This window comes from Nonomuraea sp. NPDC049695, from assembly GCF_040674955.1.
Lineage (GTDB): Bacteria > Actinomycetota > Actinomycetes > Streptosporangiales > Streptosporangiaceae > Nonomuraea > Nonomuraea helvata.
The window spans coordinates 1-57,671 of sequence record NZ_JBFANV010000011.1 but is presented as its reverse complement, the minus strand read 5'-3'; the positions used below and the strand labels follow the sequence as shown (position 1 = coordinate 57,671).

At 70.0% G+C, this 57,671-nt stretch carries 41 protein-coding genes and 3 pseudogenes (1 of these 44 running past the window's edge); 29 read left to right on the top strand and 15 right to left on the bottom strand.

Annotated features, from left to right (window positions below; all coding sequences use genetic code 11):
- The 3 genes from AB0J64_RS12745 to AB0J64_RS12735 all read right to left on the bottom strand — a co-directional run.
- A protein-coding gene (locus AB0J64_RS12745) for a DUF6766 family protein (RefSeq protein ID WP_364024976.1) crosses the window boundary here: on the bottom strand, positions 1-326 show its beginning. 346 nt of this gene lie to the left of the window's left edge; the window shows 326 of its 672 coding nt (coding positions 1-326); its start codon is at positions 324-326; its stop codon lies off the left edge, out of view.
- Between the two features lie 79 nt (positions 327-405).
- Complete coding sequence (locus AB0J64_RS12740; protein ID WP_364024973.1) at positions 406-795, bottom strand: hypothetical protein; 390 nt, start codon at positions 793-795, stop codon at positions 406-408.
- 33 nt (positions 796-828) lie between these two features.
- Complete coding sequence (locus AB0J64_RS12735; RefSeq protein WP_364024970.1) at positions 829-1,377, bottom strand: hypothetical protein; 549 nt, start codon at positions 1,375-1,377, stop codon at positions 829-831.
- Between the two features lie 129 nt (positions 1,378-1,506).
- Between AB0J64_RS12735 and AB0J64_RS12730 the strand changes: the two genes are divergently transcribed.
- From AB0J64_RS12730 to AB0J64_RS12710, 5 genes are all read left to right on the top strand, one after another.
- Positions 1,507-6,459: a tetratricopeptide repeat protein gene (locus AB0J64_RS12730; RefSeq protein WP_364024967.1), complete on the top strand. Its 4,953-nt coding sequence runs from the start codon at positions 1,507-1,509 to the stop codon at positions 6,457-6,459.
- A 125-nt stretch (positions 6,460-6,584) separates the two neighbouring features.
- Positions 6,585-7,313 (top strand): TetR/AcrR family transcriptional regulator, encoded by a 729-nt coding sequence (locus tag AB0J64_RS12725; protein WP_364024964.1) that lies wholly within the window; start codon positions 6,585-6,587, stop codon positions 7,311-7,313.
- Between the two features lies 1 nt (position 7,314).
- Entirely contained in the window at positions 7,315-9,789 is a 2,475-nt protein-coding gene (locus AB0J64_RS12720; RefSeq protein ID WP_364024961.1) for a PEP/pyruvate-binding domain-containing protein, read from the top strand.
- Positions 9,790-9,845: 56 nt separating this feature from the next.
- Positions 9,846-9,980 (top strand): hypothetical protein, encoded by a 135-nt coding sequence (locus tag AB0J64_RS12715; RefSeq protein WP_364024958.1) that lies wholly within the window; start codon positions 9,846-9,848, stop codon positions 9,978-9,980.
- Complete coding sequence (locus tag AB0J64_RS12710; protein WP_364024955.1) at positions 9,958-10,869, top strand: phosphotransferase; 912 nt, start codon at positions 9,958-9,960, stop codon at positions 10,867-10,869. Before AB0J64_RS12715 ends, AB0J64_RS12710 begins: the two co-directional genes overlap by 23 nt.
- Here AB0J64_RS12710 and AB0J64_RS12705 read toward each other — a convergent pair.
- Complete coding sequence (locus AB0J64_RS12705; protein ID WP_364024952.1) at positions 10,866-12,848, bottom strand: amino acid transporter; 1,983 nt, start codon at positions 12,846-12,848, stop codon at positions 10,866-10,868. The genes AB0J64_RS12710 and AB0J64_RS12705 overlap by 4 nt on opposite strands.
- A gap of 365 nt (positions 12,849-13,213) precedes the next feature.
- Between AB0J64_RS12705 and AB0J64_RS12700 the strand changes: the two genes are divergently transcribed.
- Positions 13,214-14,443, top strand: coding sequence for a transposase (locus AB0J64_RS12700; protein WP_364024949.1), 1,230 nt, complete (start codon positions 13,214-13,216; stop codon positions 14,441-14,443).
- A 211-nt stretch (positions 14,444-14,654) separates the two neighbouring features.
- On the opposite strand, the gene AB0J64_RS12695 is transcribed toward AB0J64_RS12700, so the two are convergent.
- Positions 14,655-15,551 carry an intradiol ring-cleavage dioxygenase gene (locus AB0J64_RS12695; protein ID WP_364024946.1) on the bottom strand — a complete coding sequence of 299 codons (897 nt, stop codon included), beginning with the start codon at positions 15,549-15,551 and terminating at the stop codon, positions 14,655-14,657.
- Between the two features lie 320 nt (positions 15,552-15,871).
- Between AB0J64_RS12695 and AB0J64_RS12690 the strand changes: the two genes are divergently transcribed.
- The 4 genes from AB0J64_RS12690 to AB0J64_RS12675 all read left to right on the top strand — a co-directional run bounded on the left by AB0J64_RS12690 (position 15,872) and on the right by AB0J64_RS12675 (position 25,964).
- Positions 15,872-17,263, top strand: coding sequence for a glycoside hydrolase family 43 protein (locus tag AB0J64_RS12690; RefSeq protein ID WP_364024943.1), 1,392 nt, complete (start codon positions 15,872-15,874; stop codon positions 17,261-17,263).
- Positions 17,260-20,499: a hypothetical protein gene (locus AB0J64_RS12685; protein WP_364024941.1), complete on the top strand. Its 3,240-nt coding sequence runs from the start codon at positions 17,260-17,262 to the stop codon at positions 20,497-20,499. The genes AB0J64_RS12690 and AB0J64_RS12685 overlap by 4 nt, the downstream gene beginning before the upstream one ends.
- A 117-nt stretch (positions 20,500-20,616) precedes the next feature.
- Complete coding sequence (locus tag AB0J64_RS12680) at positions 20,617-25,107, top strand: hypothetical protein (protein ID WP_364024938.1); 4,491 nt, start codon at positions 20,617-20,619, stop codon at positions 25,105-25,107.
- Positions 25,104-25,964 (top strand): hypothetical protein, encoded by an 861-nt coding sequence (locus AB0J64_RS12675; RefSeq protein ID WP_364024935.1) that lies wholly within the window; start codon positions 25,104-25,106, stop codon positions 25,962-25,964. Before AB0J64_RS12680 ends, AB0J64_RS12675 begins: the two co-directional genes overlap by 4 nt.
- 20 nt (positions 25,965-25,984) lie before the next feature.
- On the opposite strand, the gene AB0J64_RS12670 is transcribed toward AB0J64_RS12675, so the two are convergent.
- Positions 25,985-28,195: a pectinesterase family protein gene (locus tag AB0J64_RS12670; protein WP_364024933.1), complete on the bottom strand. Its 2,211-nt coding sequence runs from the start codon at positions 28,193-28,195 to the stop codon at positions 25,985-25,987.
- Between the two features lie 240 nt (positions 28,196-28,435).
- On the opposite strand from AB0J64_RS12670, the gene AB0J64_RS12665 reads away from it, so the two are divergent.
- The 5 genes and pseudogenes from AB0J64_RS12665 to AB0J64_RS12645 form a co-directional block, all read left to right on the top strand.
- Positions 28,436-31,459, top strand: a complete 3,024-nt coding sequence (locus tag AB0J64_RS12665; RefSeq protein WP_364024930.1) for an endo-1,4-beta-xylanase — start codon at positions 28,436-28,438, stop codon at positions 31,457-31,459.
- Between the two features lie 313 nt (positions 31,460-31,772).
- Positions 31,773-32,090 carry an antitoxin VbhA family protein gene (locus tag AB0J64_RS12660; protein WP_364024927.1) on the top strand — a complete coding sequence of 106 codons (318 nt, stop codon included), beginning with the start codon at positions 31,773-31,775 and terminating at the stop codon, positions 32,088-32,090.
- On the top strand, positions 32,087-32,236 hold the full coding sequence (locus tag AB0J64_RS12655) for a hypothetical protein (protein ID WP_364024924.1): 150 nt from the start codon (positions 32,087-32,089) through the stop codon (positions 32,234-32,236). The genes AB0J64_RS12660 and AB0J64_RS12655 overlap by 4 nt, the downstream gene beginning before the upstream one ends.
- 149 nt (positions 32,237-32,385) lie before the next feature.
- The gene (locus tag AB0J64_RS12650) at positions 32,386-32,673 is read left to right on the top strand and encodes a Fic family protein (protein WP_364024921.1); all 288 of its coding nucleotides are present in this window, start codon (positions 32,386-32,388) and stop codon (positions 32,671-32,673) included.
- Between the two features lie 355 nt (positions 32,674-33,028).
- Positions 33,029-33,217: pseudogene (locus AB0J64_RS12645) on the top strand (AAA family ATPase); the annotation flags it as partial.
- 20 nt (positions 33,218-33,237) lie between these two features.
- Here AB0J64_RS12645 and AB0J64_RS12640 read toward each other — a convergent pair.
- Both AB0J64_RS12640 and AB0J64_RS12635 read right to left on the bottom strand, forming a co-directional pair.
- Positions 33,238-34,056, bottom strand: coding sequence for an alpha/beta hydrolase (locus tag AB0J64_RS12640; RefSeq protein WP_364024919.1), 819 nt, complete (start codon positions 34,054-34,056; stop codon positions 33,238-33,240).
- 640 nt (positions 34,057-34,696) lie between these two features.
- Positions 34,697-35,809: a serine hydrolase domain-containing protein gene (locus AB0J64_RS12635; protein WP_364024916.1), complete on the bottom strand. Its 1,113-nt coding sequence runs from the start codon at positions 35,807-35,809 to the stop codon at positions 34,697-34,699.
- Positions 35,810-36,007: 198 nt separating this feature from the next.
- On the opposite strand from AB0J64_RS12635, the pseudogene AB0J64_RS12630 reads away from it, so the two are divergent.
- Positions 36,008-36,133, top strand: a pseudogene (locus AB0J64_RS12630) (helix-turn-helix domain-containing protein); the annotation flags it as partial.
- Positions 36,122-36,685 (top strand): helix-turn-helix domain-containing protein, encoded by a 564-nt coding sequence (locus tag AB0J64_RS12625; protein WP_364025299.1) that lies wholly within the window; start codon positions 36,122-36,124, stop codon positions 36,683-36,685. The pseudogene AB0J64_RS12630 and the gene AB0J64_RS12625, both read left to right, overlap by 12 nt.
- 52 nt (positions 36,686-36,737) lie before the next feature.
- Here AB0J64_RS12625 and AB0J64_RS12620 read toward each other — a convergent pair.
- A pseudogene (locus AB0J64_RS12620) lies at positions 36,738-36,902 on the bottom strand (IS5/IS1182 family transposase); the annotation flags it as partial.
- A gap of 303 nt (positions 36,903-37,205) precedes the next feature.
- On the opposite strand from AB0J64_RS12620, the gene AB0J64_RS12615 reads away from it, so the two are divergent.
- From AB0J64_RS12615 to AB0J64_RS12605, 3 genes are all read left to right on the top strand, one after another.
- Positions 37,206-37,871: a hypothetical protein gene (locus tag AB0J64_RS12615; RefSeq protein ID WP_364024913.1), complete on the top strand. Its 666-nt coding sequence runs from the start codon at positions 37,206-37,208 to the stop codon at positions 37,869-37,871.
- A gap of 455 nt (positions 37,872-38,326) precedes the next feature.
- A complete protein-coding gene (locus AB0J64_RS12610) occupies positions 38,327-38,818 on the top strand; it encodes an RICIN domain-containing protein (protein WP_364024910.1) in 492 nt (163 codons plus the stop codon).
- 117 nt (positions 38,819-38,935) lie between these two features.
- Positions 38,936-40,168, top strand: coding sequence for a hypothetical protein (locus AB0J64_RS12605; protein ID WP_364024907.1), 1,233 nt, complete (start codon positions 38,936-38,938; stop codon positions 40,166-40,168).
- A 127-nt stretch (positions 40,169-40,295) separates the two neighbouring features.
- Here AB0J64_RS12605 and AB0J64_RS12600 read toward each other — a convergent pair whose 3' ends face one another.
- Entirely contained in the window at positions 40,296-41,273 is a 978-nt protein-coding gene (locus tag AB0J64_RS12600; protein ID WP_364024904.1) for a YafY family protein, read from the bottom strand.
- Positions 41,274-41,355: 82 nt separating this feature from the next.
- Between AB0J64_RS12600 and AB0J64_RS12595 the strand changes: the two genes are divergently transcribed.
- From AB0J64_RS12595 to AB0J64_RS12580, 4 genes are all read left to right on the top strand, one after another.
- Complete coding sequence (locus tag AB0J64_RS12595) at positions 41,356-42,063, top strand: alpha/beta fold hydrolase (RefSeq protein WP_364024901.1); 708 nt, start codon at positions 41,356-41,358, stop codon at positions 42,061-42,063.
- A 228-nt stretch (positions 42,064-42,291) separates the two neighbouring features.
- Complete coding sequence (locus AB0J64_RS12590) at positions 42,292-43,065, top strand: TIGR03084 family metal-binding protein (RefSeq protein ID WP_364024898.1); 774 nt, start codon at positions 42,292-42,294, stop codon at positions 43,063-43,065.
- A gap of 11 nt (positions 43,066-43,076) precedes the next feature.
- Positions 43,077-43,211 (top strand): hypothetical protein, encoded by a 135-nt coding sequence (locus AB0J64_RS12585; protein WP_364024895.1) that lies wholly within the window; start codon positions 43,077-43,079, stop codon positions 43,209-43,211.
- A gap of 96 nt (positions 43,212-43,307) precedes the next feature.
- Positions 43,308-44,279, top strand: coding sequence for a substrate-binding domain-containing protein (locus AB0J64_RS12580; protein WP_364024892.1), 972 nt, complete (start codon positions 43,308-43,310; stop codon positions 44,277-44,279).
- A 107-nt stretch (positions 44,280-44,386) separates the two neighbouring features.
- On the opposite strand, the gene AB0J64_RS12575 is transcribed toward AB0J64_RS12580, so the two are convergent.
- On the bottom strand, positions 44,387-46,444 hold the full coding sequence (locus AB0J64_RS12575; RefSeq protein WP_364024889.1) for a WD40 repeat domain-containing protein: 2,058 nt from the start codon (positions 46,442-46,444) through the stop codon (positions 44,387-44,389).
- A 227-nt stretch (positions 46,445-46,671) separates the two neighbouring features.
- On the opposite strand from AB0J64_RS12575, the gene AB0J64_RS12570 reads away from it, so the two are divergent.
- A complete protein-coding gene (locus AB0J64_RS12570; protein ID WP_364024886.1) occupies positions 46,672-46,815 on the top strand; it encodes a hypothetical protein in 144 nt (47 codons plus the stop codon).
- Positions 46,816-46,867: 52 nt separating this feature from the next.
- On the opposite strand, the gene AB0J64_RS12565 is transcribed toward AB0J64_RS12570, so the two are convergent.
- Positions 46,868-48,118, bottom strand: coding sequence for a C39 family peptidase (locus AB0J64_RS12565; RefSeq protein ID WP_364024883.1), 1,251 nt, complete (start codon positions 48,116-48,118; stop codon positions 46,868-46,870).
- A gap of 277 nt (positions 48,119-48,395) precedes the next feature.
- Here AB0J64_RS12565 and AB0J64_RS12560 point away from each other — a divergent pair, with 277 nt between their 5' ends.
- Positions 48,396-49,691, top strand: coding sequence for an endo-1,4-beta-xylanase (locus tag AB0J64_RS12560; protein ID WP_364024880.1), 1,296 nt, complete (start codon positions 48,396-48,398; stop codon positions 49,689-49,691).
- A gap of 63 nt (positions 49,692-49,754) precedes the next feature.
- Here AB0J64_RS12560 and AB0J64_RS12555 read toward each other — a convergent pair whose 3' ends face one another.
- Positions 49,755-49,910: a hypothetical protein gene (locus tag AB0J64_RS12555; RefSeq protein WP_364024877.1), complete on the bottom strand. Its 156-nt coding sequence runs from the start codon at positions 49,908-49,910 to the stop codon at positions 49,755-49,757.
- Between the two features lie 179 nt (positions 49,911-50,089).
- Here AB0J64_RS12555 and AB0J64_RS12550 point away from each other — a divergent pair, with 179 nt between their 5' ends.
- Positions 50,090-51,280, top strand: a complete 1,191-nt coding sequence (locus tag AB0J64_RS12550; RefSeq protein WP_364024874.1) for a hypothetical protein — start codon at positions 50,090-50,092, stop codon at positions 51,278-51,280.
- Between the two features lie 2 nt (positions 51,281-51,282).
- Here the strand turns inward: AB0J64_RS12550 and AB0J64_RS12545 are convergent, their stop codons facing one another.
- A complete protein-coding gene (locus AB0J64_RS12545; protein WP_344986070.1) occupies positions 51,283-51,735 on the bottom strand; it encodes an Lrp/AsnC family transcriptional regulator in 453 nt (150 codons plus the stop codon).
- 174 nt (positions 51,736-51,909) lie between these two features.
- Between AB0J64_RS12545 and AB0J64_RS12540 the strand changes: the two genes are divergently transcribed.
- Complete coding sequence (locus AB0J64_RS12540; protein ID WP_364024870.1) at positions 51,910-55,257, top strand: indolepyruvate ferredoxin oxidoreductase family protein; 3,348 nt, start codon at positions 51,910-51,912, stop codon at positions 55,255-55,257.
- Positions 55,254-56,393 (top strand): acyl-CoA dehydrogenase family protein, encoded by a 1,140-nt coding sequence (locus AB0J64_RS12535; RefSeq protein WP_364024867.1) that lies wholly within the window; start codon positions 55,254-55,256, stop codon positions 56,391-56,393. The genes AB0J64_RS12540 and AB0J64_RS12535 overlap by 4 nt, the downstream gene beginning before the upstream one ends.
- 75 nt (positions 56,394-56,468) lie before the next feature.
- Here AB0J64_RS12535 and AB0J64_RS12530 read toward each other — a convergent pair whose 3' ends face one another.
- Positions 56,469-57,545: a site-specific integrase gene (locus AB0J64_RS12530; RefSeq protein ID WP_364024864.1), complete on the bottom strand. Its 1,077-nt coding sequence runs from the start codon at positions 57,543-57,545 to the stop codon at positions 56,469-56,471.
- Between the last annotated feature and the right edge of the window lie 126 nt (positions 57,546-57,671).

Sequence of the window (57,671 nt, the reverse complement as noted above, 5' to 3'; positions counted from 1 at the left end):
CCCGCGTACGGCCCGACCCGCTGCTGCTCGTCGGACTCCGCCCCCGCCTCGTCCGGCTTCTTGGACTCGGGCGACCCCTTCTGCACGAGCCAGACGGTCAGCATGATGAACAGAAAGAACTGCAGGTACTCCGACTGCCAGTTCTCCGACACGTCCACCGCGAACGAGGACGACGTCACGTACTGCAGGAACGAGACCGGCTCGGCGCCCTCGGCCAGCTGCCGGTCGTTGTACTGCAGCATCCCGGACAGCGCCTGCCCGCCCAGTGCCAGGAAGAACATGATCATGAAGGCGAGAGCCAGGGAGTTCTCCTTGAGCCACCTCACAGCCGCGACCACCCCACCACGAAGAAGTACGCCAGGCCGACCACGATGATCAACATGGTCAGCGTGAACATCACGCGCATCAGTACTCGACCTCGCATTCGTAGGGAAGATCGGGGTCGTGTACGGGCTCGCACCCCGCAGCCTTCACCCGCCAGCCGTCGGAGAACTCATGCAGGAACAGCGTGTCGCCGGCCAGCCGTACCTGCGCGTCCTCACCCCACACGCTGACGGAGGTCACCGAGCCGCCCGGCCCGAGCTTCGCCTCGCGCAGCGCCTCGGCGCAGCTCTGGCCGGGGTTGGGGAGGCTCTCGGCGGTCTTGCGGGTGAGCATCGCGCACGCGGCATCCTCACGGTGCGCGGAGATGGCCGCGTGGAAGCGCTCGGCCGCCTGCGCCGGGGCGGCCGAGTCCGGGGCGCAGGCGGTGGCGGCCAGCGCGATCACCGGAACCACGATGAACAGGGTCCTCATGGACCCCTGCTACCCGCGGATCACCGCCGCATGCTAGCCGCCGAGCTGGTCGAGCACCGGTGATACCAGCGCGTTCAGCTCGCGGACCAGCACGACCACCGCCCGGTGCGCGCGCTGCTCGACCTCGTCGTGCGGCCCCTCGGGCTCGGACGGCAGGTCGTCCAGGGGGACGGGCACCTCCAGCAGCAGGGTGGCCCGCAGGAACGGGTGCCTGGCCAGGTCCTGCTGGGTCGGGTCGACGTACTGGCCGAAGGTCTCCTGCCAGCCCAGCCACCCGCGGTCGCGCCACCAGGCCCGCGACCGGGTCAGCTCCTCGGGCAGCGGCGAGACCACCCTGACGCGCGCGTAGAGAGAGCCGTCCCAGGTGTTGCGGTGGCAGGTCGCGTCCAGCACACGCCGGTCCCACCGCACGTAGCCGGGGGTCAGCGACGGCGGCGTGGCCAGCCGCCACGCCGCGCACGCGAACCTGACGGGCGCGATGTCGCCCCACTCGAACTCTTCGAGGTTCTTACGGACGTGTACGGCATAGCGCCCGTCACGGTCTCTGTCGAACTCTTGATCGATCCAGAACGCTCTGCCCATGGGGACTACGCTACGGCCTCCCCCGCGTCCATGCAGGGGAGGCCGTAGGCGCGAGATCCCGGAATGTGCTGTGACGGAAGTGGCACATGTGTAGCTTTTTCACATTGTTGGCTGACTTTGGAGTGAGCGATGGCGTCAGAACAGCTCGACGCGGCCATGAGCTACTGGAAAACGGGAGAACTCGATGCGGCCGCCGCGCTGTTCAGGCAGATCGCGGCCACAGGGGATCCGGAAGCGTCTCACCTGCTGGCCGGGCTGCTGCACGAGCAGGGGGACCTGGACGGCGCCGAGGCGGCGCACAGATCGGTGATCCAGTCGGGCGACCCCGTGTTCGGGCAGCGCTCGGCCATCGCCATGGGGATGATGCTGGTCACCGCCAAGGAGTGGGCCGCGGCGCACCGGGTGCTGACGATCGCCTCGGACGGTGCCGACTTCGAGGTGGCCGCGCTCGCGGACACGGCGCTGGTGCTGGTGCTCACGCAGTTGGGCGACGTGGAGGGCGCGCAGGCGGCGCTGGAGCGGGCGCGCAGGTGCGACAGCGCCGCCGTGGCCGAGCTGGCCGACCGGCTGGAGCTGCCCGAGTTCCACCAGGATCCGGCCTCGGCCCGCGACCTCTATGAGGAGGCCGAGGACGAGGACGACTACCGGGCGCTGCTGACGTGCGGCGACCCGGACGTGGTGTCGCTGTCGGCGTTCCGGCTGTACCAGATCTACGCGGAGGAAGAGGATTTCGAGCAGGCCAGGGAGGTGTGCGAGCACGCCATCGCCGTCGGGCACTCCGACCACCTGGCCATGGCGCACAAGCTGCTCGGCGCGGTCCTGGTGGACCTGGGCGAGTACGCCGAGTCCGCGGCCGCCTACCGCGTGGCCGCCGAGGACCCCAGGCCGGACATCCGGCTGCCGTCGCTGATCGAGCTGGCCAAGGTGACCGCGTCGCTCGGCGACGAGGAGGAGACGAAGGCCATCTTCCGCCGGGTGATCGCCAGCGGCCACCGCGAGTACGTCGTGCAGGCCCAGGCGTGCCTGGCCCAGATGCACACCGAGGCGGGAGAGCCGGCCGAGGCGCTGGCCGCGTTGCGTGCCGTGCTGGAGGCGGGGGAGAGCGAGTGGGGCCCGATCTGCGTCACGCTGCTCGGAATGCTGCTGGACCAGCATCCAGAGGCGTACGACGAGGCCATGGAGCTGGCGCGGTTCGCGTTCGGGCACGATGATCCCGACACCGCTTTCAAGGCGGGGCTGCTGCTGGAGCACGCCGCCAGGCAGCAGCCGCTGGCCGACCCCGTCGAGGAGCAGGCGCTCCAGGACGCCGACGAGGGGCTGGCCCGCCTGCAGGCCGGCGACCTGGCCGAGGCCAGGCGGCTGCTGCGCAAGGCCGCCGACTCCGGCGCGCCGACGCAGTCGCTCAGGGCCATGGTGACGCTGGCCCAGCTGGAGATCGGCGAGGGCGACCGGGAGCAGGCCGACGAACTGCTGGCGTACGTGGCCGAGGAGGACGACACGCTCCAGGGCTTCACCACGGCCTTCCTGCTGCACCTGTTGCGCGAGTCGGGCGAGCGGCCGCATCCCGTGCTGCAGGCGATCCTCGACCACCAGCGGCTGGGCCGGGAGGAGGGGCTGTCCCGCTATCACGCGACCACGGAGCATCCCGATCCGGCCGTCGCCGCGATCGGTACCGCCGTGTTCGCGCAGGTGCTGGCCTCGATCGGGTACGACCTGTCGGAGGCGGCCAAGCTGTTCCAGTCGGCGGCCGACGCCGGGGACCCGCTGGCGCTGTCGTACACGGCCGTGATCTGCAAAGAGGTGCTGTCCGACGAGGACGAGGCGGTCGCGCTGCTGCGCCGTGCCAGGGCGGAGGGCCATCCGGTGCTGGCGCCCTGGGTGGGGTACGCGCTGGGCGGGCTCGTCGAGGAGCACGACCTGGCCGAGGCGCGGGCCGCGTACACGATGGCCTTGGAGAGCGGCAACCGCGGGCTGCGGAACGAGGCGGCCGGCGCGCTGCTGACGGTGTACGAGCGGCAGGGCGACCTGCTGGCCGTCTGCCGGATGCATGAGAGGCGCATCGAGGAGGAGGCCTCCGAGAACGACCGCGCGCGCAGCGCCTGGCTGCTCGGTCTGAACCGGGTCAGGCTCGACGACCTCGCCGCCGCGCGGGCGGCCTTCGAGCAGGCCACAGGGGAGCCCGAGGCGATGGGGCGCTTCGCCCGTTCCCTGCTCGACCGCGACTTCGAGGGCGCGGCGCCGGCGTTCGAGGAGATCGGCGACGAGGGCAGCGCCTTCCTGGCGAGCATGCTCGCCATGGAGAGTGCGCACGCCTGGCAGCGGCGCGGCGAGATCGCCGCCGCCGACGGGGCGCTCTCGCTGGTGCTCGCCGCCGGGCACCCCGGCTACCGGCAGGAAGCGGGGTGCTACCTCGGGGCGCTGCGTAACGAGGCGGGCGACAAGCGCGGAGCGCTGGAGGCGTGGGAGCAGGTCGCGGACGGCGACAACGAGCGCCTGGCCGCCATGACGCGCTGGGACATCGGGCGGGTGCGGCAGGAGCTCGGCCAGCTGGACGAGGCGGCCGCGGCCTACCGGGCGGCGCTCGAAGAGCTCGACGGCAGGCGCAGGCAGGACGCGACCGTGCGGCTCGCCGAGGTGCTCGTGGCGCGCGGGGCGGCGGAGGAGGCGGGGGAGCTGCTGGCCGGGGAGTTCGGCGCGGAGGGACGGCTCCAGCTCGTCCGCGTGCTGCGCGACCACGGCGACCTGACGGGCGCCCTCGCCCTCCTGACACGGGGATCCGAGGACGCGTGGGAGGCCCAGCTGCTCGGCGAACTGCTCGCCAGGACCGGCGACGTGGCGGGGGCGCGCGAGGCGTTCGAACGGGCCGTGGCCGCCGACCCGGCGTCCGCGTCCGGCACGCTGGTCACGGCGGCCAGGCTGCTGGCGGAGGCGGGCGACGACGAGTACGCCCGCTCCGCTCACGAGCGGGTCGTCGCCCTGGACGACGACGAGTGGCTCACGGCCGTCGCCCGGGTGCGGCTCGGCACGGCCTCGGCCAAGGAGCGCGGATGGGTGCTGGCCGACGACGGGGACCGGGAGGGCGCGGTCGCGGCGCTGACCGAGTTCGCCGGGTCGGAGCTGATGGCCGAGGTGCTGCTCGCGCTCAACGACGACGACGCCCGCGCCGTACGCCGCCTGGTGGCCGCCGCGGACCCGGAGGCCCGGCGGGAGCCCCTCGCCGAGACCCTCGAGCGGGCCCGCGGGCTGGACGACCATCGTGCGGCCGCGGCGCTCTGCCGGGTGGTCATCGAGCTGGGCGAGCCCGGCCTGGCCGCGGAGGCCGCGCTGGATCTCGGCGTGATCCACGCGCAGCGCGACGACAACTGCCAGGCCGAGCTGGCCACCTTCCCCGCCACCGGACACCCGGAGACGGCCGAGAACGCCTGGCGCAACCTCGCCATCGTCCGACACCGCCGCGGCGACCTCGACGGGGCGATCGAGGCGGCGCGTGCCGCGATGCCCGCCACCGCCGTCGTGCTGGCGGACCTGCTCGACGCGCGGGGCGACAGCGCGGGCGTACGCGAGGCCCTGACCGCCGGGGCGGCGGCCGGCGACCTCGAGAGCCTGCGCCACCTGCTCGCCCGCCTGCTCGTCGAGCAGGACCACGACGCCGTGGCCAAGGAGGCCGAGCGGGCTGTCGGGACCGGCGACCCTGAGACCGTGTCCATGGGCTACTGGGCGTGGGGTGACGCGTACAAGGCGCGGGGCGACCTGGAGAACGCGGCCCTCATGTTCGGGCGGGGCGTGGACACCGGCTTCCCCGAGACCGAGCCGGGCATCCGGGTGGACCTGGCCAAGGCCCTGCGAGAGCTGGGTGACGCGGCCGGCGCCGAGCGGGAGGTGCGGCTGGCCATCGAGTCCGGCGTGCCGGACGCCGTGGACAGGGCCGGAGTACAGCTCGGCATCTGGCTGCACGAGGAGGGCGACCAGCTCGGCGCGGCGCAGGCGTTCGCCGCCGCCGCTGGCGCCGGATCCGAGGTGGCGACGGACAACCTCCGCGTGCTCGCCCACCAGGCGGCCGATCGCGGCGAGCACGCCCTGGCCGTGCAGGTGCTCCAGCTGATGGGCGACGAGGCCGGCGGCGTGGCACGCGAGCTGGCCGGACAGTGCGAGGACCCGGCGGCCGTGCGGGCGTACCACGAGCTGACGGGGCGGGGGCCGTTCACCGAGGTGGACATCGCCGACCGGCTGGCCGCGCTGGGCGAGACGGCCGAGGCGCGGGCGATCTACGAGCGGCTCAGCGCGCACGACGAGCCGGACATACGGTTCGTCGCCGGTGGCAGGCTGCTGGAGCTGCTCGACGACGAGGGGGACGACGACGCGTTCTTCGACGTGGCGCAGCGGGCGGCGGCCGACGCCGACAGTCCCGTCCGGGGGGTGTTCGGGAGCCTGCTCGGCATGCTGCAGGGCAACCGCGGCGACACGGAGGCGTCTCTCGACACGCTCCGGGAGGCGGCCGCCGGCGGCGAGCCCATCGCGCTGTCCACGCTGGCGCAGACGCTGGTCAAGGTCGGGATGGTGGACGAGGGGAGGGAGGCGTACCTGCGGGTGCTCGACGCGGGCGACGCCGGCCTCGCCGCCCGGGCCATGATCGCGCTCGGGCAGACGTACCACGAGTCGGACGAGGAGCGGGCCCGGGAGTGGTACCTGAAGGGCGTCCAGGAGGGCGAGGGGCACATCAGCGCGCTCGCCGCGATGTACCTGGGCGCGCTGGCCAAGCGGAACCGCGACTTCCCTGAGGCGCTCACCTGGTACCAGCGGGTCATCGACGCGGGGGACGAGGAGTCGGGGCTGGCCGCGGCGCACCTCGGCGAGCTGTGCTACTGGCTCGGCGACCGCGACGGGGCCCTGCGGTACTACGAGCTGACGCTGGGGCTGACCGAACAGGCCGACCTGGTGGCCGAGGCCGCCTGCCGGCTGGGCGAGATCCGGTACGAGCGGGGCGACCTGGAGCTGGCCCGGCAGCTGCTGACGACCGCCGTGTCCACCGGCGACCCGTCGTTCGCGACATCGGCGGAGTCGCTGCTGGCCAAGCTCGGCTGAGCCCGTACGGCGCCTGAAGGGGTGCTGCGCTCCACCAGGGGCGCGGCACCCCTTTCTTTCGTGAACTTGTCCTTAATTAAATGACCAACTAACCTCATCTAGTCAAACAAATGAGGTGAGACGGGATGGTCAGACCAGGACGGCCGCCACAGGATCCGGCGCGACAGCTGGAGCGGGCGCACCGCATCCTCGACGCCGCCGCCGAACTGGTCCTGCGCTGGGGCTACGACAAGACCACGATCGACGACGTGTCCAAGCGGGCAGGTGTCGCCAAGGGCACCATCTACCTGCACTGGAAGACGCGCGACGACCTCTTCGCCGCGTTGCTCCGCCGCGAGCGGGTGCGCATGCTGGCCGACGTCCGCGGCCGCGGCCCCACCACGCTGAGCGAGCTGTACGGCGAGTTCGCCCGCGCCCTGCTCGGCCGGCCGCTGCTCAGCGCGTTCATGCGGGGCGACTCCGAGCTGCTCGGCAAGTTCGCCCGCCAGAAGCAGCAGGCCGGCAGGCCGCCGGAGATGGGCGGCCCCCTGGACGCGTACGTGGCGGAGCTGGTCAAGCGCGGCGCGGTGCGCGAGGAGGTGGGGGACCACATCCTGGTGGCCAACGCCGTCCTTTACGGGTTCCTGTTCGTGCCGGACAGGCGGCCCGACGAGCCCAGGCCGTCCGACGACCGGATCGCGGACATGATCGCGGACACCATCGAGCGGACCATGAGCACGGGCCGCCCCCTGTCCGGCGACGACGCGAGCGCCGTCGCCCGGGCCACCCTCGACTTCCTCGACGCCACGGAGGAGGTCGCCCAGCGGAAGCTGGCGGCCTCCATGGGCGGTTCCAAAGGTTCAAGGAGCGTGTGACGTGAAGGCCGTACTCCCCCTCGACGACGCGGCGGCCGATCTTGCGACCGTGGGTGGCAAGGGTGCCTCGCTGGCCAGGCTGACCAGGGCGGGGCTGCCCGTTCCCGGTGGGTTCCACATCACGACCGAGGCCTACCGGGCGTTCGTGTCGGCGTTCGGTGACGGGATCGCGCACGCGGAGGACGCACGGAGGCTGTTCGCCGAGCATGACATGCCCGCCGAGATCGCCGCGGAGATCCGCCGGGCGTACGAGGCGCTCGGCGACGACGTGCCGGTGGCCGTGCGCTCGTCGGCCACCGCCGAGGATCTGCCGGACATGTCGTTCGCCGGTCAGCAGGACACCTATCTCAACATCAGGGGCGAGGCGCTGCTGGATGCGGTCAAGCGCTGCTGGGCCTCGCTGTGGAACCCGCGCGCCATCGCCTACCGCGAGCAGAACGGCGTCCCCCACGACGACGTGGCGCTGGCGGTGGTGGTCCAGGAGCTGGTGGAGGCGGAGGCGGCCGGTGTCATGTTCACCGCCGACCCGGTCACCGGCGCCCGCGACGAGAGCGTCATCAACGCCTCTTGGGGGCTCGGCGAGGCGGTCGTCGGCGGTCAGGTCACCCCCGACACGATCGTGGTGTCCGGCGGCGCGGTCACCCGGTCGCAGGTCGGCGACAAGACGGTCATGACCGTCCGCACCCCTGACGGCACCCGCGAGCAGCCGGTGCCGGAGGAGTTGCGTGGCAGGCCCGTGCTGGACGAGGCGCAGGCGGTGGAGCTCGCCGCGATCGGCGCGCGCATCCAGGCCCTGTACGGCACGCCGATGGACGTCGAGTGGGCCTGGGGCGGCGGCGCGTTCGCGATCGTGCAGGCGCGCCCGATCACCGGTCTCAAGCCGCAGGTCGAGGAGTGGAACGACAGCCTCAAGGGCGACTACCTGTGGACCGGCGGCAATCTGGGCGAGGCCATCCCCGATGTGATGACGCCGCTGACGTGGTCGCTCGTGCGCCTGTTCATCAGGGAGGCGATGTCGGCCTCGGCCCTGCCCGGCTTCGACCTGGTCGGCAACATCGGCGGCCGCTTCTACATGAACCTGAGCGTCGTCCACTCCATCGCCACCGCCCTGGGCATGCGCGGCAGGCTCAGCGCGGTCGAGCAGGTCTTCGGCAAACTGCCGCCGGGGTTGGACGTGCCGCAGGTGCCGCTGTCGCGCTGGGAGATCATCAAACGGGTCATCCCCCTGGCGATCGGCATCCAGCGCCGCGTGCGCCGCAACCTCAAGGGGATACGCGCGTTCCTGGCCACCTCGCAGCGGCGGTGCGAGGAACTGCGCGCCACGATCGCCGCCACCGGTTCCGGTCCCGAGCTGGCCGACCTGTGGGAACGCGAGATCAGGCCGCACCTGGTCACCTCCTGCCGCATGCTCGAGGCCGCCGGCCGCCAGGGCGGCGCCACCCTCGTCTGGACCCGCGACCGGCTGCGCAAGATGATGGGCGAGGTTGACGCCGAGGCCATGCTCACCGGCGTCAACTCCGGCGGCGAGCTGGCCAGCCTGGGCCCGGTGATGGGCCTGTCGAGGCTGGCCCGCGGGGAGATCACCAGGGAGGAGTTCGCCCGCACGTACGGGCATCGCGGCCCCCACGAGTTCGAGGTGTCGATCCCGCGCCCCGGCGAGGACCCCGAATGGATCGACGCCCAGCTCGCGGGCCTGCGCGACCTGCGGGCCGACACCGAGGCGCTGCTCGCCCGGCAGCATCAGGCGCGCGACGCGGCGTGGGCGCGCTTCGCCGAGCGCTATCCGCGCCAGGTGGCCACGATGCGCGCCAGGGTCCAGCGGTGGAACACGGTCGTGCGCGACCGCGAGGACACGCGCTCGGAGAACATGCGGGCGTTCTGGGTGCTGCGGGCGTTCGCCGTACGGGCGGGGGAGCTGACAGGCCAAGGCGAGGACGTGTTCTTCCTCTACCTGGACGAGCTGCTGGCCCTGCTGCGGGGCGAGCCGTCCGCGCTGGAGAAGGTGCCGGTACGGCGGGCCACCCACGAGCAGTACGCCGCCCTGCCGATCTACCCCGCGCTCATCGTCGGCCACTTCGACCCCGTACGCTGGGCCGCCGACCCCGGCCGGCGGGCCGACGTCTACGACGCGCGCGGCACCGGCGTGCCCGTGAGCGACACCGTGAAGGGTTTCCCCGGCGCTCCCGGCATCGTGGAGGGCATCGCCCGCGTGATCTCCGGACCTGAGGAAGGCGACCGGCTCAAGCCGGGCGAGATCCTCGTCACGACGCTGACCAACGTGGGCTGGACCCCGATGTTCCCGCGCGCCGCCGCCGTGGTGACCGACATGGGGGCGCCGCTCTCGCACGCCTCGATCGTGGCCCGCGAGCTTGGCATCCCCGCCGTGGTCGGCACCGGCAACGCCACCATGCGCCTGCACGACGGCGACCGGATCAGGGTGGACGGCGAGCGGGGCACGGTCGAGTTGCTGGCGTGAAAAGACTCCGCCAAGTCGATCGCCTCGATCGGTGGCATGCGGTGACCTTGATGCCCATGATCGAGTGGTGGACCCCAGAGGACGAACGCGAGCTCGAGGCGCGCTGCGCCCGGTTCAGGATCGCCAAGCTGGCGCTGGAGTACGGCGACGGCGAGATGGATGTGGAGGATGAGGCCGACCCGGCGGCGTGACTTCGCCGAGCTGCCGCCGTCCCTTGTCGCGGAGGTGGAACGCCGTCTGAGTGCCGTGCTGGGCTTCGAGGAGCGCGGTGGCGGCTTCTCGGACGGCGTGCTCGGCGTGGCCACGCTGGCCGGCGGGGCGCGCGTGTTCGTCAAGGCCGTGCCGGCGGACGGCGCCGACGCCGACGGTTACCGGGAGGAGGCGGCCGTCAGCGCGGCGCTGCCGCCCGGGGTGCCCGCGCCGCGCCTGCTGCTCACCTGTGACCAGGACGGATGGGTGCTGCTCTGCTCGGAGGTGGCGCCCGGGGACGTGCCGCACGAGCCGTGGCGCCCGGAGGAGCTGTCGGCCGCGCTGGACCTGCTCACGGCCTGCGCCAAGGAGCTGACCCCGGCGCCGCTGGACGGCCTGCCCACCGTGGTGGCGCGCATGGCGGGCCGCTGCGAGATCTGGCAGGACCCCGGCATCGCGACTGTCGGCGAGTGGGAACGCGACCACTTGCCTAGGCTCGCGGAGATCGAGCGGGAATGGCAGTCGCTGGTCACCGGCGACACGATGCTCCACTTCGATCCGCGTTTCGACAACATCCTCATCGACGAGCACGGCACGGCCAGGCTCGTGGACTGGGGGCGGGCCTGCGTGGGTCCCGCCTGGGTGGACCTGGTCTGCCTGCTGCTGGAGTCGGACCTGGGGGACCGCGATCCCGAAGCGGTCTTCGCCGGGCACCCGCTCGGGAGGCAGGCGGTGCCGGAGCACGTCGACGCCCTGCTGGTGGCGCTCCTCGGCTACTGGACGCGTACCGCGGCCATCCCGGGACCCGCGCACGCCCCGCAGCTGCGGGAGCGGCGCGAGCACTCCCGCAGGGCCACCCTGGCCTGGCTCAGCGCCCGGTGGAGGCGCTAACCGCCGACGTGGATGCCCGGCCGCTTCGCGGGGTCGGGCTCGACCTTGCGGATGATCTCGCGTACGACCGGCGCCGTGTCGCCGCGCCCGAGGATGAGGTAGCGGAACAGGTGCATCAGCGGCGAGCCCTCTGCCCACTCGAAGTAGCAGTGCGGCCGGACGCCGGTGGCGTCGCGCAGGGCCAGCAGGACGGCGGCGACGGCGTTGGGGACCGCGGGGCTCTTGGCGCGCAGCACGCGGTGCCCGCCCACCTCCACGCCGCGCACCTGGAGCGCGTCGCTGAAGTCGGACGGGTCGATGACGTCGATCTCCAGGAAGAGGATGTCGGCCCGTCCGGGGACCGGGTTCATGCCGCGCTGCTCGGCCTCCTTCTCCGCGTACTCGGTCTTGTTGCCCGCCTGGCGGCGGTTGGCGATGATGTTGAGCGCGCCGTCGTAGTCGATCGAGTCGGCGACGAACCGCCGAGCCGCCTCGTCGAACTCGATCCGGTCGGCCCGCAGCTCGGTCGTACGGGAGACGCGCGAGATCAGCGAGATGGCGATGATGCCCAGGATGAACAGCGCCGAGATGGCGATGCCGTCCGGCTTCTCCCTGATGTTCTCCACCAGCGCGTAGAGCAGCACGAGGGTCAGCACGGAGAAGCCCACGCCGGCCGGCCGCTGGCGCTTGCGGATGGCCGAGATCGTCACCGCGACCGCGCCGGAGACCATCATGGCCAGGATGCCCGTGGCGTACGCGCCGGCCTGGGCATCCACGTCGGCGTCGAACGCGATGGTGAGCACCACGCAGATGCCCGTGTAGACGAGCACCACGGGCCGCACCGCGCGGCCCCAGTCGGGCGCCATGCCGTAGGAGGGCAGGTAGCGCGGCACGATGTTGATCAGTCCGGCCATCGCGGACGCCCCGGCGAACCACAGGATGAGGATCGTGCTGATGTCGTACGCCGTGCCGAACATCTCGCCGAGCCGCTCATGCGCGAGGTAGGCGAGCGCCCTGCCGTTGGCCTCGCCGCCCGGCCTGAACTTCTCGGCCGGGATGAGCACCGTGGTGACGAAGCTGGTCGCGATCAGGTAGACGCTCATGATGAGCGCGGCCACGGTCAGCAGCTTGCGCGTGTTGCCGACGCGCGAGTCCAGCCGCTGCTCGGCGCTCTCGCCCTTGGCGGCCACCAGCGGCATCATGCTGACGCCCGTCTCGAACCCCGACAGCCCCAGCACCAGCAGCGGGAACGCGAGCACGGCCGGCCCGATGATGCCCCCGAAGCCGCCCGTCCCGCTGGTCAGCGCGTCCGTCCACCGGGAGAGCGCGTCAGGTGACGAGACGACGGCCGTCAGCCCGACGGCGACGACGACGGCGTTCAGGACCAGGAAGATCGCGACGAGCGGGATCGCCACGCCGACCGCCTCGCTGAAGCCGAGCAGGAACACCCCGCCCAGGATCAGCAGCAGCACCACGGTCAGGATGACCTCGTGGCCGTGCAGGAAGCTCGGGAAGTACGGGTTCTCCACGACGTGCACGGACGCGTCCGCCGCCGACAGCGTGATCGTGATGATCCACGACGTGGCCACGAACCCCAGCAGGACGAGCACGAACAGCTTGCCCCGCCAGAACGGCAGCAGCCGCTCCAGCATCGCCACGGAGCCCTGCCCGTGCGGGCTCTCCCGTGCGACCCTGCGGTACATCGGCAGCATGCCGAGCAGCGTCAGCGCCACGATGAGCAGCGTGGCCAGCGGCGACAGCGCCCCGGCGGCCAGCGCGGCGATCGCGGGCAGATAGGCCAGCGTCGAGAAGTAGTCGACGCCGGTCAGGCACATGACCTTCCACCAGGCCTGCGGCTCGGCGTGCCCCTCGCTCGCCTCGGGGCCCGTCGGCTGTACGCGCAGCTGCAGCAGCCAGCGTGCCAGGCCGCTGGACGGAGGCGCTGGACGGGACGGGGTCTCCACGACCGCAGGGACCGTAAGCCCACCGGTACCGCTCACCGGATCTTCCTCTCTTGTCGAGAATGGACACCACCCTAGGGGGTTCCGCGCAGGAGCACGCGGCTGGAGCGGCGATTCCGGCCATATCTGTGCTAACCAGCCCTTTTACCCGGGGCCCCAGGACGGCGCGCCGGTAAATCGGTTGCTCGGGCCTAGAGCCCTCTGGGGTGCTGAGCTCGAACCAGGACGATCGCGAGGATCAGGAAATGCGGACAACGCTCATGTCCCCCGAGAAAGGAAGAGCCGTCTATACACGAACCTCCAGGACAGAGGAGCGAGCCTCACTTTCGAAAACACTGTGGAAAAACTCGGTAACAGTCGGTAATATTTGCGGTGGGTGATGCGTCAGTGACAGGAGGTGCGTGATGGCGATCCGCCGCTCGGCCGCCAAACAGCACGGCCTGCCCTCGGTCGTGCAACTGCGGCTCGCCCCCACCCCCGCTCAGGCCGACGCCCTGGCCGTCGCTGTGCGGGTGTGCAACCAGGCAGCCACCTACATCTCCTGCCTGGCCTGGCAGCAGCGCACCTTTGCCGTGCTGGAGCTGCACCGCCTGGCCTACCATTCGGCGCGCGCGACGGTCGCTGGGCTGGGCGCGCAGGCGGCCGTGCGGGCCATCGCCCGGGTCGCCGGCGCCTACGCCAACCGCCGCGCCACCAGGAAACGGGCTCATGTGTTCCGCCCGTCCGGGGCCATCCCCTACGACGCGCGCCTGGTGAGCTGGAACCGAGATGCCCGCATCGTGTCGTTGTGGACTCCCACCGGCCGCGTCCACGTCTCCTATGCCGGCCGCGAGCAAGACCTCAAAGCCCTCGACACTCTGCCGATGGGGGAGGCCGACCTGATCTGCCGGCGCGGGGTGTGGCTGCTGCAGGTCACCCTCACCCTGCCCACGCGCCGGACGCGTGAGCCGGTCAACGGCTTCCTCGCTGTGGACCAGGGAGTGGCGAACCTGGCGGTCACCTCCGATGGTGCGGTGCTGCCCGGCCCCGCCCTGTCCGGCACCATCGACGGCAACGGCCACGTCCGGAGCCTGCGCGAGCGGCGGTATCGCCAACGCCGCCGCCTGCAGAAGAAGGGCACTCCTGCGGCGCGGCGGGTGCTGCGCCGTCTGTCCGGGCGTGAGCGCCGGATGATGACCGACGTCAACCACCAGATCAGCAAGTTCGTGGTGCGCGAAGCCGAACGCACCGGACGCGGCATCGCCCTGGAGGATCTCCAGGGCATCCGCTCCCGGGTCAGGGCTCACCGGCTCCAGCGGCGCACCCTGCACTCCTGGGCGTTCGCCCAGCAGATCGAGTTCACCCGCTACAAGGCCGCCCGGGCCGCGATCGCCTTCACCCTGGTCGATCCCGCCTACACCAGCCAAGCCTGCCCGGAATGCGGATGGACCAGCAGAGCGAACCGGCCGGCACGGGGCCACTTCGCCTGCACCCGGTGCGGCCTCGCTGGGCACGCCGACCACATCGCGGCCCGCAACATCGCCCAACGCGGCGTTGCGGGCTGGGCTGCCGTCAACCAGCCACACGCTACCGGCCTCCCTTCAGCCAGACGGGACCGTGAGAGCAAACCACCGGCTTCAGTTCGTGGTAGTTGACGAGCATGCTGTCGTCGTTGGACGCGTCGCGCCCGGTGTGCTTCACTTTCGGCGCCATCGCCATGATCCGCTGATCAGCCGCCGCCTGGGGACTTGGTGGAGTGCGCGTTCGACTGGTACGGGCCGGTTGCGGCCCGGTGTCCGAGCGGCCGCGTACAGACCACAACCGGGTCGACCGCAAGGAATGCCTCATGCACGTGGCGCGGCGGGTCTAGGAGCTGTCCTTGTCTGAGTCGGCGGAGAAGACGATGGTGCCCAGGTATCCGTCGCCGTCCTCGTTCATCTTTAACAGCATGCTGTCGTCGTAGATGTTGTCGTTGTCGTTGAACGTGTCGCGCCCGGTGTGCCCGGAGTACGGCGTCATCGCCATGACCTTGCTGTTGAGCGACTCGTCGAACATCATCTGCGTGGTCAGCACGCGCTGGTTGCTGAAGTGGACCATGGCGTGGATGTGGATCGTGCGCCCGCGGTACCAGCCCGGCCAGATCGTGGTGAACTCCACGATGCCGTCGCCGTTGGTGACCTGGGCGCCGCGCAGGTAGCGCTTGTCGTCGGTGGGCGTAAGATCCGCCATGTCGCCGCCGCCGTTGCCCGGGCCACCGCTCGGCGGCGCGCCGGTGGGGGCGCCGCTCGGGGGGCCGCCGCCACCTGGCGGGTTCCCGCTGGGCGGGTTGCCGCCCCCGCCGGTCGACTGCGCCTCGGCGCCCGAATAGAGCCCGGCCGCGTCGCAGTGCCAGATCTCCACCACCGCGTTGCCGAGCGGTTTGCACGTCTCGCTGTCCTGCACCTTGACGGCGACCCGCAGCCGCACGCCCTGCCGGTCCTCGCGGATGTCGCTGCGGATCTTGTCGGCGTCGAAGTAGTAGGGGCCCTGCGTCGTGGTGCTGGTCAGCTTGCAGGTGCCGGCATCGGTGAACAGCGCGGTGAGGTCCTTGGCCGTGGTCGCCGTGGGCGTCACGCTCGCGCCCGTGGACGTGGTGACGGTCGCGGTGCTCCCGGTGCTCTCGGCGGCGGCGCAGGCCGCCAGCAGGCTGCCGAGCCCGAGCGAGCTGATGCCCGCGAACAGCCTCCGACGGCTGACCCGCTGGCCTTCGTGATCGTGTCCCACTGCGTTTCCTTCTGGGGTGTCCGATGTTCCGGAACCTCAAGGTACGAGGCGGTCCCTGGGTGTCCCCTTTGCGCTGGATGAACGTTTCATGAGTTCATCGAAAGCCTTTTCGGCGATATGAAACTGTAACCGAGCTGCTCCCTGGCTGATCAGCGAAGGCAACCCAGGACATCCGCAGCTCACGGTACATACGGGTGGCCGCAAGGGTCGATTGACAGCCCCGTCCAGCCGTTCTACGTTCCCGAAAACCTTTTAGGTTGACCGCTTCGATCCCTGTTAGCGCTAACACCAGCAACCGCTGGATTGTAAGGGGCGAACTCATGAGACGACGCTGGGCAGCGGCCCTCACCGCGGCACTCGTGCTCATCCTCGGCAATGCGACGCCCGCGTTCGCGGGCGCGCCGATCACCACCGCGATCTACACGGCCGACCCGGCCGCGCTGGTCGTCGGCGACACCCTCTACCTGTACACCGGCCACGACGAGGCCCCGCAGGGCGGCACGAACTTCGTCATGCGCGACTGGCACGTCTTCACCTCCACCGACGCCGCCACCTTCACCGACCAGGGCGCCAAGCTCTCGATCTCGAACTTCTCCTGGGCGGGCGCCGACGCCTGGGCCGGCGAGGTCGAGCGCGGCGCGGACGGCAAGTACTACTGGTACGTCCCGGTCAACGGCAACGGCGCAGGCTGGATGGACATCGGCGTGGCCGTCGGCGACAGCCCGCTGGGCCCGTTCCGCGACGCCAAGGGCGGCCCGCTGATCAGCGACAGCACCCCCAACTCCTCGCCGCTCAACATCGATCCGACCGTCTTCACCGACGACGACGGCCAGGTCTACATGTACTGGGGCTCCTACTACGGCCTGCGCGCGGTCAAGCTCAACGCCAACATGACCTCCACCCAGGGCTCGGTGATCACGCCGAGCGGCGTGTCGAACTTCTGGGAGGCGCCCTGGATGTTCAAGCGCAACGGCGTCTACTACCTCGCCTACTCGGCCAACGACTCGGCCTGCTCGGCGCCGGGCTACGCCTGCATCCGCTATGCCACCGCGAGCAACCCGCTGGGCCCGTGGACGCACCGGGGCGTCGTGCTCGACCAGGTCAGCTCGACCACGAACCACCCGGCGATCATCGAGTACAAGGGCCAGTGGTACATGGTGTACCACAACGCGAGCGCCCCGGGCGGGGGCGACTTCCGCCGCTCGGTGACCATCGACAAGCTCTACTTCAACGCTGACGGCACCATGCAGAAGGTCGTCCAGACGAGCGGCGGCCCGACCACTCCGGGCAACCTGGCCACCAGCGCCACCCCGTCCACCTCCTACGTCTCGCCGTGGGAGACGCTCGCCGCGGTCAACGACGGCTACACCCCGGCCAACTCGGCCGACCACAGCCACGGCGCCTACGGCAACTGGGACCACCAGGGCACCGAGTGGATCGAGTACCGCTGGTCCAGTGCCCAGAACATCTCCAAGATCCAGACCTACTGGTTCGACGACGACCTCGGCATAGACCTGCCGGCCTCGTGCCAGGTGCAGTACTGGAACGGCAGCGCCTACGTCAACGTGCCCGGCCAGTCGTCCTGCGGCGTGGCGGGCAACACCTTCAACACCACGACGTTCACCTCGGTCAACACGACCCGGCTGCGGCTGAACATCACCTCCAAGTCCGGCTACTCGACCGGTGTGCTCGAATGGAGGGCCTTCTCATGAGGCGTATCCTGCTCGCCCTGCTGCTCGTGGCGGGCTTAGTCATCGCCGGTTCACCGGCGCAGGCAGATCAGACCATCGGCTTCCCGACGTTCAACGGCCCGGCCATCCCCAATCCGCCGGTGTCGTACACGACCGGCAACATGATGCAGGCCATCTACGACGCCGAGAGCTCCGGCACCGACTTCTGGATGGACCGGCTGCTGGCCCGCTCGGGCAACGACCCCGCCGGCACGTGGCTCATGTCGCGCGGCCGTGCGCTGTTCATGAAGACCCACACGCCCGGCACGCTCGGCTTCGCCGGTCAGGTGGCGTACTGGGAGAGCATCAGCAACAACGACGCCTTCACCGTCGCCGTCACCCCCGGCACCTTCACCGAGCAGGTGAACTCGCGCTGGCAGGCGCCCAGCTACTGGAAGAGCCGGCACACCAGCGGCTCCATCACGATCGACCAGACGAAGTTCATCACCGAGAACAACGTGGCCGTGGCCAACCTGGCCATCACCAACGGCGGCTCCGCCTCGACGACGCTGCAGCTGCGGGCCACCTCGCCGTACGCCACCACCGGCAGCGGCAGCGAGCTGACCGGCCAGGTGAACGCCTACAACAACCTCACCACGATCTACCCCAGGCTCACCGGTGACGGGTTCACGGTCTCCAGCGGCGGGCTCAACAGGTCCGTCACGATCGCGGCGGGCGCGACGGTCACCGTCAAGGTCGTCATGGGCTTCGTGACGAACGAGATCCCCGCCTCCCGCACCGACTACGACGCCTACGCGGGTTACACGCCCGCCACCGCGTTCGCCACGCACGTGCGCGCGTACAACAAGTGGTGGGCCGACAACGTCCCCTACATCGACGTGCCCGAGCCGGCCATCAAGAAGAACATCTACTACCGCTGGTGGCTGATGCGCTTCAACCACCTCGACGCGGACATCCCCGGGCAGACGTTCCAGTTCCCCACGTCCGTCGAGGGCGCGCTGGGCTACAACAACGCGATCGTGCTGACCCAGCCCATGCACATCGACGATCTCAAGTACCTGCGTAACCCGATCTACTCCTACGGCGACTGGCTGAGCGTCGGCCAGGTCTCCAAGAACGGTCGCTTCGTGGACAACCCGGGCGACCCGGAGAACTGGTCGAACAGCTACACCCAGTACATCGCCGAGGCGGCCTGGAAGAGCTACCAGATCCACGGCGGCCAGCCCGCCATCGCCGCCAACCTGGCCCGCTACGCCGAGCAGGACGTCAAGGGCCAGCTCGCCTACTACGACCACGACAACAACAAGCTCATCGAGTACGACTGGGGCGCCCTGACCGGCAACGACGCCGACGCCGTGTCGTTCCACTGGAAGAGCGGCAACATGGACCGCGCCGAGGCCGCCTACCAGTACAGCGGGGCCCTGGCAGCGGCGCAGGCGTACGAGGCGATCGGCAACACGGCCAAGGCCAACGAGATGCGCACGCTGGCCACGCAGATCCAGAACGCCATCGTCAACGTGCTGTGGAACCCGAACCGGCAGCTGTTCGAGCACCGGCTGAAGTCCACCAACGAATGGGTGCCGTGGAAGGAGATCAACAACTACTACCCGTTCGCGGTCGGCGCGATCCCGAACACGGACACGTACAAGCAGGCCCTGCGCCTGTTCAACGACCCGGCGCAGTATCCGATCTTCCCCTTCTACACCGCCAACCAGGCCGACAAGGCGGCCTCGGGCACCGGCAGCAACAACTTCTCCACGATCAACTCGACCGTGCAGTTCCGCCTGCTCTCCTCGGTGCTGCGGAACTACCCCAACCAGTGGATCGACACGAACTGGTACAAGAAGCTGCTCTACTGGAACGCCTGGGCGCAGTACATCAACGGCAACACCCAGTATCCGGACGCCAACGAGTTCTGGGCCGACTGGAACGGCTCGTCGATCACGTACCGCTCCTGGATCCACCACAACATCCTGGGCAGCAGCAACTGGACCGTGATCGAGGACGTCGCCGGACTGCGGCCGCGCAACGACGCCAAGGTGGAGCTCTCGCCGATCAACATCGGCTGGCCCAACTTCACCGTCAACAACCTGCGCTACCGCAACGCCGACCTGACCATCGTCTGGGACGACCCGTCCGACGGCGTCGTGCGCTACCCGGGCGTGCCCGAGGGCTACTCGATCTTCATCAACGGCAGCCGGGCGGCCACGGTGTCGTCGCTGGTGCCGTTCACGTGGGATCCGGCCACCGGTAACGTCACCACCAACGGGACCGTCACGTACCACGTGGCCGTGCCCGGGCTCCAGGCGCCCTCGCAGGTCGTCCAGTCCAGCGCCCGCATGGTCGACATGCTGGCCAAGGCGGGCGTCGACCTGACCGACAACCTCACCAACCTCGCCGACGGCGCCACCGCCACCGCTTCCACCACCGCCTCGGGCAGCTCCACTGCGGGGGCGAAGGACGGGTTCCCGATCAACGAGCCGTTCTGGGGCGGCACCACCGCGGGGCAGGACTGGTACGAGCTGAACTTCGGCGCGTCCCGCACGTTCAACGAGGTCCGGCTCTACTTCAAGGACAGCCGGCCGGCCAGCGCGACCTACCGGGCGCCGGCGTCCTACACCATCCAGTACTACAACGGCAGCGCCTGGGTGGACGTGCCCGGCCAGGCCAAGAACCCGGCCGCGCCGCGGGCCAACTACAACGTCGTCCAGTTCTCCGCGATCACCGCGCAGCGGATGCGGGTGCTGGCCACGGCGGCCTCCGGCGCCAGGACCGGCCTCACCGAGGTCAAGGTCTACAACCGGGGCGGCGTGCAACCGCCCCAGAACCCCAACCTGGCGCTGTCGGCCACGCCGTCGGCGTCGAACACCTCGTCGTGGGAGAGCGTGGCCGCGGTCAACGACGGGATCGACCCGCCGTCGTCCAACGACACCGTCAACCCGCGCTGGGGCTGCTGGCCGGAGACCGGGCAGCAGTGGGTGGACCTCACCTGGTCCTCGGCGCAGTCCGTGAAGCGGGCCGAGGTGTACTTCTTCGACGACGACGAGGGGATCGACATGCCGGCGTCGTGGAAGCTGCAGTACTGGAACGGCAGCGCGTACGTGGACGTGCCGGGCGCGTCGGCGTACACGCTGAACAAGAACGCCTACAACAGCGTCACCTTCACCGCCACGAGCACCACCCGCCTGCGGGTGCTGCTCACCGGTAACGGCAGCAACTCCGTGGGCCTCCTGGAGGTCAAGGCCTACGCGACGTGACACATGCGAAGGGGCGGGTCCGCGCGGACCCGCCCCTTCGGGTCTCTGATGGGACACCGCGGCGTTCTTCTCCTAGGCTTGATTGTCTGGCCAGACCTACGAGGAGGACGGGGCACGGTGACGCGGGCGCTCGTGGTGGGGGCCGGTTCGTTCCGGGTGGTCGAGCAGGGCGAGTGGGATCCCATGGGATCGGCGGAGACGGGGTTCGAGCCGCTGGCCAGCGTGGCCCCCGCTGTCACGGACCTGGCGCGCGCAATGGCCCGACTCCAGGGGCTGCGCGTGCACGACGACGCGCCGCTGCTGCACCCTTCGCTGGCCGGAGTGGACGAGGCGTGGCAGGAGCTGCGCGGGCGCGCGGCCGGCGAGGCGCTGATCGTGCACTTCAGCGGCCACGGCGTGCTCGGCAGCTCGGACACGAGCCTGTATCTGGCGGTGCACGACAGCGACCCAGGCTCTCTGCCTCGCACCGCCGTCTACGTGAACGCGTGGCTGGACGAGGTGGAGAACACGCGGGACGGCGCTCCCACCCTGTTCCTGCTGGACGTGTGCGGGGCGGGGCGGGCGGCGGTGTACCAGCTCGCGCAAGGGATCCGGGCCCGCGACAGGAAGTCCTGGGTCATCGCCGCGTGCACGGAGGACGAGAAGGCGTACAAGGCGCATTTCACCCAGGCGACCACGACCGTCCTGGAACGCCTGCGCGACGGCCTGCTGGACGTCTCACCCGCGCTCGCGTACATCCCGGTCGAGACCCTCGCCGAGGAGATCGACCGCGAGCTGGCCCGCCTCGCCGAGCAGGACGAGCAGCGCCTCGGGCAGACGGTGGTACGTACGCCGCGGCTGGAGGCGTCCGCCGAGCCGCCGCCGTTCTTCCCCAATCCCGCCTACGCCGACAACCTGTCCGACCAGTTCCAGCGGCGGCGCGACAGCGCGCTGTGGCAGTTCGCCGCCGACGCGGCCCCGGGCCTGGACCCGCTGCACTTCCTCTCCCGCGCCTCCGGCACGTCGTCGCAGGCGGCGACGCAGTGCCGCTTCGCGGGCCGGCGCGAACAGCGCCTGCGGATCAACGCCTGGCTGGACGACCCGGCAGGCGCCGAACCGTCGCTCCTGGTGGTGACGGGCGGGCCCGGCGCCGGCAAGTCCGCGCTGCTGGGCGTCACGCTCTGCCTGGCGCACCAGGACCTCCACGACATCGCGGACCCCGTCCTCAGCCGCATCCTCCCCGCCGAGCGGCCGGATGTGCATCCCTTCCTGGCCGCGGTCCACACCCGCGAGCGCGGCCAGGCCGAGATCCTCTCCTCCCTCGCCCGCCAACTCCGCCTGGGCGATCCTCCCGCCGGCGGCCCATGGACCACTCAGGCGGTGCTGGAGCGGCTGCGGGACAGATCCCAGCGCGCTGTCGTCGTGCTCGACGCGCTCGACGAGGCCCTGCGCGCCGAGGAAATCGTCACCGAGGTCGTGCTGCCCCTCGTCACCGCGACCCGCGACGGGCGGCCGCTGTGCCGGGTGCTCATCGGCACCCGCCCCTGGCGCGGCTTCCCCGCGTTACGGGAACGCCTCAGAAGCGACGGCGAGCTGATCGACCTGGACCGCGTGCCCGCCCCGCAACTCGCCGCGGACCTCGCCGACTACCTGCGGGACGCGCTGTGGCCGCTCGCCACTCGCAGCCCGCGCGGTACGGTCGACGAGGTCGCACGGCAGGTCGCCGATCGGCTCACCCGCGCCCGCCATCACGGCCGCTTCCTCCTGGCCGTGCTGTTCGCCGACTACCTCACTCGGCTGCGCGCCCCGCTGGATGCCCGTGCGAGCGTCGAGCGCCTCCCCATCGACCTGCCGGGCATGCTCGACCTGCACCTCGAAACGCTCTTCGAGCAGGACCCATGGCTCCGTCCGGTGCTGCGGGCAGTGGCCTTCGCACGCGGCGAGGGCATGCCGCTCGAGGCCCTCCACTCGGTGGCCACCGCTTTCGCCACCGGCAGCGGCCTCGGGTCGCACGCCCTGGTGCGGACGTTGTCCGACACGCGGCGCGCGCTCGCGGCGGCGACCTTCTACCTGCGCACCAGCACCGGCCCCGACGGACGCCAGCTCTACCGCTTCTTCCACCACGCCGTCGTCGAGCACCTGCGCAAGGACCAGCCCGGCGAAGGGACCACCGGCCGGAGCCTCGCCGAAGCGGTCTTCACCAGGCTGCGGGACACGGTCCCCCTCGCGCCCGACGGCAGGAGCCGGCTGTGGGACCTCGCTTCGCCGTACGTGCGCCGCCATCTCGTCGAGCACGCCGCCGCGGCCGGTCCGCAGGCCGTCAACGCCCTGCTGCTCGACCCCGCCTTCCTGGTGCACGCCGACCCGGTGACGTCGGCGGCCAACGCGCACCGCGCCACCGACCGTACGGCCAAGCTCCACGCCCGCATCCTCGACACCTCGATCAAGCATCATCCCGGACGGACCCCCGAGGACCGCCGCCGCCTGCTGGAACTGGACGCGGTCCGCTGGCACCATCCGGAGCTCGCGCACGCCGTGGCCGAGGACGGCTCGCCCGCCGCACACCCGGTATGGGCGACGAACGCGAACATCCACCCTGCCCTGCGGCGTGCCTTCAGCCGTCGCCACCACGTCAGAGCGATGACGACGGCGGAGATCGACGGCCGCGTCCACGCCCTGACCGCCGAGGGCAGGCAGGTGTGGCTCTGGGACCTGGCGCAGGGCACGGAGCGACATGTTCTGACCTGCGAGCAGCAGGTGCAGGCCGTCCGGGTGGCAGAGATGCCGGGCGGTCCCCATGCCTTGATCGCCGCGGGGACGGAGGTGCGGCTCTGGGACCTGACGGACGGCACGCAACGCCACGCCACCCTCTACGGTCCCCAGGTCCAGGGGATGGGGGAGACGGAGATCGACGGCCGCCCGCACGCCCTGATCACCGCCGGGAAGACCGTGCACGTCTGGGACCTCGCCGGGGGCGTGCGCCGCTGCAAGCTGGGACACGGGGCACCGGTGCGGCACGTGGAGCCGGTGACCGTGCACCAGCGCCCGCACGCGCTCACCTACGCCGAGGACGGCCTGCGCCTGTGGGATCTCACCGACGGGGCCGAGCGGCGGGTCCTGCGCCATCTTCGCCGTCTGCGCGCGGTGGCCGGCGTGGAGATCGGCAAACGTCCCCACGCCGTCACCACCGCGGAGAACGGCGTACGCGTGTGGGACCTCACCGACGGCGCGCTCCGCCACTCCCTCGACCACCTCGACCCCGTGCGCGAGATCACGGCGTTCGAGCTCGACGGGCGCCCGCACGCCTTCACCGCCAGCAGGAACGTCGTGTCCGTCTGGGACCTCGACACGGGCGTGCTCCACCACGAGCTCGTCCACAAGGGGCCGGCAGAGGTGACAGGTGTGGCCGAGGTCCTGCGGCGGCCTCATGTGCTCACCGTCAGCGGCAAGAGCCTGCACGCGTGGGATCTGACCGGCAGCGGCCTGCACCACACCTTCTCCGGCCACCACGGCAACGTCCAGGCGGCGGCGTTCACCTGGGACGGCGAGCGGCCCTTGGCCCTCACCGCCGACCTCGACCACGTCGTCCGCGTCTGGGACGTGGCCGGAGGGATCAGGCATCACTCGACCCCGGTGGGCACGCTCGCGGCGGCCCAGGTGAGCGGAAGACCTTACGGCCTCACCACGGCCGGCGACCGGGACGCGCGGGTGTGGGATCTGGCCGACGGGATCCTCGTGCGCACGTTGAGGAGCGACCGGCCGATCGATTCGGCGGTGGTGGCCACCGTGGACGGCCGCGCCTATGGGCTGACCGTCTCGGGCGGCAACGATGTGCGCGTGTGGGATCTGGCCGACGGTGTCCAGGCGCAGAGGCTCCACCATGACCGGCGCGTGAGCGCGGTCACCGTGTCCGACCTCCGGGGCCGTGCGCACGCGCTCACCACCTGTCCCGGGCCGCAGCACCTCGTGCACGTGTGGAGCGTCCCCGACGCGGTGCTCCTGCACACCCTCGAGTTCGCCAAGCCCGTTCACGGCGTCATGGCGGCCGAGATCGATGGGCGGCCCCACGCCGTGGTCGGGAGCGGCCGTTGGTTGCACGCGCTGGACCTGGTGGACGACTCCACCCGGTGGGTCCTGGACCTGTCCCGGTGCAGGCAGCTGCTGGCGGCCGGCATCGACGGCACGGCGCACGCCCTCATGACGTCGGGCGACACCTTCCGGGTGATCCGGTTGTCCGATGGCCGCGTGGTCAGGACCCTTCCCGGGAGCGGCTGGCCGATCACGCACGGGGAGCTCGTCGACATCGACGGACGTGCTCACATGCTCATCTGCAGCGGCAACAGGGTGCGGGTCCTGGACCTGTCCGATCGCCGTCCGGTCATGGACCTGACCCACGACGAGGCCGTGGGATCGGCGGTGGTGACCGAGGCCGGCGGTCGCGCCCGGCTGGTCACCACCAGCGGACATCGGGTGTGCCTGTGGGACGCGGTCACCGGTGAACCTGACGGACCGCCGCTGATCGTGCCGTACCCGGCGCGGTGGCTGCTGCCGCATCCGCGCGGTTTCGTCGTCAGCTTCGGGCCGGAGCTGGCCCTGTTCTCCCTGCCCGGCGAAAGTGAGATTCCATGAACGTGACATCACCGGTCCTTGCCGTGCACGGGATCGGCAACCGGAAGCGCGGGCTCGACCCGGTGCAGGCGGCGGCGGCGCTGGCCGGGAAGTGGCAGCCCAACCTCGCCAGGGGGTTCGCGGCGGCGGGCTTCAGCTCTCCCGTGCCCGAGTTACGGGCGGCCTACTACGCTCACCTGCTCGCCGCCGCCGAAGCGCAGGGGGCGGGCGACGACGAGCGGGTGGAGTCCCTGTCGGCGGAGGAAGCATCGCTCGCCTGGGCGTGGCTGCGGGAGGCCGGCGTGCCCGACCCCGCGGATGCGCAGGGTCCGATGACCATGCCTGTCCGGCAAGGACTCGACTGGCTGGCGCGGCGACGCCGAGTGCCGGTGAGCCTGCTGGCCCGGATCGCGGTGGCGTTCGCCAGGGAGGTGCACGCCTATCTCGCCACGCCAGAGCGGCGACGGCAGGCTCGCGCGCAGGTCGCCGAGGCGATCAGCGAGCACCGGCCCCGGGTGGTCCTGGCACATTCGCTCGGCTCGGTGGTCACCTACGAGGCGTTGCATGCTCATCCGGACCTGGAGGTCGAGTTGCTGGTCACGCTCGGCTCGCCGCTCGGCCTGCCGGGGGGCGTCTTCGACGTGCTCGAGCCCGGGCCGGTCGACGGGAAAGGCGCGCGGCCTCCGGGCGTGGCCAGGTGGGTCAACCTGGCCGACCCGGGAGACCTCGTCGCCGTTCCCCAGCGGCTCGGCGATCGCTTCCCCGTCGATCTCCACGACGAGGCGTTCATCGGCCTGGGGAATTTTCACTCCCTGGCCGGCTACCTCGGGACCGCGCTCACCGCGACGACGATCGCGCCGTACACCGGGGCTTCGTAAGCGGTCCGCCGCAGGCCGCCTCAGCGCAGGCGGCCGGCGCCCGCGCCCGCGGTGACGAGCCGGCGCACCGCCTGGGGCGGGTGGACGCGGGTGAACAGGGTCGGCGTCCAGCCGGCGTCGGCGCCGAGTGACGTGCCGTTCGCGGCGTTGTACGCGGCCACCAGATCAGCGGGCGCGCCGTCCACCAGGTTGTTCCTCGCGGTGATCGCGGTGCCGTTGAACACCGACAGCACCTTCGCCGCGGCGATGCCGTCGAAGGCGTTGCTCTCGGCGTAAACCTTGGAGCCGAAGCCCACGCCGATGCTGTACCCGTGGTCGTCGCCGCCCGTGCAGTAGTTGTTGTAGACGTGCACCTGGCCGAAGCGCACCCTGGGCGTGCGCTGGCCGAGCCCCTCGAAATAGTTGTGGTGCAGTGTGACTTTGAGCTTGTCGCCCTCGCCGTACCTGCTCTCGGAGTCGGTGTTGCCGATCAGGGTCACCTTGTCGTGCTCGCTGAGGTGATTCCAGGAGAGGGTCACGTAGGTTGAGCCGCGGACCACGTCCAGGAGTCCGTCGTGGACCTGGTACGGGCGGCCGAAGTAGCGCGGCTGGCCCGAGTCCGGGCTGTCGCCGTCGTTGAGCGTGTTGTGGTCGAGCCAGACGTGCGTGGATCCGGAGACCTCGACGTTGTCGAAGGAGGCGTTCCAGTTGCCGTCCGCGCCGTCGGTCGGGTCCCACTGCGGGAAGCAGTCGGAGGTGTCGGTGATGGTGAGGTTGCGGACGACGACGTTGTCGGCGTTGCTGACGCGCAGGCCGAAGCTCTTCAGCGCCGCGTCACGGCCCAGGCCGATGAGGGTGACGTTGGAGCCGACCGTGATCGTGACGTGCTCGGCCATCTTCGCGTAGGACGCCTTGCGGGCCTCTTCCAGCGGTCCTGAGGGGACACTGCTCCTGCCCCAGACGGCCGGGTCGTAGGCGGCCAGGTACGCGGGCAGGCTGTAGCCGTTCACCGCGTAGTCCTCGCAGGTCAGCGGCGTGCCGTCGGGGCCGGTGTGGGCGTCCAGCGCGCCCTTCACGTACACGATCTTCGGGGTGTTGTCGGCCGGGTTCCCGAGCGCCGCCACCAGCTCGGCCCTGGTGCCGACGACGTGGACGTCCTGCGGGCGGGCGGCCGAACCGCCGGTGGTGCCGGTGGTGGCCGACGCCCAGCCGTCGTCGCGCGGCAGCGCCTCGCGGCCGGGCTCGCGCGGGATCGGGCGGTGCCGGCGGATCGGGTTCCAGCCGTCGCCGCCCGCCAGGTACTTCTCCGGAGTGAAGGCGGCCGCTTGTTCGGGGGTGAGCTGCGGCCGGTCGTCGTTGACAGAGGCGCCCGGACCGTCATTGCGGTACTCGGACAGGCGGGCGTCCCGCCAGCTCAAGCCCGACATGTCGGTCCATGGTGCGTCCTTGATCTGCTGTCCCAGCCATGATTCGCGTACCAGCACCTGGCCCCGCGCCGTGGTGGAGCCGCCCGCCGGCCAGGGGCGGCCCAGGTGGAAGCTGCGGGCGGGCGCGTCGCTGGTGAGGTGGCTGCGGTAGATCAGGAAGCCGTACGGGTTGCTCAGCTCGGTGCTGGCGGCGGTCACATAGCCGTTGTTGTCCGCGCTGCCGCGGGTCTTCCCCTTGATCAGGCAGTGGTCGAAGACGGCGGTGGCGCGGCCGAAGATGAAGTCGACGTCGCCCTCGACGTAGCAGTCGGTGAAGTACTGCCTGGCGACCGTCGTGGCCGAGGCGGTGTTGGCGTACAGGGTGTCCTGGTTGCCGATGAACCGCACGTTGTCGTACACCTGCCGGTCGCCCGTCGTCCGCACGGCCACCGCCTGGCTGTTGCCGTGGGCGGCCTCGTCGTAGGCGTTCTCGAAGGTGAGGTTGCGGGCGGTGAAGTCGGGGGCGCTGATCGTGTACGAGGCGCTGCCGGAGGTGCCGTACGGCCCCGAGCCGTCCGGCTTCTGCGTGGCCGCCGAGGCGTCGAACGTGAGCACCACCTCACGCGGGTCCCGCGTCTCCCCGACCAGGGAGATGTGTGATTTGTCGGCCGGGATGACCACCTGCTGCCTGTAGGTGCCCTTGCGGACCAGGATGGTGACCGGCCGGGTGTTGCCCGCCGGGACGGCGTCGACCGCGTCCTGCACGGTCGCGTGGTCGCCCGTGCCGTCCGCCGCGACCACGATGGTGGTGGCCTGCGCCGTGGCCGCCAGGGGCGGAGTCGTCAAGGCGATCAGGGGGAGTAGCAACAGGAGTCGCATGGGCAACCTCGCCGAGGGGGTGCGGCAATCGGTTGCACAGAACGCTGACTCAATGCCCTCACTCCGTCAATGGCCTGCAGTGAAATTGCACTATTGCAGCAACAATCGATTGCAGGATAATGCGCGATCTTGACCGTTCGAGCGCGCCACATCTACAGTCCGCCTGATATTTATCGGCGCTTTCATGAAACTTTCAGCGGGAGCATCGTGCGCACCCTTCGAGCTCTGGTGGCCGCCGCCCTGTTATGCCTCGTGCCCGCGGTCTCCGCGCACGCCGCGGCGGACCGGACGTACTCCGCGTACTCCGCGGCGGACGTCACGTACGACTTCGAGGACGGCACCACCCAGGGATGGGGCCCGCGCGGCGAGGGCGTCTCCGTCACGGTGACGGGGGCGGCGGCCCACGGCGGGACGAGCGGCCTCCTGACGGCCGGCAGGACCGCCACGTGGCACGGCGCGTCGATCGACGCGCCGTTCGTCAGGGGCGTCGGCTACACCGTGACCGCGTACGCGCGGCTCGTGAGCGGCCAGCCGTCGAGCACGATCGCGCTGACCGTGCAGCGGACCCCGGCCGGCGGCGACACCACGTACGAGCGGGTCGCGGCGGCCACCGTGACCGACGGGGGATGGGTGCGGCTGTCGGGCAACTACCAGTTCACCGCCGAATCCACCGGCGTGCAGCTCTACGCCGAGAGCTCCGACGCCACCGGCCGGTTCTACCTGGACGACATCGTCATCACCCCGCTCGGCGATCCCACGCGCGAGCCGATCAGCAGCGACTTCGAGGACGGCACCGCGCAGGACTGGGCGCCCAGGGCCGCCGCCACCCTCGAGTCCAGTACGGCCGCAGCGCACGCGGGCAGCCGCGCGCTGGCGGTCGGCGGCCGGTCGGCCTCCTGGGACGGCCCCGCGCTGAACGTGCTCGGCCGGATGGCCAAGGGCGACAAGTACGCCCTGTCGGTATGGGTGCGGCTCGGGCCGGACACCGCGTCGGGCCGGCTCGGTCTGGCGATCGAGCGCAGGAGCGGCGGCACTCCGAGCTACGAGCGGGTGGTCTCGCCGAAGGACGTGCCGGCCGGGGAGTGGGTGCGGCTGTCCGGCACGTACACGCTCGCGTACGACGTCGACTTCCTCAGCCTGTACGTCGAGTCCGACAGTGGCACGTTCCCCTTCTACCTGGACGACTTCTCCATGACCTACGTCCAGCCGAAGCCCATCCAGACCGACATCCCCGCGCTCAAGGACAAGGTGCCCTTCGTCATGGGCTCGGCGTTCACCCGGCCCGACACGCTCGGCGTGCACGGCGAGCTGCTGGCCAGGCACTTCAACGGCGTCACGCCCGGCAACGAACTCAAATGGGACGCCACCGAGCCGAGAGAGGGCGAGTTCACCTTCGCCGACGGCGACTACCTCGTGGACTTCGCCACCCGGCACGGCATGACGATCCGCGGTCACACGCTCGCCTGGCACAGCCAGACCCCCGACTGGGTCTTCCAGAACGCCGACAAGGAGCTGCTGCTCAAGCGCCTGGAGACGCACGTGCGCACGCTCGTGACCAGGTACAAGGGCAAGATCGCGGCCTGGGACGTGGTGAACGAGGTCGTGGACGAGAACCAGCCCGACGGCCTGCGTCGCTCCAAGTGGTACGAGATCGCCGGCCTCGACTTCATCCGCACGGCCTTCCGCGTCGCGCACGAGGCCGACCCGGCCGCCAAGCTCTTCATCAACGACTACAACACCGAGTTCCCCCGCAAGCGTGAGGCCCTGTACGCGCTGGTCAAGCGGCTCAAGGACGAAGGCGTGCCGATCGACGGCGTGGGCCACCAGCTCCACCTGAACATCGAGCACCCGCCCGCTTCCGATGTCGAGGCCACGATCGAGCGTTTCGCCACGCTCGGCGTGGACCAGCAGATCACCGAACTCGATGTCAGCATTTATACGGACTTCGTCTCTTCGTACGACACGATCCCGCCCGAGCTGCTCGTCCAGCAGGGCCACCGGTACAAGGAGCTGTTCGACGTCTTCCGCCGGCAGGCCGCGAAGCTCAGCTCGGTGACGGTGTGGGGAGAGTCTGACGACGTGAGCTGGCTGCGCTCCTGGCCGATCCCCCGGCTGAACGCGCCGCTGCCCTTCGACGACGAGCTGCAGGCCAAGCCCGCGTACTGGGGCATCGTGGACCCGTCCCGGCTGGCGCCTTCGGTACGGAGGCTGGAGGCGCCGGCCGGGACGCCCAAGGTGGACGGCAGGCGGGACCTCGAGTGGGACCTGCTGCCGGACTCGCCGATCGCCCGCGTGGGCGACGTGTCCGCCGGGTTCCAGGCACGTTCGTCCGCCAAGGGGCTCTACCTGCTCGCCGAGGTCACCGATCCGACCGCCGGCAAGGACGACCGGGTGACGTTCACCGTGGACGGCACGCCGTACGTGGTCGGGCGGCGCGGAGGTCTCTCCGGCCAGGCGACGGGCGGGCAGGGCGCGGGGCCCTCCGGCGGGGTGACGGGAGGCCAGGGCGGAGGCCCGAAGGCGGCGGTGCGGCAGACCGCGACCGGGTACCGCGTCGAGGCGCTGGTCGGGACGGGCACGGACGTGAACGTGACCGTGCACGACTCCTCCGGCGAGGCCGTCTGGAACGGGAAGGTGACACCGGCGGCCGCGATCAAGCTGACGTCGGCCGCCCACCGCGCGCCCGTGCTCGACGGCATCGTGGACCGGGCCTGGTCGGCCGCGCCGGAGATCCGCACCGGGACCTGGATCCAGGGCGCGTCCGGCGCCACCGCCAAGGTGCGCTCGCTGTGGAGCGGATCCACGCTGTACGTCCTCGCCCAGATCTCCGACCCCACGCTGAGCGAGGAGTCCCCGAACCCGTGGGAGCAGGACTCCGTCGAGATCTTCGTGGACCCGGGCAACGGCAAGACCAAGGGTTACGAGGACGACGACGGCCAGTACCGCGTCAGTTTCTCGGGCCGGGTCACGGTCGGCGGGACGTTCGACGCGAGCGGCGTCAAGGACCACGTGAAGGCGGCGACCAGGGCGGTGCCCGGCGGATACGTCGTCGAGGCGGCCATCGACCTGCCCACGATCACCCTGGCGCGGGGCACGCTGCTGGGCTTCGACATCCAGGTCAACGACGCGACGGGCACCGCGCGCACGAGCGCGGTGACCTGGAACGACAGCACGGGCCGCAGCTACCTGGACACCAGCCACTGGGGCGTCCTCCGCCTGGCCCAGGGGTAGGTCGCCCGGGGTGCACCCATCCGTTGCCCTACTGGGTGGTCGGCCTGCTGATACCCGCCCCGAGCGGTCCTCGCTGCCGCTCGGGCTGTCCTTCCTGGGGCGCGCCTGTCGGCGCGACGACACCATCGGTGCCCAGTCGAGCCCACAGTGAGACTTGCCCTGCTACCGGGATGTGCCTGCTGATGCCCACCCTGACCGGATGCCTTCGGGCAACTTGGAGACCGGGATGCAACGATTCAGGAATGGTCCTCACGCGAGTACTGGCAGTGCCGGAGACTGACTAAGTGTGTACACGATTGGGTACACTTTAGCCATGCTGATCGAGACTCTGTCTGTGCGCGAGGCCCGCGAGCAACTGCCTCGCGTGCTGGAGCGGTTCCGCAAGGGTGACCGCACGCCGGTGGGCGTGGGGTCACATCGCAAGACCGAAGCGGTCATGGTTCCGGTCGAGGTATTCGATGAGCTCACCGCAGAGCGGGCGAAGTCACTGACGGAGGCCGCGGCGTCGGTGCGGGCTGAAGGACTCACAGTGGGAGCTGAAGCCGAGGCCATTACTGAACGCTGGGCGCGTGGCGAGATCAGCACGGCGCACATGCGTGAGCTCGTTCGAAGGCTGCACGGCCTGCCGTGACCATCGATCCGTACGTCGACCCCTCCAATGGTGTGCTGCGGAACCGGATTGGAATCGCCGACCCCAAGCGGCTGCGCCAGGTGGAGGCGGACTTGACGCTGGTGGCATTGGCGGACCTGCACACCAGGATCCTGCCCGGCGGCTAGGACCTCGTCCATCTGTGCTCGTTCCATCGCGAGATCTTCGGTGATCTCTACCCATGGGCTGGTGAGATCAAGGTGGTAGGGATCGCGCGATCGGATCCGTTCTGCCTCCCGCAGCACATCGAGACGTACTCTGCGAGGTTTTCGGTGCCTTGGCGAAGGAGCGTTACCTGCGTGGGCTCTCACGCAGCCAATTCGTTGACCGATTGACCCACTATTTCGCGGAGGTCAACGCGATCCACCCGTTCCGCGAGGGCAACGGTCGTACGCAGCGCGCCTTCTTCCGCCAACTCAGTCGTGAAGCAGGTTGGCCCATCGACTGGTCCAATCTGGAAGCAGACGGCAATGCGCAAGCATCAAAGGCTTCTCTTCGCGGCGGCAATGAGCCGCTTCGTGCGCTGCTCGACTCATTGCTGAGCCCCTCAGCCGATCAAGGATGATTGGCTGGAATCAGCAGAGTCCACGTCGTGATCAAGTTATCGCCGGACGCATGAGACTGGCGAGAAGCCGCCCAACTGCCCACGGCCAAGTGCGTGTGGGTCTGGCCCACTTTTCCTGATCGGCCACACTTTCCAAGGCGCTGGGGGTCGATGAGTTCGCCAGGCGCAAGGGCCATACCTACGGGACGGTGCTGGTCGATGTGGAGGGCGGTCATGTGGCCGACCTGTTGCCGGACTCGTTTGCGGCCTGGCTGGAGGCGCACCCCGGGGTCGAGGTGATCTGCCGGGAGCGGTCCTCGCTGATCGCTCGGGCTGTCCTCCCAGGGGGTGCGCCTGACGCTGCCACCGTCGGGTCTTCGCCGCCCCGCCGTGGCCCGAGATCTACACCCACGACGCCGAACGCCGCCAGGACCTGGACGAGGCGGTGCGGACGCACGATGCCATGGCTGAGGCGTACGGACGGCATGGGTATGAGGTGATCCCCGTGCCCAGGGCGGAGTTCGCCGCCCGCGTCGCCTGCGTCCTGGAGCGCCTGCGCCGCTGAGGAGCCGCGCCGGCGGTGGATCAACGCCCCTCGATGAAGGCGAGCAGGTCGCCGTTGAGTTGGTCGCGGTGGCTGACGAACAGGCCGTGGCCGGCGGTTGGGTACTCGTGGTAGACGGCGCCGGGGATCATCTTGGCGGTGCGGCGGCCGGTGACGTCGATGGGCGCGGAGAAGTCGGCGGCACCGTGGACGACCAGCGTGGGGACCTTGATCTCGGGCAGGGTGGCCCGGTGGTCGAAGTTCACCACATTGCGCTGGCTCTGGCGCACCGCCCACGGCGAGGCTTCCAGGCACTGGCGCATGGTGAAGTCGACCTGCGCCGGGGAGACGTCGTTGCCCAGGTGGGTGGCGAAGAACGCCTGGGCCTGCCGGGCCAGCCACTTGGGCCGGTCGGCGTCGAGCGCGGCGATCGACGCGTCCAGCAGGGCGCCGGGGATCCCTTCGGGGTTGTCGTCGGTCTGCCGCATGAACGGCAGCATGGCCGAGATGAGCGCGATCCGCGCGATCCGCTCGTCGCCGTGCCGGGTCAGGTACCGGGCGATCTCGGCGCCGCCCATCGAGTGGCCTACCAAGATCACATCACGCAGGTCGAGAAGCTCAATCAGCACGGCCAGGTCGTCGGCCGCGGTGTCCATGTCGTAACCGGTGCTGGGACGGTCGGAACGGCCGTGCCCGCGGCGGTCGAGGGCGATGCAACGGTAGCCCTGCTCCACGAAGTACGGGATCTGGTACTCCCACATGTCGGCGCAGAGCATCGCGCTGGCCACGAACACGATCGGCCGGCCCTGGCCGTAGTCCTCGTAGGCCAGGCGGGTGCCGTCACTCGTCTCGAAGAACATCTCAGTGCTCCCAATGTCGTGGTGCAGGTGGGTGTGCGGTGCTGATGAGACGAGTCTTCCGGTGCGGAGGTAGGCGTGCCAATTACGTGCCAGGTAAGCGCCCTTACCGGCGTTGGGTCGTGCTCGTGCCTGAGCCGATCATGCGCCTCACCGCCCGCGTCCTCCTCGTCGACAGCCAGGATCCAGCTCTTCCGCGGTCAGGCAAGAACCCCGACGTGGCGTGGTTCACCCCAGACGGCGGCGTCCAGGATGGCGAGGCACTGACGGCGGCGGCCAAGGCGGCAGGCTCCCTGGGTTCTCCTCGACGAGGACGCCAGTGCACCGCTGGCCCAATGGACCGGGCGAGCCTGGCGGCTCGTTGACCCCATGAAGACGAATTGTGGCATCTGACCAAAGGACGCTGGACCAGAGAACGGCCGCGCGACGTGCGGGACCTTCATGAACCCGAAAATCATGGAGCCGGCCACCAGTGAGGACAGGCGCCAGGTGTATGCGCTGGGGCAGCGCAGTGTGGCGGTCGACTTCAGCGAGGTCGACCTGGCCGCCTGAGATCTTCAAACCCATGCCGGGATCATGCGGGCCGGTGTCCAGCGAAGGTGTGCTCCCTACGCCACCGCGATCCCGCTGTCCGTTGCCGCCTTCAGTTGGCGGGTCCGTCGCCGCCGAACTCGATGTCGAGGATGGCCAGGAACGCCGCATAGGCTTGCGGAGACCAGTCGGTGTTCACGTGGCTGGCGACCATGTGCGTGCCGTCGCGGTTGCCCATGACGAGGGTGAAGGTGCCGTAGTCGGCGCCGCCGTTACCCCAGACCTGTACGCCGCTCTGGAGCTTCTGCTCGACCCACACGCCGAGCCCGTAGCGGGTGTTGGGCAGCCACCCGGAGCCGTCGGTCGAAACGGTCGTGAACATCTCTTCCATCTGCGCCGGCTTGAGGATCCGGCCGGAGAACAGCGCGGAGAAGAACGCGAGCAGGTCGCCGGTCGAGGAGATCATGCCGCCCGCGCTCCAGGCGGTGGTCTCGTTCGACTCGCTCGCGTCGTGCAGCGGCGCCGCCGGGTCCTCCGAGTAAAGCCTGGAGTAGTGCACCGGGTGCGGTCCCGGGATGACCGTCTGGGTGGTGGGCAGCGATGTGGAGGTCAGCTCGAGCGGTCGCAGAATGAGCCGATCGAGCACGTCGCCGTACGACTCGCCGGCGGCCTTCTCCGCCATCATCGCGGCCAGGTAGTACTGCGTGTTGGAGTACCGGAACGCCTCGCCAGGCGCGTTGGAGGGCGGATGCCGGAGCGCGATCCGTACCAGCTCTTCGGGCGTGAAGGCCTTGAACCGGCGGTCGTACCAGGCCTCGCCCTGGCCACTGGCGAAGAACTCCGGGTCCATGCTGAAGTTGAAGACGCCGCTGGTCTGGTTCAGTAACTGTCGCAACGTGATCTTACTGTCGTCGTAAGGACTGCCGTCGAGCAGGCCGGGCAGCCACGTGCTCACCGTGTCGTCGAGGCCGAGCACGCCTTCGTCGACCAGTTTCAGCGTGGTGGCGGCGGTGAACGCCTTGGCGGCACTGCCGATACGGAACAGCTCTCCTGGTTCGCGCTCGCGGCCGGTGCTGATGTCGGCCTTGCCCGCGGAGGCGAACCAGCGGGAGCCGTCCTTCCAGACTTCGGTCACGATGCCCGGCGTCGCGCCCGACGACACCGCGTCATCCAGTACGCGCTGCACCGCCTCGTGGTGTTCCGGGGTGCCTGTCGTCGTTGTCATGGGGTCACTTCCAGTCGCCTTCGATTGTTTCGTCGCGAAGAAACGCTATGTTGCGTTCGCTCAATGGTCAAGGTTAAATTGCCTGTTAGAAGGCATTATTGCGTTGGGTATGGCGATGAACGCAACAGGATGTTGCAGTGAGTGTGGCTGAATGCAAACATCGGGCCGTGCGACGAGGGGGTGCGACGGGTGCCGGAAGGCCGGTTGACGCTTGAGGATCGCGAGCAGATAGCCCAAGGCCTGGCCGAAGGGCTCGGGGTGACCGAGATCGCCCGGCGACTGGGCAGGCCGACCTCCACAATCAGCCGCGAGGTGAACCGCAACGGCGGCGTCGGCGGCTATCGCCCGGAGCAGGCGCACGAGGCGACGCGACAGCGCGCCCGGCGTCAACGCTCCAAAGCAGTCACATCACCGGAGCCACCTGCGGCCAGGACCCAAGAGGCGGAGGACAAGCTCACCGACGTTCTCGTCGCTTCGGGACTGACGCGGATGTCCGCACGGGTGCTGGCCTGCCTCTGCCTCACCCACAGCGGCGGCCTCACCGCCGCCGACCTCGTCAACCATCTGCACGTGAGCCCGGCGTCCATCTCGAAGGCAGTCGCCGAACTTGAGGTGATGAACCTGATCGGCCGGGAACGAGACCACCCGCGCCGCCGGGACCGCTACATCGTCGACAACGAGATCTGGTACCGGTCGCTTCTGGCCAGCGCGCAATTCAACACCAACATCGCTATGGTCGCCCGCGAAAGCGCCGAAGCCCTCGGCCGTTCGACCCCGGCCGGAGCCCGGATGGACGCCATGAGCGAATTCTTCGAGCATGTGGGACGCGAAACCATCGCCGTGGCCCAGCGGTACCGCCATGTCCTCACCCGCTGAGGCGTCTCGGAACTCACCGCGTGGCCGATAAGGCCGCTGCTCAGGCCGCAATATACGGCCGCTCGTCGGCGAGGCGATCGATGGCGATGAGGGTGCCGTCCAAGAGGGCGCAGGCCGGCCGTGACGCTCGTTCTACGATGGCGTGCACGTCGTCGGCCATCGCGGCCAACAGGCCGACGCTTTCGCGGACGTAGCGCCAGGCTGTGCCGATGCCGATGCCGATGCCGATGCCGATGCCGATGCCGATGGCGAAGCCGGCGGCCGGGCGTCTCCGCAGACCCATCCTCACCAGGGCCGTCACGACGGAAAGAACTCATTCATTGACAGCTGCCTCGACAGCTCGTTTCCCGCGAGGATGCACATTCGATATGCCGTACTCGCACTTCTCCTCGGCAGAGAATTCCAAGAAAGCGGAGGCCCTTACGAACTCCGGTGCACCCGGCGACATCTAACGGCATAGAGCAAGAGGTTCGGAGCGTCTCGCGCAGGCCACGGGGAGTGGATGGTCCGCTTGCGAGAAATGGCGGCACCGGAGCGCGATGTCCACGCGGCGGCTCGCGTGAACGCTCGAAAACAGCTGAGCATACGGGAGGGCACCATGAGAACGACGTTCGGCGGAGCGGCGCTGGTGACCGGCGCGCTCGTCCTGGCGAGCGTGAGCGGCGGCCTGCCGGCACAGGCCGACTCGGCGGCGGCCGTTCGGGCCACGGCTGCGTCGGTGAACACCGGCGCCTCGGCGGCCCAGGTCAGCAGGTGTGATCGGAGCAACGACGCCAAGAAGTACGCTCTTCCCCACAAGAGCGACATCGTCGTCAAGATCGACCACTGCATCACCAAGAGGAAGTCCGGCAGCGGCTACAAGCTCTCCTCCAGCCTGACCATGCTCTGGGACGAGCTCAGCGAGCATTTCGGTTCGATGTACCGGTTCAATCATTTCTACGTCTACCTGTACGTCAACAAGAGAAACAATGGCGGTGGCGGCGACAAGAATCTCAAGAGAACTATGTGCGACTTCACCGACGCCCTCAACGCGCGCAGGGAAAGCGCCATCGGGTGCTACACGCCGCCGGTGAACTACAGCAAGAAGTACGACTACTACTCGGACGTGTTCGTCGTCGCCGACGTCGCGAGCGACGGTAAGGGCGAGATTTACTGGGCCCTCGACCGTTCGAAGTACATCTACTGAATCTTTTCAGCCTCCCTGCGCCATCCCCTGGCTTCTCCCCGGGCATGGCGCAGGGCGGGACGGGCAACCAGTCGCTGATCCTCGCACAGCGGCCGATCTCCTCGCCGCGGTTCCCCGGGCTACGACCCGCCGAAAGATTAATTCCTCATGAGTCAAGCGTGAACTTTTGAGATACAACTGGCATCTGATAGGTCGTGATCCACAAGGTCCCATTTGCCGCCCCCGCCCTCCTGGACATCTCCGCGGTGCTCATCACTTGCCGTGCGCTCGCGGAAGGGGGTGCATGACGGGCGCCCGCAGGGCGGCAGCCAGTGGATCCGGGTCGGCAACAAAGTGCTCGCCGAAAAGCCGACACACACATCACCGGAACAACGAAGAGGCGTGAGCCTGCCTCCGATCAGGCCGGCCCCATCCGGGGCCACCGCGAATCACTCGAAAGGATTGTGGAGAACAGCATGAGCAATGCATGGCTGAAGATGGCGTCCACGCTGGTTGTCGTGGTGTCGGGGGTGGCCCTGGCCGCGGGTCCCGCCGCGGCGGACGGCACCCGGCGGATCCAGATCGCGACGGCAGGGCAGTGCCTCGATGTGCGCGGCTTCAGCCCGAAGAACGGGACACCGGTCCAGCTGTGGAAGTGCAACCACAATGCCAACCAGCTATGGATCATGCGCCCCGACGGCACCATCCGTAATTCGCTCAACGGAAAGTGCCTCGACGTGCGGGGCTACAACCCCAAGAACCGGGCCGTGGTTCAGATGTGGAAGTGCACCGGCAATGCCAATCAGCAGTGGTACTGGTCGTCTTCGAAGTTCGACGGCTACAGGACGCTTCGAAGCCGGCTGAACAACAAATGCCTGGACGCGAGGGGGAGGAAGTCCACGAACGGCACGCCACTGCAGATGTGGTCATGCCGCCCGGTCTGGAACCAGGCCTTCCGCTGGGCCTGACGCCGGTGTGAGGCTCCCCTGCGGCACGGACACCTGAGGTGAGATCAGAACCACGGCTACGCCCGCCGCGTCCAAGATCTCATGGAGCATACTGGGCGGCGAGGGTTAGGCATCGTCATGGCAGCGGTCCTGCTGCTGGTGGGCTATGGCTGTGCGGTGCCGCAGGCGGCCCCGCTGCCCGCGCCCGACAAGGCGGTCATGTCGGTCGAGGAGATCGCCGACCGGCTGAAGGGGCATCTGGATGCGGACCTCACGGAGGACGGGCAGCACCGCGCCTGGTCGCTTCGGGGACCTCTTATGTCGCAGTGCTGGCAGAAGAACGGCATGGAGAAACGGTCGTCGCCGCAGGGCGTGCCCGCCTACAGCGCGGGCTTGAAAGTGGCGGAGCTGCCGGTGTCGCCGCTGTGGGTGCGGTTCTGGCTCACCTCGCCCGGGCAGGCGAACGACTTGCTGGAGGCCGTCCGTCACGCGGCCGAGGTGTGTGCGCGCGGCTCCGGCGACGCCCGCATCGACGACTATGCCCGTGGCGGCTGGCGAGGCACCCTGCTGGCGACCGCCGGACCGCACAACTCCGACAACAGCGACTGGGCCGTCGACGGTGCCGTCGTGGCCGCCCGCGGCCCCCTTCTGGCCGAGGTGTCGTGGTACTGGCCCACCGAGTACGGCGAAGGTCCGGCCCCGGAGGAGGTGTCGCAAGGTGTCGCCGCCGTCGCGTCCGTGCTGGCTGCCGTCGGCGGCGATCCGGAAGGGCGGAGCCCTGGGTCGACGGGAACGACGGCCGCTCTGGCCGCCGCGCTGCCGCCGCCGTCGGCGTACGAGAAAGACATGGTGGTCTGGGACGGTATGGAAGATCCCGACCTGACCTGCAGGACCTTGCTGGAGCGTGAGCGCATGCCCTCCGCCGTGCCCGTACTCGCACGTACGCTCACGGGCCGGGTCACCGTGCGTGAAGAGGTGGCCGTCCTGCCGGACGAGCAGACGGCCGAGAGGGCGCGCCGTCTGCTTGTCACACCGGCCGACGAGCTGAAGAGCATCGACGGCAACACTTTCGTCACCCCCTGCGACAAGCAGGACGACGTTCAGGACGTCCAGTACGTCAGAGTCCCGTACACGATCGAGCCCTTCACCCGAGGTCCATGGAGCGGAGAGCTGGCCGGCCTCGCCGTGCGCCGGCCCGACCTGCCGCCCCACCCGACATCCCGCGACTCTGTCGCGCACGTCGAGGTGGTCGTGCGGCGTGGAACCACGGTCGCCCGCCTGACCTGGCAGGGTCCTGCGGGCATGGATCTGGCGGCGGCGGTGCGCGAGGGTCGCGAGGCCGTCGCGCACACCCTCGACCTCCTGTCCTGACCCTGCGGCGAAGGACGGAACGCCGAGGTGCGGCAGACGATCGACCACGTCAGCGACCGGAGCGCGGGCGGGCTGCTGGGGACGGCGGTGGCCGAGGCGCTGCCGCCGCACCTCCCGGCCATCCTGGTCACCGAGCCGGTCGCCCCCGACCTGGGACGGGGCCTTGGGATTGATCGAGGAGCGTTTCGGCGAGGCGGCGGACGCTGGCGCGTAGTTCGTCCGGGGATGTGATGGTGAAGGGGTAGCCCAGGCCGGCGAGCATGGTGGCGGCGCCGTCGAGGGATTCGGCGCGCATGCTCAGCAGTGTCCCGTCCGGTACGGCGGTGAGCTCCGCGATGGAGGGCGGGATGCGCCGAGCGGCTTCGGCGAGCGGGACGTGCAGGATGACCTTGACGGTATGGGTGTAGGGCACACGGGCCAGCGATGAGATGACATGCCGGACCGGGTCGGAGTCCTCGGGGATGTCGTAGGTCGCCGCGCCTGGGGTGACCGAAGCGATCCGGTCGACACGGAACGTACGGGTCTCGCCAGACCGGTGGTCGTGTCCGGTGACGTACCAGCGTCCGGAGTGGAAGACCAGGCCATGGCCGTCCAGATCGCGTTGGGTCTCCTCGCCCTTCCACGAGCGGTAGCGGAGGGTGACGCGGCGGCGGTCGCGGATCGCGGCGGCCAGCGTCAGCACGGCCCGGCTCGCCGGTGCTGCGCCGGCACGCTCGGTGAGGGTGAAGTCGAGCGTCTCCTCCAGCGCGCCGACCTCATCCCGCAGCCGCACCGGCAGGACCCGGAGGATCTTGGCCAAGGTGGCGTCGGCGGCCCCGGCCACCACGCCCAGGCGACGCGCGGCGCGCAAGCCGACGACGGCGGCCGTCGCCTCGTCGTCGGTGAGCATCAAGGGCGGGAGCCGGTAGCCGGGCATCAGCCGGTAACCGCCGTACCTGCCGCGCTCGGCGGCGACCGGGATCCCGAGGTCGGCGAGCCGGGCCGCGTACCGCCGGACGGTCCGCTCGTCCACGCCGAGCCGGTCGGCGAGGTCGCGACCGCCGAGCCGGTGATGGGCCTGGAGCAATTCGAGCATCGCCAGCACACGGGTCGTCGGCTGTGACACAGGTCTCTCTCTTTATCCGGACGGGTTCTGCCCGGTATCGAGCTTAGTGTGTCGCCATCGCTCGAACGGAAGGACGATGACCATGGCGAATTACGTGCTGATCCCCGGTTTCTGGCTCGGAGCCTGGGTGTGGGACGAGGTGGCGCGAGAGCTGCGCGAGGCCGGGCACGAAGTGCGGCCCGTGACGCTGACCGGGCTGGCCGAGCGGGCCGGCGAGCTGTCGGCCGAGGTCGGCGTCGAAACCCACATCGCCGACATCCTCGCGGCGATGGACGGCCTGGATGACGTCGTCCTGGTCGGACACAGCGGAGCCAACGTCCCCGTGACCGGGGTCGCCGACCGGCATCCCGAACGGCTCCGCCGCGTCGTCTACATCGATACCGCACCCCTGCCGTCCGGCATGGCCGTGATCGACTTCAACGACCCGGACACCCAGAAGGCCTGGCGCACCCAGGTCGGCGACGGGTACGCCCTCGACGTGCCGCACTTCGAGCAGGGCGATGGGCAGTTCGCGGGCCTGACCGATGAGCACCTGGCGCTGATCCGGGCGAAGGCCACCCCGGAACCCTGGGGCGCGGCGATCCAGTCCATCCTGCGGCCGGAACAGATCCCCACGACCCCCAAGACCATGATCACTTCCACGATGCCTCTCGCGGTCATCCGCCGGCTGATCGACTCTGGCAACCCGCTGTTCGCCCCGATCGCGTCCCCCGAATGGACATTCACCGAACTCCCCACCGGCCACTGGCCCATGCTCTCCCGCCCAGCAGACCTCGCCGCCCTGCTCTGACCCGTCGAACCGGGTCACGGACCGGTGGCCGGCCGGGCGTGCATCGGCTCCACTCGGCCGGCCAAGCGCGGCGAGTTCTCCTCCAGGTCAGGGCGGTGTCGGCGAAGCGTGAACACAGAACCGGTTCGGCTTGCCTAGATCATCTTCAGGTAGCCTGACCACACCAGATCAACTTCACCCGTCCAAACGGGACAAGCCCGTTGCCGTCAATGCGTGGAGGTGACATCGATGTTGAACTACGGCCTTGACATGTCCGGTGTAGAGCTCGACCTTGCTCTGCCCGACCTGGTGGCTGAAGGGGATGAGCTTGACGCGCTGGTATCAGCGCAGGCCGACTGGTCGAAGCCGACGCCGGCGGTGGGGTGGACGATCGCCCACCAGATCGCTCATCTTGCTGCAGCTGATGCGAACGTTCTCATCGCCATACGGACTCCGGAGGCGTTCGACGCCGTGCTGAAGCAGGCGGAAGCCGCAGGCAGCCAATACGCTGATCTCGATGCCGCCGCCGGAGCCGCCAAACCGCGATCGGTGCTGCTGGAACAGTGGCGCGCTGGTCGAGCCGAGGTGGCGGCGGAGTTACGTGACGTCACCCTGGACCAGGGATTTCCGTGGTACGGCTCGCAGTTGACCGCAGCGCTCATGGTGCCGCTTCGACTGATGGAGACATGGGCTCACGGGCAGGACGTTTTCGATGCGCTGGGTGTTTCACGCCGTCCGACGGGTCGGCTCCAGCACGTGGCCTCGTTGGGAGTGGTAGGGCGAGAGCTGTCGTTCTACGCTGCCCAATTGCCTGTCCCGGCAGAGCCGTTCCGTATCGAGCTCACCGGTCCCGACGGCCAGACCTGGGTCTGGGGCCCGGAAGATGCCGAGCAACGGGTTCAGGGCAGTGCCCTCGACTTCTGCCTTCGAGTCACCCAACGCAGGTCCCGAGCCCAGACCGACCTCACGGCAGTCGGCGAGGATGCGGATAAGTGGCTTGACATCGCTCGGGTCTTCCTCTGAAGAGGCCGCAGTTGCTTCCCGCCGACGGCATGCTCGCCGAACTCGCTGCGACGACCGGGCCGGAGTACTGGGCCGCGGACGGCGTGCACCCGACGCCGGCCGGTCACGCCGCGCTCGCGGCGTCCTGGCTGCGCCTGGTCGCGTGAACTGGTCCCAACCTCCGCTCTCGGGCCGACTACCATGTGATCGTGACCGCGAGCCCCCGACATGTCCGTAAAGGGGCTGCCCCGAGTATTCGAGACGTGGCCGCCGCGGCCGGCGTCTCGCATCAGACCGTCTCGCGCGTGCTGAACGACTCACCCCGGGTGCGGCCCGACACCCGTGCCGCGGTGCTGGCCGCGATCGAGCGGCTGGGGTTCCGTCCCAACCGGGCCGCCCGCACGCTCGGCCTGGGCCGGGCCAGCGGCGTCACCGTCGTGACCTCCAACACCATGCTGTACGGCTACGCCGCCACCCTCCAGGGCATCGAGGAGGCGGCCAGGACCGAGGGCGTGGCGCTGGGGATCAGGGTCGTGGAGTCCGCCGAGGTGCGGCAGACGGTCGACTACGTGAGCGATCCGAGCGCGGGCGGGCTGGTGGTGATCGCGTTCGACCCGCTGGGGACGGCGGTGGCCGAGGCGCTGCCGCCGCACATCCCGGCCATCCTGGTCACCGAGCCGGTCGCCCCCAATCTGGGACGGGTGGCGATCGCTCTGGACGAGCGCCGGGCCGCCGCCGACGCCACCCAGCACCTGCTCGACCTCGGGCACCGCACCGTCCACCACGTGGCCATCCCGTCCGAGGGCCGCGCCGGAGGACGGCACGAGGGCTGGCGCGACGCGCTGTGCCGGGCGGGCGCGGAGATCCCCTCGGTGCTGGCGTGCGGATGGGACCTCGAGTCTGCGTACGCGGCGGGGGAGCAGTTGGCCCGGTCCCCGGACGTGACGGCGATCCTGTGCGGCAACGACGACATCGCGCAGGGGGTTCGGCGGGCGCTCTACGACGCGGGGAAGGACGTTCCCGGGGACGTCAGCATCGTCGGCTTCGACGACATCCCCGGCTCGGCCTTCTGGACGCCGGCGCTGACCACCGTACGGATGGATTTCGCGGGATTGGGCCGGGCCTGCTTCCACGCGGCGCTGGCCGAGCTGGGCGGGCACCCGCAACCGGCCATCTCGCTGGTCCCGCCGCGCCTCATCGTCCGCGAGTCCACCGCACCCCCGCGTCACCCGTGAGCGGCCGCTGCCCCAATCCGGTCACCGGCGATACGCGTGGCATGCTCATGAGCCGGAGACTCACTCGAAGGAAAGCCGCCTGCGCATGGACCGGACATCGGTCTGACTCAGCCCAAGCGGCCTGATCCGCACGTGGACTCCGGCTCGACGACACCTTGCTGCGGTGTGGGGGTGGCGGCAAGGACGGTGATGTGCTGCTCGGAGCAGATGATGAGGTGTCCAGCGGGGGTGATGGCGACGGCGGTGACAGGGCGGGGAAAGGACAGGTCGGAGCCGATCTGCTGGTAAGTGTTGAGATCCCAGACCTGAGCGGTCCAGAGGGTGCCAGTGACCGCTATCGGCCGTCCGTCGACGACTGCGGCAGCCAGAGCTTCGCCGGCGCTGGCCTGCAGTTGGGCGATGGCCCGGCCCGCGGTGATGTCCCACACCGTGACCGGATCACCGTATTGACGGCTGGTGAGGGCGATAGGCCTGCCGTCGACGGTCGTGGTGGCGGCGATCTTCCAAACGGGATCGCCGTACAGAGGGGTGGGGCGAGGGCCGGTATCGCGGTTGGTCGCCAGGTCTCTGATCCGCAGGCCGCCCTGCCGGGTGCCGACCACAGCACTCGGCCGGCCGTCGAAGGTGGTGACGGCCAGACCGTGAACGCGGCGGCTCTGATCGGCGCGAGGTCGGATGGTCTGCTCACCGGCACTCACGTCCCAGATGCGGATGATCTTGTCAGTACTGGCAGTCACGGCCAGGAGCCGGCCGTCCACGACGGCGGTCGCCAGCGCGCATATGGGGCCGGGGTGACCGGTGAACGGTTCGCCCACCTGTTCACCGGTGGCCGGGTTCCAGACACGTACCGTGCCGTCGGCGCCACCGCTGAGCACGATCAGCCGACCGTTCACCACTGCGGACGTGACACATTCCACCGCGCCGGTGTGACCAGTGAGCGGGTCGCCCACCGGTTCACCTGATCGCAGATCCCACATGCGCACCGTCGCGTCTTGGCTGCCGGTGACCACCACCTCGCGGCCCTCCAGCACACCGCTGGTGACCGCATCGATGCCGGCCGCGTGCCCCGGACGAGGAAACCCGCCCGCACTTCCCGTGCAGTCCGCACCAGAGGCCAGATCCCACACCTGCACTGTCTTGTCGGAAATGCCGGAGACCGCTATCAGGCGGCCATCCAGCATCCCCGTGGCCACCGCCTGCACCATGCCGACGGGGCGGGTGAGCGGGTCGCCCACCTGCCGGCTCGCGACCAGGTCCCACACCCGCACGGTGCCATCGTCGCTGCCGGAGACCGCCACCGGCCGGCCGTTCAGCACCCCCGTGGCGACCGCGTTCACGTCGCCGGTGTGGCCGATGAGCGGGTCACCCATCGGTTCACCCGATTGCAGATCCCACGCCCGAACCGTGCGGTCGTCGCTGCCTGAGACCGCCATCGGACGGCCGTCCACCACCCGGACCGCCACCGCATTCACCTTGTCGGTGTGGCCGACGAGTGGGTCGCCGACCTCCTGGCCGGTGGCCACGTCCCACACCCGCAGCGAGCCTTCCCAGGTGCCGCAGACCGCCACCAGCCGATTGTCCAGGGCTCCCGTCGTCACGGCGTTCACCTGGCCGGCGTGGGCGTTGAGCAGGTCACCTATTACGTGGCGAGTGGCTAGATCCCATACGCGCACGCTGTCATCGCCGACACCGACAGTGACCGCTATCAGGCGGCCATCGAGCATCCCCGTTGCCGCCGCCGCCACCCCGTGGCTGTGGCAGATCAGTGGGTCGCCCATCTGCCGGCCAGTGGCCAGATCCCACACCCGGAGCGGGCCCTCCCAACTGCCGGAGACCGCCACCAGGCGGTCATCCAGCATCCCCGTTGTCACTGCCGTCACCCATTCGGTGTGGCCGGTCAGTGGGTCGCCTATCTGCCGGCCGGTGGCCAGATCCCACACCCGGAGCGGGCCCTCCCAGCTGCCGGAGACCGCTATCAGACGGCCATCCAACATCCTCGCCGTCGCCACCGCCGTCACCGTGCCCGCGTAGCCGAACTGGTAAGGCGCCTCCACCGGCTGTCCGGTGGCCAGATCCCGACCGCTCCACCTCGTCGTCCACTGCACCTCCCACCCAGCAGCATCGGCTGACGAAAGCACCTCACCGGAAAAACGCTCGGATGACATGGCGCACAGCGTAGTTGCCGCCACTGGCAAAAGATCATCTTTTCCGCGATAAGCAGGAAGGGCGCAAGCCGACGGTTCCCGACAGGAACCCAAAAGCGGCTGTGCCGTCATGTCCTCCCAGGCAAGGCGCCCTCGCCTCCTCAACCCGCGGCCCGGCATGACGGCCGCCCAGACCTCGGCGGGGGGCCAGGCGCGCTGCCAAGAGGGACGCCGGACGGGTCTGGGCCGTGAGCGAGTACTTCGTCGCGCGGGACGATGTCCATTTCGTCCTCGGGTGCGGCTCGTCCGTCCCCGAGCAGGACGAAGCGCTCTTCTCCGCCATCGTGGAGCAGTTCGAGATCTGGCCCGAGGAGCCGCCGCAGGCGGACTGAGCGCGGACGGCGGCGCGGGCTCGCCCTTGGGTGAGCCCGCGCCCCCGCCGGGTCACCAGTTGGCGGGCAGTCCGGGCGTCGTGGCGGGCAGCGCGCGGTCCTGCGGGTGGATGATGTACGCGACGCCGCCGCTGCTCGAGCTCCGCAGCCAGACGTTCTCGAAGTCGGCGCGCGGATACACGTGCCGCACGGCGTCGTTGCTCGACGAGGCGGGGTCGTTGGCGATCACGTCACCCGACGCGGTGAAGCCGACGATCGCCATGAGGTGCCCGTTGGTGCCGTACCCGGCGCCCGGCAGCTCGCCCTTCTTGAACGACTGCGACGTGATGACCGGAATGCCCGCCTTGATCAGCAGTTCCAGCTCCGTCAGCGACCGCAGCCGCGTGACGAACCCGTCCATCCCGTACCGCCCCGCATAAGCGGTGTTGAACGGCCAGTTGCCCGCCCCCTGGTACGCGTGGTCGTACGTGTAGCGGGCGGCGTAGTCGACCTCGGGGTTCGGGTCGGAGGGATCGACCCAGGAGGTGTCCTCGGCGCTCGGCCACTTGTCCCAGTAGCCGAGGACCATGGTGGTCGAGGTCGGGCTGCACCACGCCTCGCCGCCGCCGTCCCATTCGGGGTAGTGGCCCTGGTGGACGTTCTGGGAGCGGCGCGGCACGGCCAGCTCCGTCCCCCATGCGCCGCCGCTCGGGCTGACCGGCACGGTCTTGCGTTCCGGCACGTTGGAGGCCATGACGCCGGACGTGCGCACGCGCGGTGTCACCGAGGAGCCGGGCGCGCGGTAGAGGGTGAGGCGCAGCTGGTAGGCGCTGATGGGCTTGCTGGCCGCCGCGACCAGCGTGTCCACCGCGACGCTGGCGTTCGCGTCCCCCTGTCCCGGTACGGAGGTGCGGCGGATGTCGCCTTCCGCGTACGCCCACCGGCCGAGCGAGTACCACTTGGTCAGCCCTTCGGCGTTCCTGGCCCGGGCCTCGACCTGCATCCAGCTGCCCGGGGGCACATCGGCGGTCCAGGACGCGATCAGCTGGGTGGCCGGGAAGCCGATGGCCCGTTCGGGGCCGGTCCAGCGGGCGTACTCCCAGGTCTTGGTGCCGAGCGCGTCGGTGTAGGAGACGGTGCCGACGGCCTGGCCGAACACCAGGCCGTTCCCGGCTCCCGTGCCCTCGTACGTGCCGGTGGCGAAGTCGGCCCGCTGGAAGACGACGTCAGGTGTGACGGCGGCGGGCTTGATCTCCGCGCCGGCGGGGGCGGAGACGGTCGTGACCAGCACAAGGCTGGACAGGAGCACGGTCAGCGCACGCATGAACCCACCTTCTCGGGCGGCAATGGTCGCGGCCGACATTAGGGAGAACCGGCTGGTAAAGCATCCGGAAATCTACGTACTCGCTCCAGCCTCGCTATTTTCATGGATTCCGAAATATTTCAGACTATGTCATCGCAGGTGGGGGCAGGCTATGGCCAAAGGCATGCCGAAATATTTCTGCCCAATGTTGACACATTTCGGCGATCTCCTCAGACTGACCTTCCAAGGTGAGCTCTCCGTACCGCTATGTCCGCCCCCAGCGTTCCGGAGGAACGACATGAGTCTCAAGCCCGCGCTCGTCGCAGGCGCACTCGGCGTGACCTTGGTGATGTCCATGGCCACCGCGGCCGGCGCCGCCAGCGCGCTCGGCGCCTCCGCCGCGGAGAAGGGCCGCTACTTCGGCGCCGCCGTGGCCGCCAACCACCTCGGCGAGTCCGCGTACGCCACCGTGCTCGACCGCGAGTTCAACTCGGTCACCCCCGAGAACGAGATGAAGTGGGACACGACCGAGCCGTCGCGCGGCTCGTTCAACTTCGGCCCGGCCGACCAGATCGTCAGTCACGCCCAGAGCCACGGCATGAAGATCCGCGGCCACACGCTCGTCTGGCACTCCCAGCTCCCCGGCTGGGTGAGCGGCCTGTCCACGGCCACCGACGTGCGCAACGCCATGAACAGCCACATCAACGGCGTCATGGCGCACTACAAGGGGAGGATCCACTCGTGGGACGTGGTCAACGAGGCCTTCCAGGACGGCTCCAGCGGCGCCCGCCGTAGCTCAGTCTTCCAGCAGCGCATCGGCAACAGCTACATCGAGGAGGCGTTCAGGACGGCCCGCGCCGCCGACCCCGCCGCGAAGCTCTGCTACAACGACTACAACATCGACGACGCCAACGCCGCCAAGACCCGCGCCGTGTACAACATGGTCGCGGACTTCAAGCAGCGCGGCGTGCCGATCGACTGCGTCGGCCTGCAGTCCCACTTCAACAGCGCGTCCCCGGTGCCCGGCAACTACCAGCAGAACATCCAGCAGTTCGCCAACCTCGGCGTGGACGTGCAGATCACCGAGCTGGACATCGAGGGCTCCGGCACCGCCCAGGCCAACAGCTACCGCAGCGTGGTCAACGCCTGCCTGGCCGTCTCACGCTGCGCCGGCATCACGGTCTGGGGCGTCACCGACAAGTACTCCTGGCGCAGCAGTGGCACCCCGCTGCTGTTCGACGGCAACTACAACAAGAAGCCCGCCTACGACGCCGTCCTGTCCGCCCTCGGCGGCTCCGGCTCCAGCACGCCCCCTCCGGGCGGCGGCAGCTGCACGGCCACCGTCACGCAGGGCTCGCAGTGGAGCGACCGCTTCAACCTGTCCGTCGCGGTGTCCGGCACCAGCACGTGGATCGTCACGGTGACCCTGCAGAGCCCGCAGAAGGTCATCAACACCTGGAACGGCACGCCGACCTGGGACTCGAGCGGGTACGTGATGACCATGCGGCCCAACGGCAACGGGAACACGTTCGGCTTCACGATCCAGCACAACGGCAACTACAACTGGCCCGCGGTGTCCTGCCGGGTGGGCTGACCCCCTGTTCGTGTGTGGTGTGGTGTGCTCCGGGTGCCGCCACACCACACACCTGTCGGGGCCTCAGCTCGTGTAGTGCGGGGCCAAGGTGACGAACTGGTAGAGGTCGACGGCTAGGAGAAGACAGAAAGCCGTGAAGGCCGCCCTGCTTCGCCACAGGAAGGCCGTCGCCGCCAGGGTGAACAGGACGGCGAAAGCCGATGCCGTGGTCGCGAACATCACCGAGTTCGTCGAGCGCGGAACACCGCCGGACCCGAGTGAGGAAACGCCGCACCCGAGGTAAAGGCTTCGCCACAGGGGCGCATGGTTCCGGTTGGGGGGTCCCCGTGGGTTCGGCGGGTGGGAGCAGGATCGTCCCCGGTCAGGCAGGTGCGGCAGGTTGCGGCGGAGGGGACGAGATGGTCATCCGGGGGATCGCGGGAGTCGTCGCGCTCGCCGCATTGGGCGGGGGGACTGTTGCGGCTCCGGTCGGGGCGCTGTTGCGGGTCACCGGGACCGTCACCCCGGATCCCATGGTCATCGGCGCGCAGTCCGTCTACATGGTGACCGTCGAGAACGCCGGACGCGGCGACGCCGAGAACGTGACGATCGTCAACAACCTCGATCCGAACACGACCGCCGGCCTCCTGTCCGACGACTGCGCCCTCGTCAACCGGGGCGCCACCGTCGTCTGCGGCGGTGCCGGGCTGGCGATCCCGCCGGGGTCGAGCGTGACGTATGAGATTCCGGTCACGCTCGACCCGGCACTTCCGGACGGCACGCGCGTCACCAACAAGGTCGAGGTCTCGGCCACGGGGACGGACGGCCGCTCGACGCGGATGATCAACCCGGCGCGGGCGCGGGCCAAGGCAGGTCCGCCCGCCGCCCCTGACGCCGGGGGCTCCGACAAGTGCGCCACCGTTCACAAGGGTGCTCGAAACGGTGGGAACGGCCGTCCCTGCGCGGCCGGCGGTGCCGAGCCCGCCCAGCCGCCGAGCGCCGGCCCGGCCACGTCTCCCGCCCGCGGCACCGATCCGGCCCGCGGCACCGATCCGGCCCGTGGCACTGATCCGGTCCGTGGCACCGAGCCCACTCGTGCCGCCGGTCCCGCTCCCGTCAGCGGTTCCGAGACGTCGGCCCCGTCAAAGCCGGACCCGTACGGGAGCTCCGCGGGAGGCGGCGATACGAGGCCCGGGAGCGGGCAGCCGCCCGCCCTGGACGGGACCGGAGGCGTGCTCCATGTCATTCACGGCGGAGGCATCATCAAGGGCGGTCCCACCGCGGGGCCGCACCGGCGCCGTCCCGGTGGCGGGCGCGGGTCTGACGAGCAGCCCGCCGCCGAGGTGGGCTCCGGTCAGCGCCGCCCGCGGCCGTCGCCCGGGGAAGCGGAGAGGCGGGACGATGACGGCGCCGTCCTTCCGCTGAGCGGGGTGTCGGTGTGGCTGGTGGGCCTGGGCGTCCCCATGCTCGTCGCCATCGGCCTGCTCGTATGGCAATTCTCCGGCTCCAACCGCCGCCCCAGCACTGGCAGCGCCGTTGGCGACCGCGTCGTCGCCGGGCGCCCCGGCCGCGCGGCGAGGCGTCGGGAGCAGCCCGGCGAGGCGTCCTGAGCTCAGCGGGAGGCCAGCGCGTCCCGGGTCCACGAGCCGAGCACCAGCAGCGTCTTGGTCCCGGTCACGTCACCGGCCCGGCGCAACCGGTCGATGACCTGCTGCAGGTGCCCGAGATCGCGTACCCGTACATGGATCAGGGCGTCGGGATCGCCCGCGATGGTGAACACCGCCTGCACCTCGGGCGCGTCGGCGGCGGTGCGGATGATCTCGCTCACCGGAGTCGTGCCCGGATACCGCAGCTCCGTGAACGCCTCGATGCCCCACCCCAGCTTGGAGTAGTCGATCTGCACGCTGAACCCCGTGATCACCCCGATCTCCCTGAGCCGGTCGACCCGCCGCTTCACCGCCGCCACCGACAGCCCCACCAGCTGCGCCATCTCCGAGAACGTCCTGCGCCCGTCCTCACGCAGCAGCCGCAGCACCCGGTGATCGATGTCGTCCACGTCTGCCATGCGAGAACCCCCTCCATCAGGCGCAAAGAACGTCAGCCACCAAGGCCCTAGCCCTCATATAGTTTGCGTCTTCCGCCCACTTTCTCATCTAATACTTGCGCATGTCATGTCCGCGTTGCTGTGCTGGGAATCAACGGTGAATCCCGATGCGCGGTAGGAAGCCAGGAGGTTCGCGTGAGCGTGACTCCCGTGTCGCTCGACGACAAGTACACGGCGGCGGACGGTCGGGTGCTGATCTCCGGCATCCAGGCCCTGGTCCGCCTGACGCTGGAGCAGCGCCGACTGGACGAGGAGCGCGGGCTGGACACGCGGGTGTTCGTCTCCGGCTACCAGGGCTCGCCGCTGGCGGGCGTGGACATGGAGATGGGGCGGGCGGCGCGCTTCCTTGACCAGGCGGGCGTGGTGTTCCAGGCCGGCCTGAACGAGGAGCTGGCCGCCACGTCGGTGGCCGGCACCCAGCTGCTCGACCAGGTGCCGGGCCGGCGGCACGACGGCGTGACGGGCTTCTGGTACGGCAAGAACCCCGGCCTCGACCGGGCCGCCGACGCCCTCAGGCACGCGAACGTGTCCGGCACGGCGCCCCTCGGCGGCGCGGTGGCCTGGATCGGCGACGACCCCGGCTGCAAGTCGTCCACGCTGCCCAGCTCGTGCGAGCCCATGTGCCAGAGCCTGTCCATGCCGCTGCTCGCGCCCGGCTCGGTGGCGGAGATCATCGAGTTCGGGCTGCACGCGGTGGCCCTGTCACGCGCCACCGGGCTCTGGGCGGGGCTGAAGATCGTCGCGGACATCGCCGACGCGTCCGCCACCGTCGACCTCGGGCCGCTGCGCGCCGGCATCCCGGTGCCCGACAAGCGCGAGCGCGGCTCCGCACCCATCCTGCTCGGCCCGGCCGCGCTGGACGCCGAGCACGACATGCTCACCCGCCGCCTCGACCTGGCCCGCGAGTACGCGCGCACGCACGGCCTGAACCGGGTGATGTCCGGGGAAGGCAACACCAGGCTCGGCATCCTGGCCTCCGGCACGACGTACGCGGTGGTGCTGCGCGCGCTGGCGGACCTCGGCCTCGACGCCGCGGCGATGGACGAGCACGGGGTACGGCTGATCAGGCTCGCGATGCCGTTCCCGCTCGCGTACGACGACCTGGCCGCCATGACGTCCGACCTGGACAAGGTGCTGGTGGTCGAGGACAAGGTGCCGTTCCTGGAGGGCCAGCTCAAGCAGGCCCTGTACGGGAGCGGCCGCGCGCCGGCCGTCGTGGGCCGGGAGCTGCTCACCGCCCGCGGCACCCTGGGCGCCGAGGACGTGGCCAAGGCCATCGCCACCTGCCTGGGCAAGGAGCCCGCCCCGCGACCCCGTAAGAAGGGACGCGTCATGCTGCCGCTGGTGGCCACGCGCACCCCTTACTTCTGTTCCGGCTGCCCCCACAACACCTCCACCCGCACCGCCGAGGGCACGCTGGTCGGCGTGGGCATCGGCTGCCACGCCATGATCGCGCTGGACGGCCACGGCCGCGGCACCCAGGTGGGCATCACCCAGATGGGCGGCGAGGGCGCCCAGTGGATCGGGCTGGCGCCGTTCACCGGTGACCGGCACTTCGTGCAGAACCTCGGCGACGGCACCTTCCACCACTCCGGCTCCCTGGCGATCAGGGCCGCCGTCGCGGCCGGGGTGCGGATGACGTACAAGCTGCTCTACAACGACGCCGTGGCCATGACCGGCGGTCAGCGGGCCGAGGGCAGGCTGGACGTGCCCGCGCTGACGCACGAGCTGGCGCTCGAGGGCGTGCGCCGCGTGGTCGTCACCACGCCGGAGCCCGAGACGTACCGGGGCGTGCGGCTGGCGGGCATCGCGTCCGTACGGCACCGCGACGACCTGCCCGAGGTGGAAAAGGAGCTCGCCGAGCTCGACGGCGTGACCGTGCTGATCCACGACGACCGGTGCGCGGCGGAGGAGCGGCGGCTGCGCAAGCGCGGCAAGCTGCCCACGCCGACCCAGAAGGTCGTGATCAACGAGCGGGTCTGCGAGGGCTGCGGCGACTGCGGCGAGGCGTCGACGTGCCTGTCGGTGCAGCCGGTCGAGACCGAGTACGGCCGCAAGACCCGCATCCACCAGGCCTCGTGCAACACCGACCTGAGCTGTCTCAAGGGCGACTGCCCGTCGTTCCTCCTGGTCGAGCCGGGCACCAGGCCGCGCAGGGAGACGCCGCCGCCTCCGGAGGCGCCCGAGCCGGCGAGCAGGCCCAGCGAGGCCCTGATCAGGATGCCCGGCATCGGCGGCACCGGCGTCGTCACCGTCTCGCAGATCCTGCAGATGGCGGCCCACCTCGACGGGCTGAACGCGGCCGGGCTGGAGCAGACCGGGCTGGCGCAGAAGGGCGGGCCGGTGGTCAGCGACGTCCGGATCTCCGCGCGCCCCGTGGACGGCTCCGTGCGTGCCTCGCAGGGGAGCGCCGACGTGGTCATCGGCTTCGACCTGCTGGGAGCGGCCGCCGAGACGAACCTGGCCGTCGCCGCGCCGGAACGCACCGTCGCGATCCTGAACACCTCCGTCGTGCCGACCGCCGCCATGGTGACCGGCCGGGTCGCCGTTCCCGGGCACGCCGACGCGGTCGCGCGCGTCGCCTCCGCCGCCAAGCGCGTCGAGTGCCTGGACGCCCAGGGACTGTCGGAGTCGCTGTTCGGCGACCACATGCCGGCGAACCTGCTCCTCCTCGGCGCCGCCTACCAGCACGGCTGCCTGCCGGTCTCCGCCGCCTCCATCGAGCGCGCCATCACGCTCAACGGGGCCGCCGTCGAGAAGAACCTCGCCGCCTTCCGCTGGGGCCGCGCCGCCGTGGCGAACCCTCTTGTGGAGGAAGCGGAGGAACCGGAAGGGCTGGAGGAGGCGGTGGCCACGCGGGTCGCCGACCTGACCGGCTACCAGAACGCGGCCTACGCCCGTACGTACGAGCAGGACGTGCGCCGGGTGGCGGCCGAGGCGGTCGAGCGGGCCGGCGAGGAGGCGGGCACGGCGATCGGGCTCGCGTACGCCCGCGCCCTGCACAAGCTCATGGCCTACAAGGACGAGTACGAGGTCGCCCGCCTGCACCTCGATCCGGTGGAGAAGGAGCGCAGGGAGCGCGAGTTCGGCGCGGACGCGGTCGTGTCGGTGCTGCTGCACCCGCCGCTGCTGCGGGCCATGGGCCTCAAGCGCAAGATCAAGGTACGCCGCGGCGCCGGGATCATGTTCCGCGGGCTGCGGGCCGCCAAGGTGCTGCGCGGCACGGCGTTCGACGTCTTCGGCCACGCCCATGTGCGGCGCGTCGAGCGCGAACTGGTCACCGAGTACCGCGACCTCATGCGTACCGCGCTGGCCGGCCTGACCCCCTCGACCGCCGAGGCCGTCGCGGAGATCGCGGGCCTGCCCGAGCTGATCCGGGGGTACGAGGACATCAAGCTCGCCCGGGTAGCAGAGTTCCGTGAGCGTGCCAGGACCGCGCTCGCACGGCTGGACGAGCCCGCCATGAGCCAGGAGAGATCATGACCGTCGAACGGCTGCTGCCCGATCAGGACGCCAAGGACCTCATCGAGCTGACCCGCGAGATCGCCGACAAGGAGCTCGCGCGCCGGGTCGACGAGCACGAGCGCGCCGAGACCTACCCGGAGGGGCTGTTCGCCACGCTGGGCGCGGCGGGGCTGCTCGGGCTGCCGTACCCGGAGGAGTTCGGGGGCAGCGGGCAGCCGTACGAGGTGTACCTGCAGGTGATCGAGGAGCTGGCCATGCGCTGGGCGGCCGTCGCGGTCGCCACCAGCGTGCACACCCTCGCCTGCTTCCCCGTCGCCGCCTTCGGCACCCCGTCGCAGCGCGAGCGGTGGCTGCCCGACATGCTGGCCGGCCGCCTGATCGGCGGCTACAGCCTGTCGGAGCCGCAGGCGGGGTCCGACGCCGGGGCGCTGACCTGCAAGGCGGAGCGGGTCGAGACCGGCTACCGGATCACCGGCAGCAAGGCGTGGATCACCCACGGCGGCATCGCCGACTTCTACGCGCTGTTCGCCCGCACGGGCGAGGGCTCCCGGGGCATCTCCTGCTTCCTGGCGCCGGGGGCGGCCGACGGGCTGACGTTCGGGCGGCCGGAGGAGAAGATGGGGCTGCACGCCGTGCCGACCACCAGCGCCCACTGGGACGGGGCCGTCCTGGAGGACGACCGGCTGCTCGGCGAGGAGGGTCAGGGCCTCCAGATCGCCTTCAGCGCCCTCGACTCGGGCCGGCTCGGCATCGCCGCCTGCGCCACCGGCCTCGCGCAGGCCGCGCTCGACGAGGCGGTGGCGTACGCGAAAGAGCGGCAGACGTTCGGCAAGCGCATCATCGACCACCAGGGGCTCGGGTTCCTGCTGGCGGACATGGCGGCGGGGGTGGGAAGCGCCCGGGCCACCTACCTCGACGCGGCCCGCCGCCGGGACGCCGGGCTGCCGTACAGCAAGCAGGCCAGCATCGCGAAGCTGGTCGCCACGGATGCGGCGATGAAGGTCACGACGGACGCGGTGCAGGTGTTCGGCGGGTACGGGTATACGCGCGAGTTCCGGGTCGAGCGTTACATGCGCGAGGCCAAGATCATGCAGATCTTCGAGGGCACCAACCAGATCCAGCGCCTGGTCATCAGCCGGCACCTTGCCCAGTGACCTCTGACATGCGAAAACCCCGCCTGCCAGTGTTGGGAGGCGGGGTTCGCGGTCTCGTGTTCGGGGCTTAAATGATCACTGTTCCGTCCCTGTTCCGTGAGAGACCTCGCGCGGACGGAGCAGTCGGTCGTCGATCGCCTTGCGGGCGCGGTCGTGGGAGCCGGGCATCATGTGGCCGTAGACGCGGAGGGTGAAGCCTGGGTCGGCGTGGCCGAGGTACTCGGCGAGTTCCCTGACCGAGACGCCGCCGGCCAGCATGACGCTGGCGTAGTAGTGCCGGAGCTGGTGCAGCCCCTCCTTGCGCGAGGTGACGTAGCGCTTCCGTTGGCGGGGGTCCTTGTCCGGCGGCGGGATCACGTCCGCTTGAACGAGTGCGGGCTTCCAGACGGTCTCGCTGTAGGTCCGGGATCTGATGTAGCGGTCGTCTGTCCACCGGAAGATCAGGTTGTGCGTGCGCGGCTTGCCGTCCAGCTTCTCCCAGGGCATTGAGCAAACCAGCGGGCGATAGACCGAGACGTGCCACTTGACGGCCTCGGCCGCCCAGTCGGGAAGCGGGACGACTCGTTCCCGGTCGTTCTTCGGCAGGGCGTAGGCGTGATCGCTGCCCAACTTCTTGATCTGTCGGCGTACACGGAGAACGCGTTCCTCGAAGTCGATGTCCTCCAGGGCAAGGCCGAACAGCTCACCCTGCCGCAGTCCGCAAGCGGCCCCGATCATGGGGAGCAGGCGAAATAGCGGAGGGTGAGCGTCGATCACCGCGCTGACCCTTTCGTCCGACCAGGCGATGATCTCCTCGGCAGATCGTTTGGGAACCTGAACAACGGGTGACTTGGCGGGACTGCGCTTGATCACTTCGTCGGCGACGGCGAGGTTGAAGATGCCCTGGAGGACCAGGAAGGCCGTCTGCACGGTCGAGGTGCCGAAGCGGCTGCTCAGGTCGCTGATCCACGCCTGGACGTGTGATGGCTTGATGCTCTTCACCTGGCGCTTGGCGAAGGTCGGCGCGACGTGCAGACGGTGGATGTACTCGTAACGGATCTTCGTCGCTGGATCGACGATGCGCGATGCCAGCCAGCGCTTGGCCAACTCGCCGAACAGCACCTTGCCCGCATTGGGGTCGATGTAGTCGCCGCGGGCGATGTCGGCGCCCATGGTGGCGATCTTTCGCTCGGCGTGTCAAAGGCCCTCCCGGGCGGATTCCAGGGGTCGTTGCAACACGGCTTGTCAGCTGGCTTCGGTCAGGAGCTTAGCGAGACGCTCGGCTGGGGTGTCCCAGCC

What these genes read in the sequence shown, in the direction of transcription:
- AB0J64_RS12610 (WP_364024910.1), top strand. Translation starts at nt 38,327, where the DNA reads ATGAGCAATGCATGGCTGAAGATGGCGTCCACGCTGGTTGTCGTGGTG.
- AB0J64_RS12545 (WP_344986070.1), bottom strand. Translation starts at nt 51,735, where the DNA reads ATGGCAGACGTGGACGACATCGATCACCGGGTGCTGCGGCTGCTGCGT.
- AB0J64_RS12550 (WP_364024874.1), top strand. Translation starts at nt 50,090, where the DNA reads ATGGTCATCCGGGGGATCGCGGGAGTCGTCGCGCTCGCCGCATTGGGC.
- AB0J64_RS12740 (WP_364024973.1), bottom strand. Translation starts at nt 795, where the DNA reads ATGAGGACCCTGTTCATCGTGGTTCCGGTGATCGCGCTGGCCGCCACC.
- AB0J64_RS12685 (WP_364024941.1), top strand. Translation starts at nt 17,260, where the DNA reads ATGAGGCGTATCCTGCTCGCCCTGCTGCTCGTGGCGGGCTTAGTCATC.
- AB0J64_RS12590 (WP_364024898.1), top strand. Translation starts at nt 42,292, where the DNA reads ATGTTGAACTACGGCCTTGACATGTCCGGTGTAGAGCTCGACCTTGCT.
- AB0J64_RS12715 (WP_364024958.1), top strand. Translation starts at nt 9,846, where the DNA reads ATGATCGAGTGGTGGACCCCAGAGGACGAACGCGAGCTCGAGGCGCGC.
- AB0J64_RS12735 (WP_364024970.1), bottom strand. Translation starts at nt 1,377, where the DNA reads ATGGGCAGAGCGTTCTGGATCGATCAAGAGTTCGACAGAGACCGTGAC.
- AB0J64_RS12725 (WP_364024964.1), top strand. Translation starts at nt 6,585, where the DNA reads ATGGTCAGACCAGGACGGCCGCCACAGGATCCGGCGCGACAGCTGGAG.
- AB0J64_RS12555 (WP_364024877.1), bottom strand. Translation starts at nt 49,910, where the DNA reads ATGTTCGCGACCACGGCATCGGCTTTCGCCGTCCTGTTCACCCTGGCG.
- AB0J64_RS12730 (WP_364024967.1), top strand. Translation starts at nt 1,507, where the DNA reads ATGGCGTCAGAACAGCTCGACGCGGCCATGAGCTACTGGAAAACGGGA.
- AB0J64_RS12640 (WP_364024919.1), bottom strand. Translation starts at nt 34,056, where the DNA reads ATGTTCTTCGAGACGAGTGACGGCACCCGCCTGGCCTACGAGGACTAC.
- AB0J64_RS12635 (WP_364024916.1), bottom strand. Translation starts at nt 35,809, where the DNA reads ATGACAACGACGACAGGCACCCCGGAACACCACGAGGCGGTGCAGCGC.
- AB0J64_RS12675 (WP_364024935.1), top strand. Translation starts at nt 25,104, where the DNA reads ATGAACGTGACATCACCGGTCCTTGCCGTGCACGGGATCGGCAACCGG.
- AB0J64_RS12530 (WP_364024864.1), bottom strand. Translation starts at nt 57,545, where the DNA reads ATGGGCGCCGACATCGCCCGCGGCGACTACATCGACCCCAATGCGGGC.
- AB0J64_RS12660 (WP_364024927.1), top strand. Translation starts at nt 31,773, where the DNA reads ATGCTGATCGAGACTCTGTCTGTGCGCGAGGCCCGCGAGCAACTGCCT.
- AB0J64_RS12690 (WP_364024943.1), top strand. Translation starts at nt 15,872, where the DNA reads ATGAGACGACGCTGGGCAGCGGCCCTCACCGCGGCACTCGTGCTCATC.
- AB0J64_RS12615 (WP_364024913.1), top strand. Translation starts at nt 37,206, where the DNA reads ATGGCGGCACCGGAGCGCGATGTCCACGCGGCGGCTCGCGTGAACGCT.
- AB0J64_RS12595 (WP_364024901.1), top strand. Translation starts at nt 41,356, where the DNA reads ATGGCGAATTACGTGCTGATCCCCGGTTTCTGGCTCGGAGCCTGGGTG.
- AB0J64_RS12535 (WP_364024867.1), top strand. Translation starts at nt 55,254, where the DNA reads ATGACCGTCGAACGGCTGCTGCCCGATCAGGACGCCAAGGACCTCATC.
- AB0J64_RS12560 (WP_364024880.1), top strand. Translation starts at nt 48,396, where the DNA reads ATGAGTCTCAAGCCCGCGCTCGTCGCAGGCGCACTCGGCGTGACCTTG.
- AB0J64_RS12700 (WP_364024949.1), top strand. Translation starts at nt 13,214, where the DNA reads ATGGCGATCCGCCGCTCGGCCGCCAAACAGCACGGCCTGCCCTCGGTC.
- AB0J64_RS12605 (WP_364024907.1), top strand. Translation starts at nt 38,936, where the DNA reads ATGGCAGCGGTCCTGCTGCTGGTGGGCTATGGCTGTGCGGTGCCGCAG.
- AB0J64_RS12575 (WP_364024889.1), bottom strand. Translation starts at nt 46,444, where the DNA reads ATGTCATCCGAGCGTTTTTCCGGTGAGGTGCTTTCGTCAGCCGATGCT.
- AB0J64_RS12565 (WP_364024883.1), bottom strand. Translation starts at nt 48,118, where the DNA reads ATGCGTGCGCTGACCGTGCTCCTGTCCAGCCTTGTGCTGGTCACGACC.
- AB0J64_RS12710 (WP_364024955.1), top strand. Translation starts at nt 9,958, where the DNA reads ATGAGGCCGACCCGGCGGCGTGACTTCGCCGAGCTGCCGCCGTCCCTT.